The organism is Arthrobacter monumenti (assembly GCF_054511255.1).
Genome location: NZ_JBTNCY010000007.1, coordinates 115343 through 171191, shown reverse-complemented (window position 1 = coordinate 171191; position 55849 = coordinate 115343). Strand labels below are relative to the sequence as shown.

57 protein-coding genes, 1 pseudogene and 1 riboswitch (2 of these 59 cut by a window edge) are annotated in these 55849 nt (G+C 63.0%); of the genes and pseudogenes, 34 read left to right on the top strand and 24 right to left on the bottom strand.

Going from position 1 to position 55849, the window contains the following annotated elements:
• The 4 genes from ACX80B_RS12130 to ACX80B_RS12115 all read left to right on the top strand — a co-directional run.
• On the top strand, positions 1-16 hold the final stretch of the coding sequence (locus tag ACX80B_RS12130) for an ABC transporter ATP-binding protein (RefSeq protein ID WP_459296429.1). Its footprint begins 1811 nt before the window's first position; only the last 16 of its 1827 coding nucleotides appear in the window; its start codon lies off the left edge, out of view; it ends in the stop codon at positions 14-16.
• A gap of 126 nt (positions 17-142) precedes the next feature.
• Positions 143-685, top strand: coding sequence for a hypothetical protein (locus ACX80B_RS12125; protein ID WP_459296427.1), 543 nt, complete (start codon positions 143-145; stop codon positions 683-685).
• Positions 686-772: 87 nt separating this feature from the next.
• On the top strand, positions 773-2701 hold the full coding sequence (gene typA, locus ACX80B_RS12120) for a translational GTPase TypA (RefSeq protein ID WP_459296425.1): 1929 nt from the start codon (positions 773-775) through the stop codon (positions 2699-2701).
• Between the two features lie 7 nt (positions 2702-2708).
• On the top strand, positions 2709-4073 hold the full coding sequence (locus tag ACX80B_RS12115; protein ID WP_459296423.1) for a PIG-L family deacetylase: 1365 nt from the start codon (positions 2709-2711) through the stop codon (positions 4071-4073).
• On the opposite strand, the gene ACX80B_RS12110 is transcribed toward ACX80B_RS12115, so the two are convergent.
• Both ACX80B_RS12110 and ACX80B_RS12105 read right to left on the bottom strand, forming a co-directional pair.
• Positions 4050-4376 (bottom strand): hypothetical protein, encoded by a 327-nt coding sequence (locus ACX80B_RS12110; protein ID WP_459296421.1) that lies wholly within the window; start codon positions 4374-4376, stop codon positions 4050-4052. The two genes, ACX80B_RS12115 and ACX80B_RS12110, sit on opposite strands and share 24 nt — an antisense overlap.
• Before the next feature lie 14 nt (positions 4377-4390).
• On the bottom strand, positions 4391-4885 hold the full coding sequence (locus tag ACX80B_RS12105) for an ArsR/SmtB family transcription factor (protein ID WP_459296419.1): 495 nt from the start codon (positions 4883-4885) through the stop codon (positions 4391-4393).
• A 67-nt stretch (positions 4886-4952) separates the two neighbouring features.
• On the opposite strand from ACX80B_RS12105, the gene ACX80B_RS12100 reads away from it, so the two are divergent.
• On the top strand, positions 4953-6284 hold the full coding sequence (locus ACX80B_RS12100; RefSeq protein WP_459296417.1) for an MFS transporter: 1332 nt from the start codon (positions 4953-4955) through the stop codon (positions 6282-6284).
• Between the two features lie 33 nt (positions 6285-6317).
• Here ACX80B_RS12100 and ACX80B_RS12095 read toward each other — a convergent pair whose 3' ends face one another.
• On the bottom strand, positions 6318-7385 hold the full coding sequence (locus ACX80B_RS12095) for a serine hydrolase domain-containing protein (protein WP_459296415.1): 1068 nt from the start codon (positions 7383-7385) through the stop codon (positions 6318-6320).
• A gap of 177 nt (positions 7386-7562) precedes the next feature.
• Here ACX80B_RS12095 and ACX80B_RS12090 point away from each other — a divergent pair, with 177 nt between their 5' ends.
• Both ACX80B_RS12090 and ACX80B_RS12085 read left to right on the top strand, forming a co-directional pair.
• Complete coding sequence (locus ACX80B_RS12090; protein WP_459296413.1) at positions 7563-8360, top strand: SDR family oxidoreductase; 798 nt, start codon at positions 7563-7565, stop codon at positions 8358-8360.
• A gap of 243 nt (positions 8361-8603) precedes the next feature.
• On the top strand, positions 8604-9404 hold the full coding sequence (locus ACX80B_RS12085; protein ID WP_459296411.1) for a type IV toxin-antitoxin system AbiEi family antitoxin domain-containing protein: 801 nt from the start codon (positions 8604-8606) through the stop codon (positions 9402-9404).
• A 241-nt stretch (positions 9405-9645) separates the two neighbouring features.
• On the opposite strand, the gene ACX80B_RS12080 is transcribed toward ACX80B_RS12085, so the two are convergent.
• A complete protein-coding gene (locus tag ACX80B_RS12080) occupies positions 9646-9882 on the bottom strand; it encodes a putative acetyltransferase (protein ID WP_459296409.1) in 237 nt (78 codons plus the stop codon).
• A gap of 185 nt (positions 9883-10067) precedes the next feature.
• Here ACX80B_RS12080 and fdxA point away from each other — a divergent pair, with 185 nt between their 5' ends.
• The 3 genes from fdxA (at position 10068) to ACX80B_RS12065 (ending at position 12947) form a co-directional block, all read left to right on the top strand.
• Positions 10068-10400, top strand: coding sequence for a ferredoxin (gene fdxA / locus ACX80B_RS12075; protein ID WP_026534406.1), 333 nt, complete (start codon positions 10068-10070; stop codon positions 10398-10400).
• Entirely contained in the window at positions 10397-11560 is a 1164-nt protein-coding gene (dapC, locus tag ACX80B_RS12070) for a succinyldiaminopimelate transaminase (RefSeq protein WP_459296406.1), read from the top strand. Before fdxA ends, dapC begins: the two co-directional genes overlap by 4 nt.
• A 103-nt stretch (positions 11561-11663) precedes the next feature.
• Positions 11664-12947, top strand: a complete 1284-nt coding sequence (locus ACX80B_RS12065; RefSeq protein ID WP_459296404.1) for a citrate synthase — start codon at positions 11664-11666, stop codon at positions 12945-12947.
• 182 nt (positions 12948-13129) lie between these two features.
• Here ACX80B_RS12065 and galE read toward each other — a convergent pair whose 3' ends face one another.
• Complete coding sequence (gene galE, locus ACX80B_RS12060) at positions 13130-14146, bottom strand: UDP-glucose 4-epimerase GalE (protein WP_459296402.1); 1017 nt, start codon at positions 14144-14146, stop codon at positions 13130-13132.
• A 173-nt stretch (positions 14147-14319) separates the two neighbouring features.
• Here galE and ACX80B_RS12055 point away from each other — a divergent pair, with 173 nt between their 5' ends.
• Complete coding sequence (locus tag ACX80B_RS12055; protein ID WP_459296743.1) at positions 14320-14931, top strand: hypothetical protein; 612 nt, start codon at positions 14320-14322, stop codon at positions 14929-14931.
• On the opposite strand, the gene ACX80B_RS12050 is transcribed toward ACX80B_RS12055, so the two are convergent.
• Both ACX80B_RS12050 and dapD read right to left on the bottom strand, forming a co-directional pair.
• Complete coding sequence (locus ACX80B_RS12050) at positions 14928-15791, bottom strand: hypothetical protein (protein WP_459296400.1); 864 nt, start codon at positions 15789-15791, stop codon at positions 14928-14930. The two genes, ACX80B_RS12055 and ACX80B_RS12050, sit on opposite strands and share 4 nt — an antisense overlap.
• Complete coding sequence (dapD, locus tag ACX80B_RS12045; protein WP_459296398.1) at positions 15791-16855, bottom strand: 2,3,4,5-tetrahydropyridine-2,6-dicarboxylate N-succinyltransferase; 1065 nt, start codon at positions 16853-16855, stop codon at positions 15791-15793. The genes ACX80B_RS12050 and dapD overlap by 1 nt, the downstream gene beginning before the upstream one ends.
• 107 nt (positions 16856-16962) lie before the next feature.
• Here dapD and dapE point away from each other — a divergent pair, with 107 nt between their 5' ends.
• Positions 16963-18051 (top strand): succinyl-diaminopimelate desuccinylase, encoded by a 1089-nt coding sequence (dapE, locus tag ACX80B_RS12040; protein ID WP_459296396.1) that lies wholly within the window; start codon positions 16963-16965, stop codon positions 18049-18051.
• A gap of 42 nt (positions 18052-18093) precedes the next feature.
• Here the strand turns inward: dapE and ACX80B_RS12035 are convergent, their stop codons facing one another.
• From ACX80B_RS12035 to ACX80B_RS12020, 4 genes are all read right to left on the bottom strand, one after another.
• Positions 18094-18948: an amino acid ABC transporter permease gene (locus ACX80B_RS12035; RefSeq protein ID WP_459296394.1), complete on the bottom strand. Its 855-nt coding sequence runs from the start codon at positions 18946-18948 to the stop codon at positions 18094-18096.
• Positions 18945-19634 carry an amino acid ABC transporter permease gene (locus ACX80B_RS12030; RefSeq protein WP_459296392.1) on the bottom strand — a complete coding sequence of 230 codons (690 nt, stop codon included), beginning with the start codon at positions 19632-19634 and terminating at the stop codon, positions 18945-18947. Before ACX80B_RS12030 ends, ACX80B_RS12035 begins: the two co-directional genes overlap by 4 nt.
• Before the next feature lie 116 nt (positions 19635-19750).
• Positions 19751-20602 carry a glutamate ABC transporter substrate-binding protein gene (locus tag ACX80B_RS12025; RefSeq protein ID WP_459296390.1) on the bottom strand — a complete coding sequence of 284 codons (852 nt, stop codon included), beginning with the start codon at positions 20600-20602 and terminating at the stop codon, positions 19751-19753.
• A 58-nt stretch (positions 20603-20660) separates the two neighbouring features.
• Positions 20661-21452, bottom strand: coding sequence for an amino acid ABC transporter ATP-binding protein (locus ACX80B_RS12020; RefSeq protein ID WP_459296388.1), 792 nt, complete (start codon positions 21450-21452; stop codon positions 20661-20663).
• 97 nt (positions 21453-21549) lie between these two features.
• On the opposite strand from ACX80B_RS12020, the gene ACX80B_RS12015 reads away from it, so the two are divergent.
• The 6 genes from ACX80B_RS12015 to ACX80B_RS11990 all read left to right on the top strand — a co-directional run bounded on the left by ACX80B_RS12015 (position 21550) and on the right by ACX80B_RS11990 (position 27892).
• On the top strand, positions 21550-22311 hold the full coding sequence (locus ACX80B_RS12015; protein WP_459296386.1) for an LOG family protein: 762 nt from the start codon (positions 21550-21552) through the stop codon (positions 22309-22311).
• Between the two features lie 44 nt (positions 22312-22355).
• Positions 22356-22835 (top strand): DivIVA domain-containing protein, encoded by a 480-nt coding sequence (locus ACX80B_RS12010; RefSeq protein WP_459296384.1) that lies wholly within the window; start codon positions 22356-22358, stop codon positions 22833-22835.
• Positions 22836-22852: 17 nt separating this feature from the next.
• On the top strand, positions 22853-24136 hold the full coding sequence (locus ACX80B_RS12005; protein ID WP_459296382.1) for a hypothetical protein: 1284 nt from the start codon (positions 22853-22855) through the stop codon (positions 24134-24136).
• Positions 24137-24317: 181 nt separating this feature from the next.
• A complete protein-coding gene (locus ACX80B_RS12000; protein ID WP_081744661.1) occupies positions 24318-24488 on the top strand; it encodes a DUF3117 domain-containing protein in 171 nt (56 codons plus the stop codon).
• Positions 24472-26142 (top strand): leucyl aminopeptidase family protein, encoded by a 1671-nt coding sequence (locus tag ACX80B_RS11995; protein ID WP_459296380.1) that lies wholly within the window; start codon positions 24472-24474, stop codon positions 26140-26142. The genes ACX80B_RS12000 and ACX80B_RS11995 overlap by 17 nt, the downstream gene beginning before the upstream one ends.
• Positions 26143-26425: 283 nt before the next feature.
• Entirely contained in the window at positions 26426-27892 is a 1467-nt protein-coding gene (locus ACX80B_RS11990) for a glyceraldehyde-3-phosphate dehydrogenase (RefSeq protein ID WP_459296378.1), read from the top strand.
• Between the two features lie 83 nt (positions 27893-27975).
• Here ACX80B_RS11990 and ACX80B_RS11985 read toward each other — a convergent pair whose 3' ends face one another.
• Positions 27976-28611, bottom strand: coding sequence for an O-methyltransferase (locus ACX80B_RS11985; protein ID WP_459296376.1), 636 nt, complete (start codon positions 28609-28611; stop codon positions 27976-27978).
• Positions 28612-28900: 289 nt separating this feature from the next.
• Between ACX80B_RS11985 and sigE the strand changes: the two genes are divergently transcribed.
• The 5 genes and pseudogenes from sigE (at position 28901) to ACX80B_RS11960 (ending at position 33033) form a co-directional block, all read left to right on the top strand.
• Positions 28901-29527: an RNA polymerase sigma factor SigE gene (gene sigE / locus ACX80B_RS11980; protein WP_459296374.1), complete on the top strand. Its 627-nt coding sequence runs from the start codon at positions 28901-28903 to the stop codon at positions 29525-29527.
• Positions 29528-29537: 10 nt separating this feature from the next.
• Entirely contained in the window at positions 29538-30521 is a 984-nt protein-coding gene (locus tag ACX80B_RS11975) for an anti-sigma factor (protein ID WP_459296372.1), read from the top strand.
• A 52-nt stretch (positions 30522-30573) separates the two neighbouring features.
• Positions 30574-30858, top strand: a pseudogene (locus ACX80B_RS11970) (twin-arginine translocase TatA/TatE family subunit); the annotation flags it as partial.
• A 595-nt stretch (positions 30859-31453) separates the two neighbouring features.
• Positions 31454-31912, top strand: a complete 459-nt coding sequence (locus ACX80B_RS11965) for a hypothetical protein (RefSeq protein WP_459296370.1) — start codon at positions 31454-31456, stop codon at positions 31910-31912.
• The gene (locus ACX80B_RS11960) at positions 31888-33033 is read left to right on the top strand and encodes an HNH endonuclease (protein WP_459296368.1); all 1146 of its coding nucleotides are present in this window, start codon (positions 31888-31890) and stop codon (positions 33031-33033) included. The genes ACX80B_RS11965 and ACX80B_RS11960 overlap by 25 nt, the downstream gene beginning before the upstream one ends.
• 28 nt (positions 33034-33061) lie before the next feature.
• Here ACX80B_RS11960 and ACX80B_RS11955 read toward each other — a convergent pair whose 3' ends face one another.
• The 3 genes from ACX80B_RS11955 to ACX80B_RS11945 are packed head-to-tail and all read right to left on the bottom strand — an operon-like array spanning position 33062 to position 36080.
• Positions 33062-34189, bottom strand: a complete 1128-nt coding sequence (locus ACX80B_RS11955) for an Mrp/NBP35 family ATP-binding protein (RefSeq protein ID WP_459296366.1) — start codon at positions 34187-34189, stop codon at positions 33062-33064.
• Between the two features lie 9 nt (positions 34190-34198).
• Positions 34199-34813 carry a DUF1003 domain-containing protein gene (locus ACX80B_RS11950; protein WP_459296364.1) on the bottom strand — a complete coding sequence of 205 codons (615 nt, stop codon included), beginning with the start codon at positions 34811-34813 and terminating at the stop codon, positions 34199-34201.
• A complete protein-coding gene (locus tag ACX80B_RS11945) occupies positions 34794-36080 on the bottom strand; it encodes a magnesium transporter MgtE N-terminal domain-containing protein (protein ID WP_459296362.1) in 1287 nt (428 codons plus the stop codon). The genes ACX80B_RS11950 and ACX80B_RS11945 overlap by 20 nt, the downstream gene beginning before the upstream one ends.
• A 140-nt stretch (positions 36081-36220) precedes the next feature.
• On the opposite strand from ACX80B_RS11945, the gene ACX80B_RS11940 reads away from it, so the two are divergent.
• Positions 36221-37516, top strand: coding sequence for a general stress protein (locus ACX80B_RS11940; RefSeq protein WP_459296360.1), 1296 nt, complete (start codon positions 36221-36223; stop codon positions 37514-37516).
• An 85-nt stretch (positions 37517-37601) separates the two neighbouring features.
• On the opposite strand, the gene ACX80B_RS11935 is transcribed toward ACX80B_RS11940, so the two are convergent.
• On the bottom strand, positions 37602-39140 hold the full coding sequence (locus ACX80B_RS11935; RefSeq protein WP_459296741.1) for an aminopeptidase P family protein: 1539 nt from the start codon (positions 39138-39140) through the stop codon (positions 37602-37604).
• Between the two features lie 138 nt (positions 39141-39278).
• Between ACX80B_RS11935 and ACX80B_RS11930 the strand changes: the two genes are divergently transcribed.
• The 3 genes from ACX80B_RS11930 to ACX80B_RS11920 all read left to right on the top strand — a co-directional run bounded on the left by ACX80B_RS11930 (position 39279) and on the right by ACX80B_RS11920 (position 42325).
• Positions 39279-40127 carry a PHP domain-containing protein gene (locus ACX80B_RS11930; RefSeq protein WP_459296358.1) on the top strand — a complete coding sequence of 283 codons (849 nt, stop codon included), beginning with the start codon at positions 39279-39281 and terminating at the stop codon, positions 40125-40127.
• Between the two features lie 340 nt (positions 40128-40467).
• Entirely contained in the window at positions 40468-42183 is a 1716-nt protein-coding gene (locus ACX80B_RS11925; protein WP_459296739.1) for a sodium:solute symporter family protein, read from the top strand.
• A gap of 10 nt (positions 42184-42193) precedes the next feature.
• Positions 42194-42325, top strand: a complete 132-nt coding sequence (locus ACX80B_RS11920; RefSeq protein ID WP_459296357.1) for a putative transporter small subunit — start codon at positions 42194-42196, stop codon at positions 42323-42325.
• 2 nt (positions 42326-42327) lie between these two features.
• On the opposite strand, the gene ACX80B_RS11915 is transcribed toward ACX80B_RS11920, so the two are convergent.
• From ACX80B_RS11915 to ACX80B_RS11905, 3 genes are all read right to left on the bottom strand, one after another.
• Positions 42328-43302, bottom strand: a complete 975-nt coding sequence (locus ACX80B_RS11915; protein ID WP_459296355.1) for a DNA-methyltransferase — start codon at positions 43300-43302, stop codon at positions 42328-42330.
• 12 nt (positions 43303-43314) lie between these two features.
• The gene (locus ACX80B_RS11910; protein WP_459296353.1) at positions 43315-45000 is read right to left on the bottom strand and encodes a DEAD/DEAH box helicase; all 1686 of its coding nucleotides are present in this window, start codon (positions 44998-45000) and stop codon (positions 43315-43317) included.
• 393 nt (positions 45001-45393) lie between these two features.
• Positions 45394-46845 carry an RNB domain-containing ribonuclease gene (locus ACX80B_RS11905; protein WP_459296351.1) on the bottom strand — a complete coding sequence of 484 codons (1452 nt, stop codon included), beginning with the start codon at positions 46843-46845 and terminating at the stop codon, positions 45394-45396.
• Between the two features lie 86 nt (positions 46846-46931).
• Between ACX80B_RS11905 and ACX80B_RS11900 the strand changes: the two genes are divergently transcribed.
• A complete protein-coding gene (locus ACX80B_RS11900; protein WP_459296349.1) occupies positions 46932-47636 on the top strand; it encodes a ferritin-like fold-containing protein in 705 nt (234 codons plus the stop codon).
• 22 nt (positions 47637-47658) lie between these two features.
• Here the strand turns inward: ACX80B_RS11900 and thiE are convergent, their stop codons facing one another.
• Complete coding sequence (thiE, locus tag ACX80B_RS11895; protein ID WP_459296347.1) at positions 47659-48342, bottom strand: thiamine phosphate synthase; 684 nt, start codon at positions 48340-48342, stop codon at positions 47659-47661.
• Positions 48343-48353: 11 nt separating this feature from the next.
• Positions 48354-48489: riboswitch (TPP riboswitch) on the top strand.
• Here thiE and ACX80B_RS11890 point away from each other — a divergent pair.
• The 4 genes from ACX80B_RS11890 (at position 48481) to ACX80B_RS11875 (ending at position 51156) form a co-directional block, all read left to right on the top strand.
• Positions 48481-49773: an FAD-dependent oxidoreductase gene (locus ACX80B_RS11890; RefSeq protein ID WP_459296345.1), complete on the top strand. Its 1293-nt coding sequence runs from the start codon at positions 48481-48483 to the stop codon at positions 49771-49773. (Overlaps the previous riboswitch by 9 nt.)
• Before the next feature lie 20 nt (positions 49774-49793).
• Positions 49794-50030 carry a sulfur carrier protein ThiS gene (thiS, locus tag ACX80B_RS11885; protein ID WP_459296737.1) on the top strand — a complete coding sequence of 79 codons (237 nt, stop codon included), beginning with the start codon at positions 49794-49796 and terminating at the stop codon, positions 50028-50030.
• Between the two features lie 3 nt (positions 50031-50033).
• Entirely contained in the window at positions 50034-50804 is a 771-nt protein-coding gene (locus ACX80B_RS11880) for a thiazole synthase (protein WP_459296343.1), read from the top strand.
• Between the two features lie 16 nt (positions 50805-50820).
• Complete coding sequence (locus ACX80B_RS11875; RefSeq protein ID WP_459296341.1) at positions 50821-51156, top strand: 4a-hydroxytetrahydrobiopterin dehydratase; 336 nt, start codon at positions 50821-50823, stop codon at positions 51154-51156.
• Positions 51157-51202: 46 nt separating this feature from the next.
• Here the strand turns inward: ACX80B_RS11875 and ACX80B_RS11870 are convergent, their stop codons facing one another.
• From ACX80B_RS11870 to ACX80B_RS11860, 3 genes are read right to left on the bottom strand one after another with little or no spacing between them, the layout of a single operon-like run.
• Positions 51203-51508 (bottom strand): hypothetical protein, encoded by a 306-nt coding sequence (locus ACX80B_RS11870; RefSeq protein WP_459296339.1) that lies wholly within the window; start codon positions 51506-51508, stop codon positions 51203-51205.
• 51 nt (positions 51509-51559) lie between these two features.
• Positions 51560-51784, bottom strand: coding sequence for a DUF3107 domain-containing protein (locus ACX80B_RS11865; protein ID WP_459296337.1), 225 nt, complete (start codon positions 51782-51784; stop codon positions 51560-51562).
• Positions 51785-51844: 60 nt separating this feature from the next.
• On the bottom strand, positions 51845-52477 hold the full coding sequence (locus ACX80B_RS11860) for a TetR/AcrR family transcriptional regulator (RefSeq protein WP_459296335.1): 633 nt from the start codon (positions 52475-52477) through the stop codon (positions 51845-51847).
• A 159-nt stretch (positions 52478-52636) separates the two neighbouring features.
• Here ACX80B_RS11860 and moeZ point away from each other — a divergent pair, with 159 nt between their 5' ends.
• Entirely contained in the window at positions 52637-53821 is a 1185-nt protein-coding gene (moeZ, locus tag ACX80B_RS11855) for an adenylyltransferase/sulfurtransferase MoeZ (RefSeq protein ID WP_459296735.1), read from the top strand.
• A gap of 223 nt (positions 53822-54044) precedes the next feature.
• Here the strand turns inward: moeZ and ACX80B_RS11850 are convergent, their stop codons facing one another.
• Positions 54045-55511 carry a glutamyl-tRNA reductase gene (locus tag ACX80B_RS11850; RefSeq protein ID WP_459296333.1) on the bottom strand — a complete coding sequence of 489 codons (1467 nt, stop codon included), beginning with the start codon at positions 55509-55511 and terminating at the stop codon, positions 54045-54047.
• Positions 55512-55660: 149 nt separating this feature from the next.
• On the opposite strand from ACX80B_RS11850, the gene hemE reads away from it, so the two are divergent.
• Positions 55661-55849: the 5' end (the start) of a uroporphyrinogen decarboxylase gene (gene hemE / locus ACX80B_RS11845; RefSeq protein WP_459296331.1), read on the top strand. It continues 873 nt past the right edge of the window; 189 of the gene's 1062 nt are visible here — the first part of the coding sequence; its start codon is at positions 55661-55663; its stop codon lies off the right edge, out of view.

Below are 55849 nucleotides of genomic sequence, written 5' to 3'. Positions count from 1 at the left end.
CGCGGCGGGAGACTAACGCGGATAGACGAGAACCCAGTGGTCCAGAGGGACCCGCTGAGGATGCCAGAACGCCCTGTCCGGACCGAATCCCGGACAGGGCGTTCTGATTTAATAGGTGCATTGACGACGAAGGAGCCCGGACATGGTCCGAACAATGAATGTTGAAGCGCTGGAGAACGGCACCGGCAGGAAATGGACCGAAATCGAGGAGTATCTCGCCACTATTGGTGCTGACCGGCTTACGCACAAGGAGATCGCCCGGAAACTGAACGACGACGGCATTGTGACGGGCTGGTGGGCGCAGTCCGTGACAGTGGCATATGAGCAGATGACCGGCCGGCGGATTCCCGGTCAGGACTGCAACGGGGAATTCAGCGTCTCCGTCAGCAGGACTCTAAACGGCACTATGGACGAGGCCTTGCAGAAGTGGCAGGAGCATGTGGAAGGTGCGGAATCGTTTTCGGCAATAGATATCAGCCGTGGACCGGATATGAACTCCACGGAGAAGTGGCGCTACTGGCGGTGTGGACTGACCGACGGATCCCGGGTGAATGTGAACATCCACCAAAAATCCGAGGGCAAAGCGGCGCTCAGCATCCAACACGAGCGGCTTGAATCGACCGAACAAATCGAACACTGGCGGACGTTTTGGAAGGACTACATCAAGGATCTTCAGTCCGCTTAGTTAGGTGATAGACCCGCTGGCGGCTAAAATGGAATGTCTGCCCGGAAACAGGGCACGCCCCACCACATTGAATTGAGTCTTTTACGCATGTCTGAAACTACAGTCGACAACTCCGCAATGACGGCGCTGCGCAGCGATCTTCGCAACGTCGCCATCGTTGCACACGTTGACCACGGTAAGACCACTCTGGTCGATGCCATGTTAAAGCAAACGCACTCCTTCGCTGAACACGGAGAAGTTGCGGACCGCGTGATGGACACCGGCGACCTTGAGCGCGAAAAAGGCATCACTATTCTGGCGAAGAACACTACCGTCACCTACAGCGGGCCAGCCTCCGACGAGGAAAAAGTCACGATCAATGTGATCGACACCCCCGGCCACGCCGACTTCGGTGGCGAAGTGGAGCGCGGATTGTCCATGGTCGACGGCGTTGTACTGCTGGTCGACGCCTCCGAAGGTCCGCTGCCGCAGACGCGCTTCGTACTCCGCAAGGCGCTCGCCGCCAAGCTCCCCGTCATTCTCGTGGTCAATAAGACCGACCGCCCGGACTCCCGGATCGAGGAAGTCGTCAGCGAGTCCATGGACCTGCTGTTGGGCCTCGCCAGTGACCTCTCCGAGGACTATCCGGAACTGGATCTGGACTCCGTCCTCGACGTTCCTGTTGTCTACGCCGCCGCCAAGGTCGGTGCAGCATCCCTGGAGCAGCCCGCCGATGGAAATGCTCCCGAGAACAAGGACCTCGAGCCGCTGTTCAAGACGATCATCGACCACATCCCGGCGCCGCGCTACGATCCCAATGGCGTCCTGCAGGCCCATGTGACGAACCTTGACGCTTCGCCCTTCCTCGGCCGCCTGGCTCTGTTGCGCGTCCGCAATGGCACCTTGAAGAAGGGCCAGACCGTGGCCTGGGCGCGTCAGGACGGCCAGCTCAAGAACGTCCGTATCACCGAGTTGCTCGCCACCAAGGCGCTGGACCGCGTTCCCGCCGAATCGGCCGGACCGGGTGACATTGTCGCCGTCGCCGGTATCCCCGACATCACCATCGGTGAGACCCTGACCGACGTCGACAACCCGCAGCCACTGCCGCTGATCACCGTGGACGACCCGGCCATCTCGATGACGATCGGCATCAACACCTCACCGTTGGCCGGCAAGGTCAAGGGCGCAAAGGTCACTGCCCGGCAGGTCAAGGACCGCTTGGATAAGGAACTGGTCGGTAACGTCTCACTGAAAGTTCTGCCGACAGAGCGTCCCGACGCCTGGGAGGTGCAGGGCCGCGGCGAGCTGGCGCTGGCCATCCTTGTCGAGCAGATGCGGCGCGAAGGCTTCGAACTCACCGTCGGCAAGCCGCAGGTGGTCACCCGCAACATCGACGGCAAGATTCACGAGCCGATGGAGCACATGACTATCGACACGCCCGAGGAGTACCTCGGCGCCATCACTCAGCTGCTGGCCGCCCGCAAGGGCCGGATGACCAGCATGGCCAACCACGGCACCGGCTGGGTCCGGATGGAGTTCATCGTCCCCGCCCGTGGCCTGATCGGTTTCCGTACTCAGTTCATGACCGACACCCGCGGTGCTGGCATCGCCTTCTCGTACTCCGAAGGATTCGAGCCGTGGGCCGGTCCGATCGAGTTCCGCACCAACGGTTCGCTCGTAGCCGACCGGGTAGGTGTGGTCACGCCATTTGCGATGATCAACCTGCAGGAACGCGGCAGCTTCTTTGTCGAGCCGACCTCCGAGGTCTACGAAGGCCAGATCGTCGGCGAGAACTCGCGTGCGGACGACATGGACATCAACATCACCAAGGAAAAGAAGCTCACCAATATGCGTGCCGCTTCCTCGGATTCCTTCGAGAACCTGACCCCGCCGCGCAAACTCACGCTGGAGGAATCGCTCGAATTCGCCCGCGAAGACGAGTGCGTCGAGGTCACGCCTGAGTCGATCCGTATCCGTAAGGTCACGCTCAACGCCAACGAGCGCCTGCGCGTGGCTCGAGGCCGCGCCAAGGCATAATGACCGTATGAGTAGACACCCGGAAGCCGGCCAGACCGACGCACAAACCGGGTTGCTGCCTTCGTTCGCCCGGCATTTCCCGGGCGAACGGCCGCGGATGCTGTTCGTCCACGCCCATCCCGACGACGAATCAATCGCCACCGGGGCGACGATGGCTGGCTACGCGGCCGCAGGTGCCGACGTCGTCCTGTTGACGTGCACGCGCGGGGAAATGGGCGAGGTCATTCCGGAAGAGCTTCGCCATCTCGAGGCTGGTAATCCGGCCTGCCGCGACAACGGTGAGGCTCTCGCGGAACTCCGCACCGCTGAACTGGCCGAGGCGGTCGCGGCGCTCGGTATATCCCGCCAGGTGTTCCTCGGAAACGGCGATGCGCTGGCAGTTGGCCCGCCACCGGTGCGGTACCGCGATTCGGGTATGGTATGGGGCGAATCCGGCCGGGCTGAAGCCGGGGAAAGCATCGATCCGGGTGCCTTCGTTGCGGCGGACCTGGATTCTGCGGCGGCCAACGCCGCTCACCTGATCAGCACCTTCCAGCCGCACGCCGTCATTACCTATGACGACGACGGTGGTTACGGCCATCCCGACCATATCCGCACCCACGATCTGACCCATACTGCGTTGACAGCCGCAGCGGATCGTTGGAGCGTCCCCTGGGTCTATTCGATCCACAGCGATTGGGAAGGTGCGACGCCGGCTGGCCGGCGCCCGCAGGTGACCATCAGCGGGGATCTTGAACGTAAGCGCGCCGCCATGCGTGCGCATCAGACGCAGATTGTCATTGATGATGGACAATTCGCGCTCTCGAACGGGATCTGGCAACCTCTGCTGGCGGCGGAGATTTTCCTGCTTGAAGACAGGTCGTTGATCCGGGGCGGAACCGGGCCGGCGGACGGGAAACCGATGGAATCAACAAACGTGCTGTCGTCGCACACCGTGGACGGGAAACCGGCGAAGCGGAGCCTGAACAACAAGCCTTCGACTCTTGCCGGGATCGGTGGTTCGCTGATTGCGGCCCTGATCGCCACTGTTTTCGGGACCGCCCTGCACGGACAGATCCTGTATCTTCCGTGGGTCGCGCTACCGTGGGGCGCCTTGGCTGCTCTGCTTTTGGTCGGCTGCGTCGCGACCGTCGCCGGCCTCTGGGCCCGGAACGTCTGGATGACCGTTCTGACAGGCATCGTCACTTACGTCCTTGTGGGCCTGGTCTCCACTGGCTCCAGGATTATCGTCGCCGACTTCGCCCAGGGAATTGTGCTGCCTGTCGCGGTGGCCGGAATTATCTGGATAGTTGGTATAGCGGTAGCGACCATCGTGGCCGCGGTTGTCTGCCTCCGGTCATTGAAAGCCTCAGGCTTCCGGACGCCATCCTGACTCATCCTGGATCCAGGTTTCCACCCGCGTACTGCCGGCAGCGTCGGTGAAACGGACCTGGCCCTTTGCCGCCGTGATTGAAATTACTGATACATCGCGGTCCTGCCTGCGGGCCCTGGCGGCATCCCTCAAGCTGGTGGCGAGGTGTGCCTGAAGTTCCAGACGGTGGCGAACGCCGCTGGTGTCGCCCTCCGTGCCGGGAATGATCCTGGGGGAGGGGTCGGGCGGGACATCGGTCCAACCGCCACGCGAGCCGTCGTCGTCATCTTTGGGGACGTCGTCGTTCCTGCCGTCGTCATTCATCTGGCCGGTGCGCCTTATTCGGCGGAGCGGTCGCGGTGGTGCGCGAGCATGATCGAGGTGGGGATACCGTCTGCGTCGGCAGGGATTTGCGCGTACTCCTGAAGCAGCGCCTGGATCCGGTCCATCATTTCCCTGCGGTGCTCGTCGTTCAGTTTCAGGCCGAGCCGGGCGACCTCGATTTCCGAGGGGGCCAGTCCGTCAATCTCCTGCAGGAATGTTTCGACCAGCACCGGAGCGACATTTTCGACTGGGGTCCCCCAGGAAAGTCCGGTGGCCCGGTAAGGCACCTCCTTGGCGCCGCGGTTGCCTTTGCGTTGTTCCTCGGCCTCGAGGAAGCCGGTACCGAGCAGGGTCCGAACATGGTGCAGGGCGGTTGCGGGATTCAGCTCCAGCTTCTCGGCGATTTCCTTGTTCGTGCGCGATTGATGCAGGCAGAGCCGCAGGATTCTCAGCCGGACGGGGGAACTGAGCGCGCGGCCCTTGGCCAGAAGATCCTCATCGGTAGGCATACCGAAATTGTACGTCACCAGCGCGTTGTGATTGACAGAAACCAATCGCTCGGTGAGACTAAGCCGCATGACAACCGACGCGGTCGAGGCGCCGCCCTCGCTCCTGCGGGACCGGAACTTCCTGAATTTCTGGTCGGCACAGACGATCAGCCAGCTCGGCGCGCAACTGGGCCAGCTGGCCTTCCCGGTGCTGGCGGTGAGCCTGCTCGGGGCGTCCGCATTCCAGGTCGGAGCATTGAATGCGAGTGCGACGGCGGCGTTCCTGTTGGTGGGGCTGCCCGCGGGGGCGTGGGTGGACCGCTGGATCAAGCGCCGGGTGATGATCGCGGCCGACCTGCTGCGGGTACTGGCGATGAGCGCCGTTCCATTGCTGTGGTGGGCGGACGTCCTGGTTATCTGGCACCTTTACATTGTGGCCGGCGTCGTCGGCATCGCGACCGTGTTCTTCGACGTCTCCTACCAAAGCATCGTTCCTATCCTGGTCCGCCGCGAGCAGGTTCCGGACGCAAACTCCAAGCTGGAATCAACCGCCCAGCTGGCACGGATGGGCGGTCCGGCGCTCGGCGGCGGCCTGCTGCAGATAATCAGCGTGCCGTTGCTGTTCGTGTTCGAATCCCTCGGCTACCTCTGGTCGGCCATCTTCCTGTGGCGGACGCGGGATCACGAAGAACCGCACCGCATAGAAGACCGGCGGCCGCTGAGGACGGAGATTGCTGAAGGGCTGCGCTTCGTCTGGAAGCATCCGCTGATTAACAGGATCGTGGCCTGCACGGCAGCAACCAACTTCTTCTCGATACTGACCTTCACGCTCCTGCCCATTCTGGTGCTCCGGGAACTGGACCTCGGCGCGGCCGGGCTGGGAATCGCCATGTCGGTAGGTTCCGCCGGAGGGCTTTTGGGCGCGGTCGCGACACCGTGGATCGCCAGACGGATCGGGGAAGGAACGGTGATCCCCCTTGCCGCATTGGTTGGTGCAGCCTTCGGTGTTTTGATCCCGTTGAGCGCGCTTGCCGGCAGTGACTGGCTGGCGCTGACCATCCTGATTGCTGCCGAGTTTGGGTTCTCCTTCAGCGTCCTGGCGTACAACATCATGCAGGTGAGCATGCGCCAGCGCGTCTGTCCGCCACGTTTGCTGGGCCGGATGAACGCCTCCATCCGGTTCCTGGTCTGGGGCATCATGCCGATCGGGGCGCTGCTGGCCGGCTACCTCGGCGGGGCGATTGGCATTGTGCCGACCATGTGGATCAGCGTCGCCGGCGGTTTCCTCGCCGCGGCGCCCGTCTTCTTCTCGCCCCTGCTGGGTATGAAGACCCTGCCGGACAGTTACGAAGCGGAAGCCGGGCCGTCGTCGTCAGAACACTCGTCCTCCGAATCGGCATCGGACGCTACCGGGCGATGATCGCATCGATGGCCTCCGAATCGCCCTCCGAGGCTACGGGAGGATAATTGCGTCGATGGCCTTGACTGGTTCCCAAGCGCCGTTTTCGGAATTCGCGACGACGGCGAGGGTTGTGTCCCGCTCCGGGTAGTACCTGACGATGGCGCTCACCCCGGTGTTGACGCCGTCCTTGTAGAAGGAGCGGATGCTGCCATCAGAGCGGATTTCGAATTCGAGCCCGAAGCTGAAGTGGATCGCGCCGCCGTCGTTCCTGTCATGGTGCTTGACCTGCGGGGTGAGGAAGGCGGTGCTCAGCCCGGGCGAGAGCAGAACGCCGCCGCGGACAGCCGCCAGGAAACGGACAAGGTCCGATGCTGTGACGTGCGCGCCACCGTCGGGGGATCCGATCGGCGGGTAACTGTAGATGTTCTGCCGCCAGCCGTCGTCGGAAACCGGTTCCCAACCCTCCGCTACGTCCGGCACCGCTTCACGCATGTCGAAGAAGCCTGAGTCGTGCATTCCTGCACGGCCGAAGACCTGTTCGCGGACGTAGTCGCGGTAGCCTTGGCCGGTCACCGACTCCAACGCCAGGCCGGCAAGGATGTAGCCGACATTGCAGTACCGGCAGCCATTTCCCGGTGCGAAATTGCGTGGCTTGTGCACGAATTGCGGCAGGAAGTCCGCCGTTTCGGTAACCGAATAGTTCGGCCGCTCCACCCACAGCGCCTCATACGACTCGTCCGCCTCTTCATCCGCATCGTCCGCAATGCCCGAGGTGTGCGTGAGGAGATGGCGGATCGTGACATCCTCGGAGATCTGCGTTCCGGACAGATGCACGAGCTCGGTGATCCGCGAATCCAGGCTCAGCCTGCCGGCGTCGACCTGTTGCAATACGGCCACCGAGGTGAACAGTTTGGTGACTGATGCGACGTCGAAGCGCATGCTCGTCTTGACGGGGATGTTCCACCGCCTGGACGCCACACCGCACGCCTGCTCGAACAGCACCTCGTTCCCCTGGGCCAGATGCACGACGCCGGAGAACCGGTCCCCGGCCGCGGCCCGGCTGAGGACGGCTTCCACCGCGCCGATATCGATCGTCCGCTCCGCATTCGTCTCCGGCATGAGTCAACTGTAGGCGCATGGACGGTTCCGGCGACGGACTGCGTGCTGCCTCCTCTCAATACCTCCGGGAAGGTTGATTCGTTGCCTCATATAGATACCTCCGTTTAGCTGATGCGGATGATGCTGCTGTCAACGCGTGCTATTGCGCCCGGACAGGGCAGCTCGCAGAATGGGCCCATGACCTTTACCCCGCGCACCGCAATTGTCACCGGATCCGACTCAGGCATAGGGCGCGCCACCGCGGTCGCGTTGGCCAAAGCCGGAATGGACGTCGGCATCACCTGGCATGAGGACGAGGCAGGCGCTGAAGCGACGGCGGAGGAGGTCCGCTCGCATGGCCGCCGGGCGGTGGTCGAACACCTCGACGCGACCGACGTGCCGGGCTGCGGCGATGTTGTCGACAAGCTCATCGGCCAGCTGGACGGGCTGGACGTCTTCGTCAACAATGCCGGCACGGGGATCAACAGCCTCGTGCTGGATACGACCTATGAGGACTGGCGGCGGACTGTCCTGACCGACCTCGACGGCGCGTTTGTATGCCTGCAACGGGCGGCACAGCACATGGTCGACGTCGGGAATGGCGGGCGGCTAATTGCCGTCACCAGTGTGCACGAGCACCAGCCGCGGGTGGGTGCCGGCGCGTATGACGCTGCGAAGCACGGGCTGGGCGGACTGATCAAGACGATGGCGATTGAGCTGGGCCAGTATGGAATTACCGCCAATGCGGTCGCTCCGGGCGAGATTGCGACGCCGATGACGGGCCAGACGGATGAGGACCCGCGGGAAAAGCACCGCCCTGGCGTTCCGCTGGGCCGTCCGGGTGACGCACACGAAATTGCCTCCGTCATCGCCTTCCTGGCCTCGGAAGCATCCAGCTATGTGACCGGAGCGTCCTGGGCGGTCGACGGCGGGATGTTGCAGATGGGTCCGCAAGGCGGTTCGCACATCACAGGCGATGATTGGCGCCAAGGGTAGGTAGGCAGGCCAGGCCGCGTCAGGGTTGAGGGCAGGGCAGGTCCAGACGGGACAGGTTCCGGCCGCGCCAGCTGGTCCGGGTTCCTTTCAGCCCATTCCGTATGCAGCCGCACTGGGCAGGAACTGACTGCGCCCGCTTTGCTGCACGGAAGAGTGGGCTGGGCGACGGGCTTGTCCTCGACGGTTATCCACATTTCAGTAACTTGACACCCAGTGCCGCTCGGCGCACTGGATCATCGATGTATGACTTCAGCAGTGAGCGCTCTGCAATGGGTAGGTGGAATCGCTCGTCTTTCTGATCTGGAAGAGGAAGGCGTCGGGCCGGGCCAGCTTCGCAGGGCTATAGCCGACCAACAGGTGAATCGTCTAACCAGAGGTGTCTATGCGCTCCCGGATGCTGATCCCTTGCTGGTCCGGATTTACTCGGCCAAGGCCCGCCCGGCCTGTGTAACTGCAGCCGCGGTTAACGGCCTTTGGACGCTGCATCAGCCGTCGCGGCCACATGTGGCGGTCAACCTTGGCAGGCCTCTCCCGGAGTTCGAGGTGCACCGGCACAGCGGAAAGTTGACTCTTTTGGAAGTTGTCGTTCAGTGCATGCGCTGTCTGCCGGAAGTGGACGCTTTGGTAATAGCAGAGTCGGCTGTGGTTCTGCAGCGGGTCCAACTGCAGATACTACGGGAACGCTTGTCTGGCCGAAGCGATGTAAGGCTGAAACGGATCAGCGATCAAATCGATCCACAGTCGGAATCGGTCATTGAAACTGTCGCCAGGTATCGGCTCCGGGAGGCAGGCCTGAACGTCCAGGCGCAAGTGAGCATGCGCGGAGTCGGCCGGCTCGACCTTTTCATCGACGGAGTGCTCGGTCTCGAGGTTGATGGGGCGGAATTTCACAGTTCCCGCCAGTCCTACCGGGAGGATCGCCGTCGTTGGAACGTGCTGACCCGCAACGGCGTGCCGGTGTTGCGGGTAACTTATGAACTGGTCGTTTATGAACCGCAACAGTTCATCTCCCTGGTTCAGGAAACACTGCGCAACATTCCCTAAGTTTCCGCGCGACGGGCATATGGCCGAGAACGGGCCTCCACGCCAAACGGGCAACCACGCCAAACGGACCTCCACGCCAAACGGGCAACCATCCCGAGCGGACCTCTTCACTCAGCCCATTCCGGGTGCAACCACTGTGGGCAGAAACGGTTCGTGCCCATTCTTGATGGCTGACGGATGGGCTGGGGCAACGGACGGTAGGCCCCATCGGCCCGTACGAGCCTGCGGAGAGACTGAACGCTCAACCCCGCCGTCCGGAACGGCGTGGCGGCGGAGGCGGAACCTGTTTGGCGGCCTGGACCTGCTCAAGCCCAATCACCACGTCGCCGGTGCGCGTCTGCACCGAGCAATCAGTGTCCGTGACATCGGTCAGGTAGCCGAGTGCGTCGGTTAAGCCTTCCGCTATCCGGTAGCGGACCACAACCCGGCTGCCGAGAGGTATGTTTTGGAGCTTGTTCGCGGCAGGTGGCAGAGTCACAGTTACATGGTAGCTACAGGCAGGTCTGTGGAAGCGACGTGCACCGGGGGATCCCAATCCTGCATAGCGCAATCCATGCCTGCAGCAGCCCATGCCGCACATCACCCCGCCCCGGTAGGTGGAGACCGGGGTCGTGGGGGATAATGGATAGTGGCCAATCACGGATTCTAGAGAAAGGTCGGGACGTGACGTACGTAATCGCGCAGCCCTGCGTGGATGTTAAGGACAAGGCATGCATCGAAGAATGCCCGGTGGACTGCATCTATGAAGGCGAACGCTCGCTGTACATCCATCCCGACGAGTGCGTCGATTGCGGCGCCTGTGAACCGGTCTGTCCCGTTGAGGCGATCTACTACGAGGACGACACGCCCGAGCAGTGGGCCGAATACTACAAGGCCAATGTCGAATTCTTCGACGACATCGGTTCTCCCGGCGGCGCGGCCAAGCTGGGCAACACGCATACGGACCACCCGATCATTTCCGTCCTTCCCCCGCAGAACCAAGACGTCCAGCTGTGACGGAAACCGCCCGGACAGGTTTTGGCCTCAGCCTGCCTGACTATCCGTGGAACGCCATGGCGCCCTACGTGGAGCAGGCGTCCAACCATACGGACGGCGCGGTTAACCTTTCCATCGGAACCCCGGTCGATCCGACGCCGGAGGTAGTCCAGCGAGCACTCGCGGCCGCAGCCAACGCCCCCGGCTATCCCACCACCCAGGGTGCTGACGCCCTGCGGGAAGCCGTAGCCAACTGGTTCGCCCGACGCCGCGGAGTTCCGGATCTCGATCCTGCCGCCGTAATGCCAACCATTGGTTCCAAGGAACTGGTGGCGTGGCTGCCTATACTGCTCGGGCTTGGCGCGGGAGACGTCGTCGTCCGGCCCACCGTTGCCTATCCAACCTACGACGTCGGTGCGCTCCTTGCGTCCGCAACTCCCGTCGCTGCCGACAACCTGGATGAACTCGACGACGATACCCGTTCCCGGGTGCGGCTCGTCTGGATCAATTCACCGGCCAACCCGACAGGGATCGTCCGGAGCAAAGTCGAACTGGCCACCGTCGTCGAACAGGCCCGGGCCGTTGGAGCGGTTGTCGCCTCCGATGAATGCTACGCCGAACTGGGCTGGGGGACCTGGGACAGCAGCCGCGGTGGGGAACCCGTTCCAAGCATCCTGGACCCCGCTGTCGCGGGCGGTTCACACCAGCACCTGCTCTCGGTCTACTCGCTCAGCAAACAGTCCAACGTCGCAGGGTACCGGGCCGCATTCACCGCCGGCGACCCGCAACTGATCGCCAACCTGATCAACAGCCGCAAACACGCCGGCATGATTGTGCCGTTCCCGGTCCAGGAAGCCATGCGCGCCGGGCTCGACGACGACGCCCATGTCGAAGCCCAGAAGGACCTGTACCGTTCGCGGCGCGAGCGACTGCTGCCCGCACTGCGCGGTGCCAGCGTCCACGTGGAACATTCCGAGGCCGGGCTCTACCTCTGGGGAACCGCCGGTGAGGACACCTGGACCACGGTGGGACGGTTCGCCGAAGCCGGGATCGTCGTCGGACCCGGGACTTTTTACGGTGAGGCAGGCGCCGGATACATCCGCGTGGCTCTGACCGGTACGGACGAACGGATCGATGCGGCGGTTCAGCGTTTGCAGTCCGTCCCTGTTACATCTGATTAGTGATCGGGGCAACCACGCGGTAGCGTTTTAGCTGAGTATGCGCATATTCGTTCCCGTCGAGGGATGGATGCAAAGTTCAACGAAACCTCACGAGGGGACCTAAATGACTGAGCAAAGTGGCGCCAGCCTTAAGTACGACGGCGGTCAGCTTGACCTCCCGCGTGTGAAGGCGGCCGAAGGGAACGACGGATACGACGTATCCAAGTTGCTCAAGGAAACCGGATCGGTCACCTTCGACCCCGGATTCATGAACACCGCCGCAACCAGTTCCGCCATTACCTACATCGATGGTGAGGCCGGTATCCTCCGGTACCGCGGCTATCCGATCGACCAGCTGGCCGAGCACTCCAGCTTCCTTGAGGTCTCGTACCTGTTGATTTACGGAAACCTTCCGAGTGACACCGAACTGGCGGCATTCGACGAGCGGATCCGCCGGCACACCTTGCTGCACGAGGACCTGAAGGGTTTCTTCGGCGGCTTTCCGCGGGATGCGCACCCAATGCCGGTGCTGTCGTCCGCAGTTTCGGCACTGTCGACGTTCTACCAGGATTCACTCGACCCGTTCGACGACGAGCAGGTTGAACTTTCCACCTTCCGTCTGCTGGCGAAGCTGCCGGTAATCGCGGCCTACGCGCACAAGAAGTCGATGGGCCAGCCGATGCTGTACCCGGACAACTCCATGAACCTGGTGGAAAACTTCATGCGGCTCTCCTTCGGCCTGCCGGCCGAGCCGTACGAGATGGATCCCACCATGGTCAAGGCACTCGACCTGCTGTTGATCCTGCACGCGGACCACGAACAGAACTGCTCGACATCCACCGTCCGTCTGGTGGGCAGTTCGAATGCGAACATGTTTGCGTCGATTTCCGCCGGCATCAACGCGCTCTTCGGGCCGCTGCACGGCGGCGCGAATGAGGCCGTCCTGAACATGCTCCGCGATATCAAGGCCGAAGGCACCGAGCCGGAGGACTTCATGGAGAAGGTCAAGAACAAGGAAGCGGGTGTGAAGCTGATGGGCTTCGGACACCGCGTCTACAAGAATTACGATCCGCGCGCGAAAATCGTCAAGGAAACCGCTCACGACATTCTGTCGAAACTGGGCGGAAACGACGAACTACTGGACATCGCCATGCGGCTCGAGGACAAGGCCCTCGCGGATGATTACTTCATCGAACGCAAGCTGTACCCGAACGTCGACTTCTACACCGGCCTGATCTATAAGGCCATGGGTTTCCCGGAGAAGATGTTCACCGTACTGTTCGCTATTGGACGCCTGCCCGGTTGGATCGCCCAGTGGCGCGAGATGATGCAGGATCCGCAGACGAAGATCGGCCGTCCCCGCCAGCTGTACACAGGCGAGACCCAGCGGAACTATCCCGCCCGCTGACCTCCTTATAGGTAAACACTCCCCGTTGTGACATTTGACCCTGTACGCGCAGGTCGAAAAGTCACATCGGGGAGCGCATTCGTTTAATGGGGCGGCGGACGTCGATTGGTGCGCGACCCCTTAATGGGGTGCGCGCGCGTAAATGGAGACGCCCAGCCTTACGCCCCGACAGACGCCCCGCCTTACGCCCCGTCGTACCCGTTGGGATTGTTCTTCTGCCAGCGCCAGTGATCCTCGCACATCTGATCGAGGGTCCGGTCGGCCGACCAGCTCAGGTCCGCAAGTGCGGCGGACGGGTCGGCATAGCTGACTGCGGCATCGCCGGGCCGGCGTCCGGCAATCTCGTTCGGCAGCGGATGACCGACCGCCCGTTCGAACGCGGAGAGAACCTCCAGTACCGACGAGCCCTTCCCGGTTCCGAGGTTCCAACGGTGGACGCCGGGATGTTCGGGGAGGTAGTTCAGCGCCAGCAGGTGACCCACGGCGAGGTCGACGACGTGAATGTAGTCGCGGATGCAGGTTCCGTCCGGCGTCGGATAGTCATTACCGAAGATCATTAGTTTCTCCCGGCGCCTGACGGCAACCTGGGCGATGAACGGCAGCAGATTGTTCGGGATACCTTGCGGGTCCTCTCCGATCCGGCCTGATTCATGCGCACCTACAGGATTGAAGTAACGCAGCAGGGCAACCGACCATCGTGGATCGGCGGCCGCAACGTCCGTGAGGATGTCCTCGATCTGTTCCTTGGTCCGCCCGTAGGGGTTCGTGGCGTTCAGCTGCATCTTCTCGACCAAGGGAACTTCCTCGGATGCCCCATACACCGTGGCGGAGGAGCTGAACACTATCGAGCGGACGTCATGTGATTCCATCACGCGCAGCAGCGACAGCGTCCCTGCCACGTTGTTGTGGTAGTAGTGCAGCGGCTCGGAAACGGATTCTCCCACCGCTTTGAGACCGGCAAAGTGGATGACGGCGTCGATCCGGGACTGGCCGAATACCGCGCTCAGGGCGGGCTCGTCCAGGAGGTCCAGCTGGTGGAAGGTCAGTTGTTTTCCTGCGAGCTCTTCCACGCGGCGCAGCGATTCGCGGCTGGAGTTGGACAAGTTGTCCACCACGACGACGTCATGGCCCGCCTCGAGCAGCTCCAAGGTTGTATGTGAGCCAATGTATCCACTGCCGCCGGTAACCAGAATCCTCATACCGCCAGCTTATTTCACCGCGGCAGCCTGACTGAAACCGCCTGTTCCCGATCGGGATTCAGCGACTGAAACCGTCTGTTCCCGGTCGGCCTTTAATCTAGGACTGGAGTAGTGCCGGTGTGAGCGTTACCCTGAGGAACAGTCCTGTTTGCGCGGCCAGTTGGGAACCAATCATGCATCACACCGGCGGTCCTGGCTGGCGCATCACGCTCGACACCTCCGGGACCATGTTGCTTGCCCTGTACCTGCGCGATGCGGCGGGGCTTCATGGCGCCGGCGATCCAGCACTTTCGCCAGCAGAGCCAAAGGTCCGTCCCGTCGATCCACGGCAGGCGGTCGCCCGGGCCGGGGGCGTGGAGGCGTTGCGGATCGAGTGGTCCACCTGGTGGCACGCCCTCGCCGCCGGCAAGCCGAATGCCGTCACGGTAATGGATCCGCCGGGCTTCCTGGCCTTCACCGGGTCTCCGGCATTGCAGCGGTTCTGCCAGGCACACTTCGGCGCCGCCCTGAGCTGGGGCCGGGAGCGCAAAGCTGAATACACCAGACTGGAAGCGACCCGCCAGATCACGGGGGAGCCACGGCTTCTAGCCCAACTGGTGGAGGAACGCGAAATGGAACTTGGGCGGAATGCGCGCAGCTTCACCTTGAATATCATCGAGTTGCCCCTGCAGGAACAGCGCGCATGGTATATCGAACCGGACAGACTGATCATGAGCCGGCATCTGCTTGAGGACGAGGATGCCTTGCGCAGCTTCCTTCAGCCGATCGTCGAACTTCTGGTTTAGTTATTCCCGTTGACGTCGTCCGGACCGGCGAGCGTGATGCGGACCTGGCCGGTTTCGGTCTCCGCCTGCGACCACTCGGCCTCCGCACGCGACCACTGCAGGCCGGCAAAGCTTACCCCGGTGATATTGAGCTCCTTCGCGCTTGCCACCGCCCAATGCGCAATGGCCCAACCCTTGGCTCCACTGGCTTGAACCACGACGGCGCGGTCTCCCGCCGTCGTCGGATAGTTGCCGAAAGCGGTGGTTAATCCGGAGATGACGGCTTGCGGATCTCCCGGCGCCTCCGGCCTCCGCAGTGTGCAGTTCAACGAACCGGGGGATTGACCTGTCAGGGCGGAGGCAAAGGCACGCGCCTCGTCCTCGTGGTCGGCGTACGCGTCGGGAAACGCGGACCGCTGGACGCGTTGGGCCGCATCGGTGACCGCTAGGTCTTCGTAACCCTCGATCTGGACCAGCACGTCGTAGAAGGCGTTAGTGGCGTAGACCGGATCGAGGAGCTGCTCCGGCGTACCCCAGTCCTGCGACGGCCGCTGCTGGAAGAGCCCAACCGAATCCTTGTCACCGTAATCGATGTTGCGCAGTTTTGATTCCTGGATAGCCGTCGCCAGCGCGATGGAGGCAGCCCGCGGAGGCAGGCCGCGCTGCACTGCAAGCCCGGTGATCAGCGCCGCATTGGCAGCCTGATCCGGGTCAAGCTCATAGGAATCAGGTCCGACGACGGCGGTGCACCGCTCGCGGACGAGCGTCTGGTTCTCCTGCAGATAACCCACGGCGACGACGATGCCGGCGGCGATGAGCGCCAGCAGCGTCGCCAGGACCGCGGCGCGCCGGAGTCGGCGCTTGCGCTGGCGGCTAACCACTAGTTGGCGTGCAAGGCTGCGTTCAACGCCACGGTTTGTCCCTGGCGTGGCAGCGCCTCAACTTCGCCGGAGGTTGAATTGCGGCGGAACAGCAGATTCGGCAGCCCGGACAATTCCGCAGCCTTGACGACGGTGCCGCGGTGCGGCTGGGACGTCTGCGCGTCGGCAGACTGCACCCCGCCTGCGGAATCCACCGAGGCGCCCAAATCTGTGCTGGACTTCCGGCTTCCTGCCACCAGGACGCGCACCCGGGTGCCAGAGGTTACATACAGTCCCGCTTCGACCACGCAGTCATCGCCAATGCTGATGCCAACGCCGGAGTTCGCACCGAGGAGGACGCGCTCACCGAGCTTGATCCTCTCCTTGCCACCGCCGGAGAGGGTGCCCATGATCGACGCGCCGCCACCGACGTCCGTCCCGTTTCCGACGACCACGCCGGCCGAGATGCGCCCTTCGACCATGGAGGCGCCGAGCGTTCCGGCATTGAAGTTAACGAAGCCCTCGTGCATCACCGTGGAGCCTTCGGCGAGGTGTGCACCGAGGCGGACCCGATCGGCGTCGGCGATCCGCACGCCCGCCGGTACAACGTAATCGCTCATCCGCGGGAACTTGTCGACGCCGTGTACCTGCACGTGTCCGCGGCGGCGCAGTTTAAGCCTGGTCAGCTCAAAACCTTCGGGCAGGCAGGGGCCGAAGTTGGTCCAGACGACGTTGGCAAGTTTGCCGAAGACACCATCCATATTAATGCTGTTGGGCGTCACGAGACGGGTCGACAGCAGGTGCAGCCGCAGGTAGGCATCGGCCGTATCTGCAGGTGCCGTATCCAAATCAATGTCCGCGAACACAACACGCTGGGTGGTTCCGCGGTCGGCGTCGTCGCCTTCCCTGGCCAACGTTTCCAACTGCTGTTCAACGCTCCGGTCCGCGTCGTTGGCAGCGCCGAGGGCTGGAGCCGGATACCAGACGTCAAGAACCGTCGAGTCGGGGGCAACGGTGGCCAGGCCAAATCCGTAGGCGTGGCGCAGCGAGTTGGGAGCGTTGTCGTTTGCGGAGGGGGAAGTCATTGGTCCAGTTTATCGGCGCTGGGGCGTTCAGCCATACCGGGCGCTTCTCCGTGGCGTAACGGAGGATTACTGGCGTTGCGGGGGTGCCGTCGTCGTAGGCTTAGCAGGTGACTACTTCGAGCAACCCACTTGACCTGCACCAGGACGTCGCGGCGCTCACTGCGGCACTAATGGACATCAACAGCGTCTCCGGCAATGAACAACAAATTGCCGACGACGTCGAAGCGGCCCTGCGTGATCTCGGCCATCTGGAAGTGCTCCGGGACGGCGATGCGGTGATGGCCCGAACGAACCTCGGCCGGAAGGAGCGGGTCATCCTGGCCGGCCACCTCGACACGGTTCCGCTGCCGACGGCGGAGGGCTCACGGGGAACTGTTCCTTCTCAATGGGACGGCGACATCCTGTTCGGGCGCGGGGCGACGGACATGAAGGGTGGCGTCGCGGTGCAGCTGGCCCTGGCGGCCGGTCTGCATACCCCGAACCGGGATGTCACCTTCATCTTTTACGACCACGAAGAGGTCGAGGCTTCGTTGAGCGGTCTTGGCCGGCTGGCGGATCACCACCGGAACTGGTTGGACGCCGATTTCGCGATCTTGCTCGAGCCGACCAACGGAACGGTTGAGGGCGGCTGCAATGGCACTGCCCGGTTCGAGGTGACGACGACGGGGAAGGCAGCCCACTCGGCCCGCGCCTGGATGGGGGAGAACGCCATTCATGCGGCGGCGGAAATCCTGGTCCGGCTGAAGACGTACAAGCCGGCCACGGTCGACGTCGATGGCCTCGCCTTCCGTGAGAGCCTGAACGCCGTGAAGATCCATGGCGGCACCGCGGGGAATGTCATTCCGGATAAGACGGTCGTCGAGGTGAATTACCGGTTCGCTCCGGATAAAAACCAGGAACAGGCCGAGGCGCATGTCCGCAGGCTGCTGGAGGACTTCGACGTCGTCGTCACAGACTCATCTCCCGGAGCACGCCCCGGGCTCAACCATCCCGCCGCCGCGACCTTCGTGGAGGCGGTCGGTGCCGAACCCAAGCCGAAGTACGGCTGGACCGACGTGGCCCGCTTCAGCGAACTCGGCATTCCAGCCGTGAACTTCGGGCCTGGGGATTCACTGCTTGCACATACCGACAACGAGCACGTCTACGCCGGTGCCATCCGCGACTGCCTGGCGGCATTGCGGACGTGGCTGGCCTAGACATTCTGTCTGAGGCACACCAGATACCGATATCAACGACCGTCAGGCCGCATCTTCGACGACGGTGGTCTTGGTCTTCGCACCGCGGTGGCTGAGGAACACTGAGGAGCGCTCGGCCACCCAGCTGAGGACGTTGTTGATGATGATGAAAATCAGCGCCGCCACGAGCAAGGCCGGCAAGATGTTGCCGTTGCCGGAACCCAGCAGCCGCGCACTCAGGAGCAATTCATCGTAGGTAATGATGTAGCCCAGGGCCGTGTCCTTCAGAATAACGACGAACTGGCTGATGATGGAGGGGAGCATCGCCAGCAAGGCCTGCGGCAATTCAACTGAACGCAGCGATTGCGGACGGGTCATGCCAATGGCCATCGCGGCCTCCCGCTGCCCCTTGGGAAGGCCATGTACTCCGGAGCGGACCAACTCTGCAATAACAGAGCCGTTGTACAGCGTCAGCGCAATAACGACACCGTAGAAGGGGGCCTCGCCTGGCGCGAACAGCCCGGATACTGCCAACAGCATGTAGAAGAAAATCATCATCAGCAGCACTGGAACTGCCCGGAAGAATTCAACGATGATCCCGCAGATGCTCCGGATGAAACTGTTGTTGGCCAGCCGGCCGAGACCGAAGATGACGCCGAAGACCGTCGACGTGACGATTGCGACTCCGGCTGCCTTGAACGTGCTCATAAGTCCGGGCACGAGATAGAACTCCCATGCGTCCGCAGTTAAGAACGGTGACCATTTGCCCGCAGCCAGCTGTCCCTGCTGGTAGAGGCCGAAAAGTACCCAGGCAATGACCGCAGCAATGACGAGTGCGCCAATAATGTTTCCGATTCGGATTCTGCTCCTGGATTTAGGTCCAGGTGCATCGAAAAGAACGTTTTTCTGTGCGCTCATCGGGACACCGCCAGTTTCTTCGAGAGATAGGTGGTCAGCATGCCGATGGGTATCACAATGGCCACAAAGCCCAGAGCGAAAGTCATAAAAATAGCGAGAATAACGTCGGGGCGGAATTCGATCATGGTCTGCATCAGTCCGGCGGTCTGCGCCGTTACGCCACCGGCTACGGCAACGGTCGTGTTCTTCGTCAGCGCGATCAGAGTATTGCCCAACGGGGCAATGGCTCCCCTGAAGGCTTGCGGAAGTATGACCAACCGGGCGGCCGGCAAAAAGCTTAGACCGATGGCGCGGGCAGCCTCGGCTTGTCCGAGTGGCACTGTATTGACGCCACTGCGGATCGATTCGCAGACGAAAGCCGCGTGGTAGACAGACAGGCCAATGACCGCCAATCTGAAGAGGGTCTCATCGAAATTTTCCGATAGATTCACGCCGAGTTGAGCGTAGAGACCCAAGACGCCAAAGGCAATAATGATAGTCAATGGGGTGTTGCGGAAAATGTTTACGTACGCAGCCCCCGCCCACTGCAGACTTGCGATGGGCGATATGCGCATTAGGGCGATGATCGTTCCAACGATGAAGGAACCGATGGCTGCCCAGAATGTGAGCTGGATATTGAGCCAGAACGCGCCAACGACATCGTATTGCGCGAACAGGGAGAAAAACCCTTCAAAGTACTCAACCATGGCTCACCCGCTTTCTTGCACGTCTGTCAGATCAGGAAAATTTAAGTTGCATGCAGTGGCATGAAGAGTTTTGGGAGCCGGTGAAGTGTCTCACCGGCCCCCAAAACCAAATGGTGCTACGCGCAGGCGTCAGGCTCTGGCGGATTCTTTTCAGCATTCGGCTCGAAGTCCATGCCTTCAAGGTTGCTGTCAAGGAACTTCTGCCAGGATCCGTCCTCAATCATCTTGGTGATCGCGTCGTTGACGTCTTCACAAATGTCATTGTCCTGAGGAAGGCCAACTCCGTAACGCTCTTCGGAGAAGGTATTACCGACGACCTTGAACTGCCCTTCATAGGCCGGGTCGGCAGCCAGACCAGCAAGGATAATGTCATCGGTGGTCACCGCGTCGATGTTGCCACCCTGCATGGCCGATACGCACTCCGCATAACCCGGCTGTTCAAGCAGATTCACGTCCTTGGCATACTCATCCTTAATCGTCTGAGCTGAAGTGGAACCGGTAACGGAACACAGTGTGAGTCCGTTCAGGTCCTCAGGACCCTGCACATCCGAGTCAACCGGAACCAGCAGGTCCTGGCCGGCGACGAAGTACGGGCCGGCGAAAGCTACTTGTTCCTTCCGCTCCTCAGTGATCGAGTAGGTTGCAAAGATCATGTCAACTTGGCCGTTGGAAAGCTGGGTCTCCCGCGTAGCCGACGGCGTGTTGACCCATTCAATCTGATCTTCCGAGTAGCCCAGTTCACCGGCGACATACTTGGCGACATCAACATCGAAGCCGGTATAGCTGTCGCCTTCCTGCAAGCCCAGGCCAGGCTGGTCGAACTTGATGCCGATGCGAATGCTCTCGCTGTTGCCTTCGCCTCCGCCGCCGGCTTCATCGCCGCCGCCTCCTCCTCCGCCGCCACAAGCAGTCAGCGTCAAGGCTGCGGCCGCGGCAATTGCGGCGAATGCCTTTCGGGTATTGCGCATGTTTTTCTCCTTGCTAGATGGCTCCCCCCACATGGAAAAGCCGGTGGATATGGAATCGCTATTGAGTGAGAATCTTGCCCAGGAAGTCCTTGGCCCGGGCACTCTTTGGATTCGTGAAGAACTCCTCCGGTGTAGCTTCTTCCACAATTTGTCCATCAGCCATGAACAAAACTCGATCCGCAGCCTTACGGGCAAAGCCCATTTCGTGCGTCACAACAATCATCGTCATTCCCTCTTTAGCCAACGCGACCATTGCGTCGAGGACCTCATTAATCATCTCCGGGTCCAGCGCCGACGTGGGTTCATCGAAGAGCATGACCTTGGGCTTCATTGCCAATGCCCGTGCGATCGCCACACGTTGCTGCTGCCCGCCCGATAGCTGTGCCGGTAACTTGTCCGACTGGTTGGCCACGCCCACCCGTTCCAGCAGGCTCATGGCAAGGTCCTTCGCCTCCAGCGCCTTCATCTTGCGGACCTTGACGGGACCCAGGGTTACGTTGTGCAGCACGGATTTATGTGCGAAAAGGTTGAAGGCCTGGAAGACCATGCCGACGTCGGACCGGAGCTTGGCCAGCGCCTTGCCCTCAGAGGGCATGTGATTGCCGTCGATGGCAATATCGCCGTCGTCGATTGTTTCAAGTCTGTTGATGGCACGGCACAAAGTGGATTTGCCGGAGCCGGAGGGACCAATGACTACAACGACTTCCCCGCGTTTTACCGCGAGATTAATATCCTTGAGGACGTGCAGCTCGCCAAAGTGTTTGTTGACGTTCTTCAGGGACACGAGCGGTTCGGTGCCGTCCGCAGGGCTGGAAGCAGGCACAGTGCTCGCCGATGAATCACTAGTCATGGAACGAATCTAGCGAATAGTGACCTGCTAGTAACCCTCATTTGCCGGAAAGTTGAAAATCGTGATTGAAGAGAGACCCGTCGGCTAGCCTTGACGCATGATTGAGCGCGGAAAACTGAACCACCACGAGGAAGTTCCGTCCCGGCGCAAGGGACCTGTGGAGCTGAAGCGCGGGCTGTCGAAGACCCCGACGTCGGACCAGTCGCTGCTGGACACGACCACTCCGGGCGGTTTTACGCACACAGACCCGTGGCGGGTGCTGCGGATCCAAAGCGAGTTCGTCGAAGGTTTCGGGAGCCTCGCCGAGCTGGGGCCCGCCGTGTCTGTCTTTGGGTCGGCACGCACCAGCGGGGACAGCGACTACTACCGGATGGCGGAGGATGTGGGCCGCCTGCTAGTCGACGCGGGGTTCGCCGTCATTACCGGGGGAGGCCCGGGCTCGATGGAAGCGGCGAACAAAGGGGCCTGGAAAGCCGGCGGCGTGTCGGTTGGCCTCGGTATCGAGCTCCCGTTTGAGCAGGGGATGAACGAGTGGGTGGACCTGGGGGTCAACTTCCGCTACTTTTTCGCCCGCAAAACCATGTTCGTCAAGTACGCGCAAGGATTCATCGTGCTCCCCGGCGGGCTCGGGACCTTGGATGAGCTCTTCGAAGCGATGGTCCTGGTTCAGACCGGAAAAGTGACATCTTTTCCCATCGTGCTGATCGGAAAGGCCTACTGGGGCCCGCTGCTGGGCTGGCTGGAGGAGACCCTCGTCGCCGAAGGTATGGTCTCGCCGTCGGACATGAAACTGGTGCATCTGGTCGACTCCGCCGAAGAAGCCGTCCGCGCCGTGGTCCAGGATGTCCGTCACCAATAGGCGGGAGCCGAAAGGCTGCGCCGCCGATCTGGCACGATAGTGCTGTGACTTTCTTCCTGGTGTTCCTGGCTATCCTGGCGGCGGGATTCGTCGTCGTTATGGCCCTGGGCAGGTTTAACCGGCAGGGTTCCAGTGACGGTAAGGAAGCTGCTGCCGCTTGGCGCTGGGAACGTGGCGAAGTGCCGGCTGTCCAGGGGCTGGCGGAGCCTGTGGCGAATCTGCCGCCGGTGCTGTTGCCGCCCCACCCAACAGCGGACGACGTCGACAGGTTGCGTTTTTCGCCGGCGTTCCGCGGGTACCGGATGGACCAGGTTGACGAGGTGCTCGACTGCCTCCGCGACGAGCTGGCGGGCAGGGACGAACGGATCGCCGAGCTGGAGAAGCACGCAGGCATAATGGGCGGTCGCGGTGCGGAAGGTCCTGCCGAAGACGGTGTGGAAGGTCCTGCCGAAGACGGGACAGCCATCATGCCAGACGATACTCCCGGGGACAGGACCGGGACGCGCGCCGACGACGATGCTTGAGCCGGTGCGGGCCGCTGATGTTTGACGAGCGCCGCAACGGAACGCTGGGCCAGGCACTGGCATACCCGGTCCGCAGAGCTGCCGGTGCCGCACGGCTCTGGCCCTGGTACGTTCAGGTTGGCCTGATTTATGCTCTGACCCGGGTTGTATCGGTCTGCATTTTCGTGGCCGTGGCCCGTCATCAAGGGCCGAGCCCGTGGGGTCCTGGCCAGCCTGCGTATCTGGATTTCATTAACATTTGGGACGCCGAATGGTACGAGCGGATCTACAGCGGTGGCTATCGCGAGGAGATTCCCCGCAGCGATTCCGGGGAAACTTTGACGAATGCCTGGGCTTTCTACGCGCTGTTCCCTTTCACCGTCCGCATCGTCCACGCACTGACCGGACTTGAATGGAAAGTGGCCGCTCCACTGCTGGCAACGCTGGCAGGACTGGCCGCCATGCTGGTGATCTACAAACTGTTCCTGCTGGTCGGCACGACGGCGGCGAGGCGGTCGTCGTCGTACGATTCCAGCGGCAACCGCAGCGCCCACGAGAACGCGCTGTGGGGTGTCGCGCTGGTGGCCGTGTTCCCGGTGTCGCCGATCCTGCAGGTTGGCTACGCGGAATCGCTCCACCTGCTGCTGTTGGCGGCCTCCCTGTACTTGTTGCTGTGCCGCGACTATCTAACCGCCGTGCCGATCGTGCTGTTGATGTGCCTGGCCCGGCCGGCCGGTGTTCCCTTCGCCGCGATGATCGCCGTCCATCTCCTCATGCGGTTCATCAACCGAAGGCATGATCCGTTCCCGCTTCCTGAAATGCTGCGCGCGGCCGGTTTGGGCGTTGCCAGTGCCGTCGGGGCGGTTGCCTGGCCGTTGATCGCCTGGTGGGTGACCGGCCAGTTCGACGCCTACACCGAAACGGAAACCGCCTGGCGGGGAGAGGATCTGGTGCTCTTCCTGCCATGGTTCGAGACCGGCCAAAAACTGTTCGGAGACGTGTTTGGACTGCTGGCGCCGCTGCTGCTGGTGCTGGCCGCCGTCGCCTATCTTGATTCTGCGGCGGTGCGCCGGATCGGCACGGACCTGCGGATTTGGTGTGCGGCCTACATGCTGTACCTGCTGGCCTTCCTGCATCCGCAAACCAGCACCTTCCGGCTGCTGCTTCCGCTGTTTCCCTTGGCCCTGGCGACCGTCTACATTTCGAAGTCGCGCGCCTACCGGACCGCCGTCGTCGTCCTCTTCCTGCTGCTGCAGATTGTCTGGGTGGCATGGCTGTGGTTGTGGGAGCAGCTTCCCGGTGGCGGCGACTATCCACCGTAATTAACCGTTCCGGCGGTCGGAACAGGATAATGTGAGGTAGACAATGCATGGCGCCCGGCGGCCCGGAAAGGTCAGCGTGGGTTGCCGGCGAGGGTGATGCCGGTGTCCGGTGCCATGAGATTAGTGTTGACGCGAATTGCGCTGCGACTGCGGCGCCTCCACTGTGGAAGGGAAATTCCTTATGGCGGCCATGAAACCCAGGACCGGCGATGGTCCGATGGAAGTCACTAAAGAGGGGCGCAGTCTGATCATGCGCGTGCCACTCGAAGGTGGCGGCCGGTTGGTCGTTGAACTGAATGCGCAGGAGGCGGGCAGCCTCAAAGACTGCCTGCTCGGTGTCACAGATAACTGACTCGGGAGAGATGCAGGCTATGCCGGAAACCACCCGCAGGACATTGGAAAAAGCGTTGTTGGAGCCTGCCATGACGGCGGTCGTCGCGTTGCCGTCGGCCAACGACGGCGGGTCGCTGGCGGAGGATGCCGCCGCAGCAGACGTGGTCGTCCTGGTGGTTCCCATTGCCGTGCCCCGAAACGGCGGTCTCGACAGCAATGGCTCCGCGACAATCGCGGTTCCGGCAGCGGGAAATGGCGGCGAGGAACGCGGGACTCCACAGCCCCGGCCCACGGCTGTGCAGGTGGCCATTGCGTACGACGTCGATGTCGCCTGTGTTGCCGAACTCAACAACGTCAGTGGCCAGGCAGCCGAAATCCTCATCGTTCCCGCGCCACGGAACCGTGATGACCTCCCGGCGAAACTGATCCTGCTTGGCGTCGGTGACGAAAGTGCCAAGAGCCTGCGCCGGGCGGGGGCAGCACTGGCCAAGGCCACGACCGGAGGGTCGAAGGTGCGGGCAAGCGTCGTCGACGGCTTGGATGCAGAATCCCAACGGGCGTTTACCGAGGGATTCCTGCTGGGCGGATACCGGGCGCCACGGGCGGGAGTGACGAACACGCCCAAGCCGATGGCCCGGCAGCTGGAGTTGACCGGAGCGGACGAAGAAACTGTCCGGACGTCCGTGGTCACTGCCCAGGCAACGTGGCTGACCCGGAACCTGACGAATATGCCATCCAACGTGAAGAATCCGGAGTGGATGGCTGCCCAGAGCAGGCGGCTTGCCGAATCCGCCGGGCTCAATATCCGGGTCTGGGATGAGAAGCAGATCGCAGCCGAAGGCTTTGGCGGGCTGACCGCCGTCGGTGGCGCGGCATCTGCTCCGCCGCGTCTGGTCCAGCTGGGCTACACGCCGGACGGCGTGGGGGCCGGGGACGCCAAACACATCGTCCTGGTGGGCAAGGGCATTACCTTTGACACCGGAGGGATCTCGCTCAAGCCGCGCGAGGCCATGATGCCGATGAAGACTGACATGGCCGGTGCCGCTGTCGTGCTCTCGGCCATCCAGGCCGCCGCTGAACTCGGCGTCGAATACCGGGTGACCGCCTTGCTGGCGCTCGCCGAGAATGCGATTGGAGCCGAATCGTACCGGCCGGGGGACGTCGTGACGGCCTTTGGTGGCACCACGATCGAGGTAGGGAACACTGATGCCGAGGGCCGGATGGTGCTGGCTGACGCCTTGGCTTATGCGGTGCAGGAGCTGGCCCCTGACGTTTTGATCGACGTCGCGACATTGACCGGCGCGGCAGCCGTCGGACTGGGCAAGCACGACGCCGCTCTGTTCAGCAATGCCGACGGACTGACCTCCGCCTTCCAAAGGTCAGGCGATGCGACCGGAGAACGGGTCTGGCCGATGCCGCTTGTGGAGGACTACACCTTTGCCCTGAAATCACCGATCGCGGACTTCACCCACATCCCCGCGCCGTCGGCCAAAATCCAGGGCGGGTCGATCTTCGCGGCACTGTTCCTGCGCGAGTTCGTGGGTGTGACCCCTTGGGTGCATCTGGACATTGCCGGACCAGCCAGGGCGGACACGGATCAACACGAGATCAGCAAGGGAGCGACGGGCTATGGAACGAGATTGCTGCTGAACTTCCTGCGCGAAGGCTTTTAATCCGTAGCAGTCCCAGTCGTTGCCCGCCAGCGCGGACTAGGCACTATGAGTGAACTCACACTTATTCGTCATTAGTGGTATGCAGGCCAGCTTAGAATAGATATGGGCGAGGCGCCCACACCCCTGAACGACTCTGTCAGTCACCAGGGTGACGTATGCGCGGAGCAGTGACGTGCCGGCGAAAGCCGGAGAGGCCGTCCTGCTGGAACATTCAGCACAGGGGCAAACATTGCAATCCGGCCGGCGACGATGAAGTACCCGGTCGGGACGGAAGGTAATTTTCTTGAGCCAGCAGTCACAGAAGTGTCTCGATCAGTGGATCAACCGCGAAGCACTCGCTGAGGCGATGATTCCCCTCATTGGGCGGCTGTACCGCGAAAACAACGTGGTCATTTCGGTCTACGGCCGCAGTCTCATCAATCAGTCGGTCGTCGGCCTGCTGAAGGCGCACCGTTTCGCCCGGCAGATCGATAACGTCGAACTGCCGTTGGAGGAGACCCTGCCGGTGCTGCAGGTCTTGAGCAGCCTGGATCTTGGGCCTGCCTCGATCGACGTCGCCCGGCTGGGTGTCCGCTTCCGCCAGGAAGGTGCGGGCAGGTCGCTGGAGGAGTTCCTGCGTGCCGAACTTGCCGACGTCGTTGGCGGCCATGGCACGGACGAACGCACCAGCACCGACGTCGTGCTGTACGGCTTTGGCCGGATCGGGCGCCTGCTGGCCCGCATCATGATTGAACACTCAGGCGGCGGAACCGGACTGCGACTGCGGGCAATCGTTGTCCGCCGCGGCTCCGACTCGGACCTCATCAAGCGTGCGAGCCTGCTGCGCCGGGATTCCGTGCATGGGCCCTTCGAAGGCACGATCACCGTCGACGAGGTCAACAACACGATCCTCGCCAATGGCACATTAATCCAGGTGATCTACTCCAATGACCCGTCCACCGTCGACTACACCGCCTACGGGATCAAGGACGCCGTCGTCGTCGACAATACCGGCCGCTGGCGCGATGCTGAGGGTCTTTCCAAGCACCTCGCCTGCCCGGGCGTTGCCAGGGTCCTGCTGACCGCCCCCGGCAAGGGCGACATCAAAAACATCGTGCATGGCATCAACCACGACACCATCGGGGAAGACAGCATCGTGTCCGCGGCGTCGTGCACCACGAACGCCATCGTGCCCGTGCTGAAAGCGGTCAACGACAAGTACGGTATTGTCCACGGCCACGTGGAGACGGTTCACTCGTTCACCAACGACCAGAACCTAATCGACAATTTCCACGCCGGCGACCGGCGCGGACGTTCCGCGGCACTGAATATGGTGATCACCGAAACCGGTGCGGCAAAGGCAGCCGCCAAGGCACTGCCTGAACTGACCGGGAAACTGACCGGAAACGCCATCCGCGTTCCAACCCCGGATGTCTCGATGGCGATCCTTAACCTCAATCTCGAAAACGCCACTGAGAAGGATGAGGTAAACGCCTACCTTCGGGACATGTCGCTGAACTCCGACCTGCACAAGCAGATCGACTACATCGACTCACCGGAAGTCGTCTCCAACGATTTTGTCGGTTCCCGTCGTTCCGGAATTGTCGATGGCCTGGCAACAATCACCGCCGGCAATAACGTCATCCTCTACGTTTGGTACGACAATGAGTTCGGCTACAGCTGCCAGGTCATCCGGGTGCTGGAGGAAATGGCCAATGTGCACCCGCCGGCTTTTCCGCTGGAGCGGGAACTGGCGTCCAACAACGCGTAACTGCAGTCCTTACCGGACCGCTTGGATGGCTGGTCAGGCTCTCTTGACGAGGGCGTGACCGGCCATTCCTGTCGGTGGTGCGGTCAGCCTTGCTTGACGGCGAGGAGCAGTCCGTCGCCGGTGGGGAGGAGTGCGGAGACCATCCGCTCGTCCTCACGGACCATGCGGCCGACCTGGCGAAGCACATTGGTCGTCGCCTCACGGTTGGCAGGGTTGGATACCCGGTCGTGGTCCAGGGCGTCGTTGATGATCAGCATTCCACCGGCTTTGAGCAACCGGATGCCTTGCTCAACGTAGGTCGGATACGAAAGTTTGTCGGCGTCGATGAAGACCATGTCGTAGGCGCCGTCGGTCAAGCGCGGCAGGACGTCGGCGGCCTTGCCGGAGATGGTCCGGGTGCGGTTGCCGGGGATGCCTGCCTCAGCGAAGGCCTCGCGGGCGGCACGCAGATGATCGACGTCGGCATCGATGGTGGTCAAAACGGACTGTCGGCCGAGCCCGCGCAACAGGCAGACACCGGAGACTCCCGCACCGGAGCCAACCTCGACTACTGTATTGGCCTTCGAACCGGCAGCGAATACCGTCAGGGCGGCGGCAACACCGGTGGTGACCGGCTTAACTCCGAGTTCATGGGAGCGTTCCCTGGCGCGGAGGAGGACATCGTCCTCTTCGGGCAGGCCCTCCGCATAGGACCAGCTGCTCGACTTATCCGCGCTCATGCCTTCACTTTCCTGCTGCCGCCAATGCTCGTACCCGCCAAGCCTACTGTTAACGCGGCGGGAATACGTTCAAGCGCGCTGCTGTTATGAGTGGTGCCGCAAAATCGCCTGCACTTTCCGCTTCTAAGGGCGGAACCATACAGAAAACGTTCAGCTTGATCAGGAATCATAAATACCTAGGGCATCCGCAGATGAGGCAGTCTCGAACACTATACATAAGGTCTCCGCGGTGACCGGCAGCTGGCCGGTCGAGATACCGCGCACTGTTCGGGACGAGATGGGAGCAACGATGTCTGGACCAAACAGCCCGCTGGCAACGACGGGCGGCGAAGCCGTGCAGAACGAGCACGCTGCGTGGGTCCCTCCGACGTGGGAAGAAGTCGTCAACGATCACTCAGCCAAGGTTTTCCGGCTTGCTTACCGCCTGACCGGCAATCGCTTTGACGCAGAAGATCTCACCCAGGAGGTCTTCGTCCGGGTATTCCGCTCCCTGGCCAACTTCAAACCCGGAACTCTCGATGGCTGGCTGCACCGCATCACCACCAACCTCTTCCTCGACCAGGCGCGCCGTAAGCAACGTATTCGGTTTGACGGCCTGGCCGACGACGCCGAGAGCCGCCTTCCCGGGAGGGACCCCGGCCCTGAGCGCAGTTTCGAATTCAACAACCTGGATCTCGATATCCAGGCAGCGTTGGAGGATCTGCCGCCGGACTTCCGTGCCGCCGTCGTTCTCTGTGATATCGAAGGACTCTCCTACGAGGAAGTTGCGCACGCACTCGACATCAAACTTGGAACCGTCCGTTCGCGCATCCATCGTGGACGCACCATGCTTCGTGAAAAGCTGGCACACCGTGACCCGCGGGTCCAGTCGGGTGCGCCGCGCCTGAAGATGCCGCGCGTGGCGGGTGCGCTCTGATTAGTTGACAATGTACTTGCGTCATCCGGTTACCAGATATCTGGAGGGCGGTCTCAAAGGCCGTACGCTCCAGCGCTTTGAGCGGCATTTGGACAATTGTCCCCAGTGCCGTGGCCAGGTTGAGGTGGACCGCCGGATCCAGCAGCGGTTGCGTGAAATTCCCGAGCCGGAACCACGCAGCGATTTGGCCGAACGCATTCTGGCGCGCAGCGTGCGTACGGATCCGCCGTCCGCTCCACAGCAGGGACCGGCGCTGGCCGGCGGCCCAAGGACTGCATGGGTGGAGTCGGAGAGTCCCCGGACGAAGAAACTTCTCGCAGCGGCGGGGTCGGCCACCTTGGTGGTCGTCGTGACCCTGAGTGGGGCTTATATAGCCGGAGGCGGTGCCGGCACCGAAGCAGACGTAGCGGATTCGGTATTTGCCGAGGCCAAGTCCATCAGCGGCCCAAACCAGCCTGTGGCTCAAGAGGCGGCCATGGCGCCGGGGGACCTCGATAAACTTCGTGCCGCTGGGTGGAATTGCCCCGAATTGGCCGGACTCGGCTATCACCTTGAACACGCGCGCGGCTACCAAGTCGCGGGCCAACCGACCGTGGAGCTCGTGCTCGCCAGGGGCGATTCGACGATTACGGTCTATGAGCGGAGGAAGAGCGAGGTCCCCGACCTCGAAACGCCCCCCGCCGGTTCCGCCCCGGTTATCAACGCCGCCACCGGACAGTCGCCCGCGTCGGATGGCTTCTCACCGGTACCGCTGGACATGAGCAACGACACTGTCACGCAGATGTGGTTCCGGCACGGTGAGCGCTGGCAGATAGCCTTCCAGTCCCAAGAGGCCTGGTACACCGTCGAGTCCGACCTCCCGGTGACCGAGGTGGCCGCCGCCGTAGCCCACGTCGCGGCGACGGACCGTGCACAGCTGGCGCGGCCGGTCAATCCCGAACCGGCCGGAGTGTTCGACAGGATCTGGCAGGGGTTCAGCGAAATTGGCCGGTAGCGGAGTTTCCGCAAAATCGCTGCCTGCGCGGCCAAGGGGGTAATCTTTCCTCGTGTTTGGAATTAATGGGCTTGAGTTCGTCGTTCTGGCGGTCATCGCTGTACTGGTGATCGGTCCCGAGCGCTTGCCCGAATACGCGGCTCAGCTGGGGCGGTTGGTGAAGGAACTCCGCCGGATGGCGACTGGCGCCCGGCAACAGCTTAAGGATGAAGTCGGTTCGGAATTCACCGACGTCGACTGGAAGAAGCTGGATCCGCGCCAGTATGACCCCCGGCGCATCATCCGCGAGGCTTTGCTCGAGGATGACGACCCTGAGCCGGTAAAGCCACAGAGTCCAAACGGGCCGAAACCCAGCGGGTCCAGCCCGTCGGGGGCATCACAGGACGCGGGTAGCAGCACCGGGACCGGCGCGGGCACCGGTGCGGCTGCGGGAGCTGGAACTGCTGCGACGGCGGCAGCGGGAGCTGCTGCTGCGACTGGCGCGGCCGGAGCAGCGGCAGCCGCGGCCAATAAAAATGAGTCAGCCCCGAAAACCTCGTCTTCCTCAAGCGCTGCAGCAGGGACCGGTGTTCCAAGCAATGCGGGCGCAGGTGCTTCATCCAGTTCCAATACGGGCAAAAGCAGATTGGAGCGGCTCTCAGTAGGGCAGCAGGCACCTTTCGACCTTGAGGCCACTTAGCCAGGACGGTCAACGCCCAGGCGACTTTGAACTCCTTTAGTACTTCACTATTCGTCCATACGGGCGACTTGTCCTCCACATGGTGAGTAGCCATCCGGGTTGTCCACATAGTCGTGGCGAACCATAGTATGGCCGGAACTGGCCCGGTAGTGTCGAATACATGTTCGATACATCAACGTCCGGGAACACACGGCAACCTGCCGGAAACCGGGTCCCCCAGAGGGCGGACCCGCCCGGTGCTGCGGATTCTCGTATGGCGTCCTCTCCGGCAACCGTCGGCAGTTCCGCCATAGTGGATTTCGCGTCGTCCCTGTCCGGCCTGGACCAGCACGTTTCGGATGCGGAATTGATTGACCGGATCGAGGCTTTGGAGAAGCTGAAGTCGGCGGCCGCTGCGGCCCAGGCCCGCGCCACCGTGAGCTTTGATAACTCCCGACGCAGAAAAGAGTCTGAGGCCGGAACACGGGCAAAACCGGGTGAAGGGGTGATCTCCCAGATTGCTCTCGCCCGGCACGACAGCCCGGCCCTGGGGAGCCGGCACTTGAGTGTGGGCAAGGCCTTGGTGAACGAAATGCCGCACACCCTGAACGCACTGACCATCGGCGTGCTCAACGAGTGGCGTGCGACGATCCTGGTCCGCGAGACCGCCTGTCTCGATGTCGAAGACCGTGCCCGGGTCGATGGGGCATGTCCGCAGAACCGGCTGCACTGAAGGGCCTGGGAGACCGGAGCCTGATCAGCGAGGCGAAGAAGCACGCCTATCGGCTGGATCCGCGCTCGGTGGTCCGCCGTGCCGCGAAGGCCGAATCCGAACGCACGGTCACCTGCCGGCCCGCCCCGGACACCATGACGTACGTGACGGGGCTGTTGCCGGTGGCCCAGGGCGTCGCGGTCAAAGCAGCCCTGACCCGGGCGGCGGATCACCACATCCGGATCACCGGCGACGAGCGCGGCCGCGGACAGATCATGGCGGACACACTCGTCGAACGCGTCACCGGCCGGACCTTCACCCACCCCGTGCCGGGCAAAAATCCCGAAGCCGCTGCAACGACCGGTCTTGCGGGTATGGCCGGCTCCTCCGAAGATCCGACGCTGCAGGCAGAGAGCGGGGAGCCCGGACAGACCGTCCCCCAGAGACAGGCAGCCGCCGATAGTAAAGACCGGCCAGCCACCGGGGCCGGAGTCGAAGTCCAGTTGATCATGACCGACCGGACCCTGTTCGCCGGCGACAACGAACCCGCCTACCTGCGCGGCTATGGAACCGTACCGGCCGGGTGGGCCAGAAATCTGATCCGCGACGGCGGCAACACGGACGGCGACAACGGCGGCGAAACCGCCGCAGGCCGGGTATGGATCCGCCGGCTCTACACAGCCCCGGACACCGGCCGGCTGATCAGCATGGACTCCAGGGCAAGGATCTTCCCTCAAGGATTACGAAAATTCCTCATCAGCCGGGATCAAACCTGCCGAACGCCCTGGTGCGACGCGCCGATCCGGCACATCGACCACATCACCCCACACAGCAAAGGTGGGCAAACCAGTGAGGCAAACTCCCAGGGATTGTGTCAACTTTGCAATCTCGCGAAGGAAGCGCCTGGCTTCACAGCCAAACCTATTGATGGGCCGAGGCACAGCGTCCAACTCACCACGCCCACCGGCCACACCTACGAATCAACAGCACCGCCACCACCAGGCACACCACCACCTGGACCGATGCCGACAACGCACCAAGCAACGCCGAGGAGCCTTGGACGCAACAAGGGCGTACAAGCGCGGCCGGGCACCGATCCGGGGCGAACCCAGGATGCTGGATACCACCAGACAGGCACGTGAGAAACCGGCAGCCTCGAAGGGGAGCGGCTTATTTCGGAGTGACGCCCAGTTTCATGCCTGACAGCCCCCGGGGCCGGTGGCTCAATTGACCGGCGATCCTTGCCAACTCACGGGCTGCCGGGCTGCTGTCCGGATCGAGGACAATTGGAGACCCTTCGTCCCCGCCTTCGCGTAATGCAACATCGAGGGGGATGCTGCCGAGCAGGGGAACCCCGGTCTGCATGGTGGAGCTCAACCTGGAGGCAAGGTTCTCCCCACCGCCCGATCCGAAAACTTCCATGGATGTCCCATCGGGAAGGACCAGATGAGACATGTTTTCAATGACGCCGGCGACTTTCTGCCCGGTTTGCAGAGCTATCGCACCGGCCCGTTCAGCAACGTCGGCCGCGGCCGATTGCGGCGTTGTCACCACCAGGATTTCCGAGCCCGGCAGTAGTTGCGCGACTGAGATCGCCACATCACCGGTGCCCGGAGGCAGGTCCAGCAGGAGTACATCCAGGTCGCCAAAGTAGACATCGGTCAGGAACTGCTCGAGGGCGCGGTGAAGCATCGGTCCACGCCAGGCCACTGGTTGATTTCCGGTGACGAACATCCCGATGGAGATGACCTTAACCCCGTAAGCAACAGGCGGGAGGATCATCTCGTCCACCCTGGTTGGAGTTTGATCGATTCCCATTAGCCGGGGTACGGAAAATCCGTAGACGTCGGCGTCGATGATCCCTACGCGCAAACCTGCTGCCGCCATCGAGCAGGCGAGGTTGACTGTAACGCTCGACTTGCCGACTCCGCCTTTGCCACTCGCGACCGCGTAAACCTTGGTCAGCGATCCTTCCTCGTTAAAGGGAATGCCCCGCCCGCCGGTGGAACTGCGCAGCTGGTCTTTCAACGCCTGGCGCTGTTCCGGCGTCATTACATCCAGCTTTACGTTCACCGAGCTGACACCTTCCAGGCCTTCCACTGCTTTGGTGACGTCGCCGGTGATGGTTTCCCGCAGTGGGCAACCGGAAATGGTGAGGAGCACGACCACGGTGAGGGCGCCGTCGTCGTCCACGTCCACGCTGTGCACCATCCCCAGCTCGGTGATGGGCCGGCGCAGCTCAGGGTCCAGCACACCGTTCAAGGCGCGGTGGACTGCATCAACTACGGGGGAGGGCATGCCCCGATTCTAACTGTCCCGCTGTCTGTTCCGGTGTGCCTGTTCGCTCCGGGCTGTGCGTTCGGCAGAACCTTCGTTGTCCTGCTCCGGGTTGTCCCTGGCGTCGATAACCTCCTCGAGCACCGACCGCAGCTCGGAACGCACAAAGTCGCGGGTGGCCACGTCGCGCAGCGCGATCCGCAGCGATGCGAGTTCACGGGTGAGGTATTCGGTATCGGAGAGGTTCCGTTCGGCTCGCTGCCGGTCCTGCTGCAGCGATACGCGGTCACGGTCGTCCTGCCGGTTCTGTGCCAACAGCAGCAGCGGTGCTGCGTAGGAGGCCTGCAGTGAGAGCATCAGGGTCAGCAGGGTGAAGCCCAGTGCGGCACTGTCGAAACGCCAGCTTTCCGGAGCGAGACTGTTCCAGACGAGCCAGAAAATACAAAACACCGTCATGTACAGCAGGAACTGCGGCGTGCCCATGAAGCGGGCGAAGTTTTCCGTCATGCTGCCGAAGGCGTCCGGGTTGGGCGAGAACCGTGGCAGCAGCCGGGTCCGGGCCTCGCGTGGCGTGTCGAGGCCCTCAGCGGTGCTCTTCACCGGTCCTTTTGCCTTGGACTTTGGATCAGCCAATGCGTCCTCCAATCTTCCGCAGCGGTGCATCATCGTCGTGCAGGCGCCAGTCGTCGGGCAGCAGGTGGTCGAGTACGTCGTCGACGGTGACCGCTCCAACCAAGCGGCCGGCGTCGTTGACCACTGGCAGCGAATTCAGGTTATAGGTCGCGAGCATACGCGCGATCTCGCTGACCTCGGCCATATCGGAAACGGCTTCGAGGTTACGGTCCAGCAGGTTCCCCAGCGATTCCGGAGGGGGATTGCGCAGGAGTTCCTGCAGGTGGACACCGCCCAGATACCGGCCGGTGGGCGTCTCCAGCGGCGGCCGGCATACGAAAACCATGGATGCCAAGGCAGGGGAGATGTCATCCTGTCTCGCGTGTGCCAGCGCTTCGGCAACCGTCGCTTCGGGTGGCAGGATCAGCGGGACAGGCGTCATGAGGGACCCTGCCGTTCCTTCTTCGTATTCCAGCAGACGGCGGACGTCCTCGGCGTCGGAGGGCTCCATCAACTGCAGCAGGTCCTCGGCCTGGGCCTCGGGCAACTCGGAAAGCAGGTCGGCCGCGTCGTCGGGATCCATCTCACCAAGCACATCGGCGGCGCGTTCACGTTTCAGCGCGGAGAGGATCTGCACCTGGTCGATGTAGGCCATCTCCTGCAGGATGTCGGCCAGCCGCTCATCCTGCAGTTCACCGGCGACTTCCACCCGGCGCTTGAAGTTCATCTCGTGCAGTGCCTCTGCGAAGTCCGCGGCCTTCATATCCTCATGGGTGGCTACGAACTGCGTGGCCGGCTGCGGCTCGTTGGCGTCGCCATGGACGGCGTCGGCCCAGTCGATGATCATGGTTTCTTTGCTGCGGCGGCGGCTGCGCAGCTTCGACGTCGCGTGTCCCCGGCGTACGTAAAGCTTGGAGACGAGCCAGTCGCCGGATTTCTGCCGGTCAATGGCGATGTCTTCCACGGTCGCATCCCCACTGCCGTCGGCAAGGGCGACCCTGCGGTCGAAGAGCTCCGCCGCGACCAGGGTTTCGCGGCCGCGCTGCTCAAAGCGGCGCATATTGACCAGTCCGGTGCAGATAATTTCGGTCTGATCAATGGAGGTGAGGCGGGTCATCGGCACAAACACCCGTTTCTTGCCCAGCACTTCGACGACGATGCCCACCACGTGCGGGGCAGCGTTGGTTCCCCGGGCCAGAACGACGACGTCGCGCAGGCGGCCGATCCGGTCGCCCAGCGGGTCGAAAACGTCCAGTCCGAGCAGACGTGAAACGTAGACGCGGGTTGGATTAGTACTCACAGGTCAAGGCTACGACGGGCGGTTGATTTTTGCGGCATGACTGCCTGCTGGTGACGCGATTTGCTGGATGCAGGGCCGGTATTCGTTCACCCCAAGCGATAAGGGCTTACGCGTCCGTAATTATGACGGAGAATGGAGATATGTCGAATATGCTGGGCCAAACAAATTCCCGTGACCAGACACGCACGTTGCCCAAGGGCGAGACGGTAGGCACCTATGCTGCCTATCTGGATGCGCAGAAGGCCGTGGATTACCTTGCGGACCAGCAATTCCCGGTACAGAATGTCTCCATTTTGGGCAATGACCTCAAGACTGTTGAGCGGGTGACCGGTCGTCTCAGCTATCCCCGAGTCGCACTTGCGGGCGCGGCCACCGGCGCATGGTTCGGTCTGTTCGTGGGCGTGGCGCTGATGCTGTTCGGCGGAACCGAAGCCTACACGACGTTGCTGTCGTCAATGGCGCTGGGTGCCGGGTTCTGGATGCTGTTCGGCGTCATTACCTATGCACTGCAGCGCGGCAAGCGTGACTTCACGTCCACCAGCCAGGTTGTCGCCTCCAACTATCAGGTCATCGTGGCACCCGAAGCGGCCAGCGAGGCCCGGCGCCTGCTCCAGCAGCTGCCAATGAATGGCCAGCAGGCGGGACATGCCGCCGGCGGCTATGGCCCCGGCGGCAATACCGGTCCAGGACAGGGCTACGGCCAAGGTGGTCAGTACCGCGGCGGACAGGGCGGCCAGTACGGCGGAGACCAGCAGGGTTATGGCCAAGGCGGCCAGCAGGGCTACGGCCAAGGCGGCCAGCAGGGCTACGGCCAAGGCGGTCCAGGGGCCGCCGGTCAGCCGCCTGAGCGTCCGGCGGGTTGGGATGACCCATATCAGAACCCGCAGACCGGCCAGCAGGGAAACCAGCCTCCCCAGTACGGCGGGCAAGGGAACCAGCCTCCCCAGCCCGGCCAGCAGGGAAACCAGCCTCCCCAGTACGGCGGGCAAGGGAACCAGACGCCTCAGTCAGGGCAGCAGCCGAACCAGCCGCCGCAGTATGGCCAACAGCCGCGGCCGGAGCAGCAGGGCGAGTCGGGATCAAGGGAGCAGGTGAGCCCTCGCGGAACGTTCCGGGATCTTCCGGACGGTCGTCCCCAGTACGGGGAACGCCTTCCGGTGCAGAATGACCAGCCGGGCGGCGGCCAAACGCACGCAACGCCGCAGCAGCCGCAGTCCGCTCCGCCATCCACGCCTTCGCAGCCGGCACCGGGGCCAGACAACCGGAGCAACGGCCCCGCCTATCCGGAGAGCCAGCCGACGCGCCCGCAGTTTCCGGCGGATGAGAAGCGGCCGGAAGCAACGGATGAGGACCGGACGCCCGGTACAGGCGACGAGGACGCGGACAACGAACGGGAAGACCGTCCTGGCAACACAGATCCCCGCGAGCGTCCTTAAGCTCAGACACTTCGGTCCCCGCGAGCGTTCTTAACCTAAACTGCTCCGGTCCCCATCCGGGAACCGGAGCAGCTGAAGCCGGTATCTACTCGCCGGTGGCGCTGTAGATTCCTGCCATCCACGATTCGACATCCTCAGGGCTGCGCGGGAGCGCTGAGCTGAGGTTTTCATTGCCATCGGCGGTGATCAGGACGTCGTCTTCGATCCGCACCCCGATGCCGCGGTATTCGGCCGGAACGGCGAGATCCTCGTCCTTGAAATAGAGGCCTGGCTCGATGGTGAAGACCATGCCTTCCTTGATCACTCCGTCCAGGTACAGCTCCCGCTTGGCCTGGGCGCAGTCGTGCACATCAAGACCCAGATGGTGGCTGGTGCCGTGTGGCATCCAGCGGCGGTGATGCTGGCCCTCCGTGCTGAGCGCTTCCTCAACGGAAACCGGCAGCAGGCCCCACTCATGCAAGCGGGCAGCAAGGACCTCCATCGCGGCGGTGTGAACCTCACGGAACCGGCGTCCCGGCACAGCCACCTCAAAGGCTGCATCGGCGGCGTCAAGCACTGCCTGGTAGACCTTTCGCTGGACATCGCTGTAGGTACCCTTGACCGGCATCGTCCGGGTGATGTCAGCGGTGTAAAGGGAATCGATCTCGACACCTGCGTCCAGCAGCACCATATCTCCGGAGTGGACCCGGCCGTGGTTGCGGTTCCAGTGCAGGGTGGTGGCGTTGTTACCTGCCGCGGCGATGGTTTCGTAGCCGAGGTCGTTGCCCTCTTCGCGTGCCCTGGCCGAGAAGACGCCTTCTATGACGCGTTCACCGCGGTGGTGCGTCATGGCCCTCGGCAGCGAGCGGACAACGTCTTCGAAGCCCTCAACGGAGGCGGCGACGGCCTGGCGCATCTGCTCGATTTCCCAGTCGTCCTTGATCAGGCGGAGTTCGGAGAGCGCTTCTGCCAAGTCGGCGTCGAGCATGTCGGACTGTTCGAGATCGACACTGGTGTTGATGCGGGACGTGTCCACGAGGGCGTCCACATTGAGGTCGACTTCGCGGACAAGGCGTATGCGGATGCCGCCCACTGTGGAGACACCGGCGTCCTTGGTAATGGCTACTTCCAGTCCGGCGGCGTCGGCCGTCTCCAGTCCGAGCAGGGCCTTGAACTCGGGCAGGGTGGGCCGCTTGCCGATCCAGAATTCTCCGGAACGGGCGTTTGCGTAGAAGTCTTCGGAATCGCGGCCGGCCATCGGGTGGAAGTACAGCGTGGCAGCATGGTGGCCGCCGTCGTCGCCTGTTCCTTCGGTGACTGGTTCCATCACGAGCACGGCATCCGGCTCATGATCGACGCCGAGGCCCGTCATGTGCGCGAAGGCTGAATGCGGGCGGAATTTGTAGTCGACGTCGTTGGAGCGGACCTTCAAGGGTCCGGCGGGGACGACAAGCCGTTCACCCTTGAACTTCTCCGATATGGCACGACGGCGGTTGGCGGCGTGGGCGGCAACTTCGGCGCGCGCCGGCAGATCGTCGTTGGATGAGGCCCACTGGCTGGCCATAAATTTCTTGAAAGCCGCCGAATCCGGGCGCTGGGAGCGGTTATTCACACGGTCCTCAAGCGGTTGCTCTTCCGGAGTCATCGGGGTGGCGTTCCCGCCAGTGGACTGGGACTGATTTACGTTCACTTCGGTACTCACGCTTCCATGTTCTCACTTGAACAGATATGGCGACAGTTGGAACGCCGAGCACTGGCGCCCGGCAGATACTAGGCTGAAAGCGTGAAGATAGACCTGCATACCCACTCGAACGTCTCGGACGGAACGGAACCGCCGGCTGGAGTCGCTGCCGCGGCTGCCGCAGCCGGATTGGATACCTTCGCGCTGACCGATCATGATTCCACCGCAGGGTGGGACGAAGCCGCGTCGGCTGCAACGGATCTGGGGCTGACGTTCGTGCCCGGGATGGAGATTTCCTGCCGGACTTCAGAGGGGATCAGTGTTCATGTGCTCTCCTATCTTCATGACCCGCACGACGCCGGTTTGCTGGACGAGGTGGAGAGGTCGCGGGACGCGCGGATGACCCGGGCCGAGCGGATGGTGGACCGGTTGGCCGAGGATTTCCCGATCAGCTGGCAGCGGGTGGCTGAGCACGTTTCCCCGGGAGCCACCGTGGGGCGGCCGCACATCGCGGATGCCCTCGTCGCCGCCGGGGTCGTGGAAGACCGGACGGAAGCGTTCAAACAGATCCTGACGGCACATTCGCCGTACTTCATCAGCCACTACGCGCCGGAAGCGACCGAGGCAGTGGCACTCGTTCGCGCCGCCGGGGGAGTGCCGGTTTTCGCCCACCCGGTCGCGTCCTCACGGGGCCGGGTCGTCAACGAACATACTTTCATTGAAATGATCGACGCCGGCCTCCTGGGGTTGGAGGTGGATCACCGTGACAATCCGGAAGAAGGCAGAGCTTGGCTTCGGCGGCTGGCCGCCCGGCATGACCTGCTGATGACCGGTTCGAGCGACTACCACGGGGCGGGAAAAATGAACCGACTGGGGGAGTGCCTGACCAGTGCAGAGACGCTGGACAGGATCGAGGAACTCGGCACAGGAAGCCTTATATTACGTCCCTGACCCGGTGTCCCGGAGCAACCATGCTAGCCTGAAGGCACTGAGGGACGCTTGACCTGAGTAACCGTTCCAGCCCTTTTTATATGGCCGGGGAACGGTGAAGACTGCAGCGTCCCGGATCCCGTACCGGGTGGATATCACCCTATTTGCTGGCGGTTGGCAGGCCACAGCCTCCCCGCCGATATGCCGCTGGATGCGGCATGACCACGTGCGAATCGAATGGTCTGCGGGATCGACGCGTTTTGAGCCCGACGACGGGCCCATCCTCCGCGCCCGGAAACGTTTGGGGGACAGCCCGGTGGAGGCTGGGCGCGACTACGTCGAGTCGCAGGCGCTGCTCGGCATGACGGAGAGGAAGAAAGTGTCTGAAGACGCTGGACTTTATCAACTGAGCGGATGGGCGGTTGTCCTTCTGCTGATCGCCATTTATGGCGGCAGTTTCCTGATGTCGACCTTGATTGGCCGGAAAAAAGAAAACGCGGACGGCTACATGACGGCGGGAAACAAGATCGGATTCGGCATTTCCGCCGCCAGCATGACCGCGACCTGGATCTGGGCTTCATCAATGTATGCCTCTGCGACGGCCGGCTACACATATGGCATCTCCGGGCCGATCCACTACGGGCTGTGGGGCGCCCTGATGATCCTGTTCATTTACCCCTTTGGCAAGCGCATCCGTGCGGTCGCGCCCAAAGCGCACACACTGGCAGAGGTCATGCATGCCCGCCACGGCCGCTCAAGCCAGTTGATGCTGGCCGGTTCCAACATCGTCGGCAGCGTCATCAGCCTGACATCGAATTTCATCGCCGGCGGCGCCTTGGTCTCGTTGCTTTCGCCCTACAGCTTCACTCAGGGCGTGATCGTAGTTGCTGCCGGTGTGCTGCTGTACACTTTGTGGTCCGGATTCCGCGCCTCGGTGCTCACCGACTTCGCCCAGGTCGTCGCGATGCTGGGTGCCGTCGTCGTCATCATTCCCGTGGTGTTCTTCATTGCCGGCGGACCGGCCATGTTCACCGAGGGAGCCTCAAACCTGACTCCAGCACAGTCGAACTTTTTCTCCAGCGACGCATTCCTCAACCAGGGTGCTCCGTACATTGCGGCGGTGCTGGCCTACGCCATCGGTAACCAGACGATCGCCCAGCGGCTGTTCGCGGTGCGCGAGGACCTGATCAAGAAGACCTTCGTGACGGCGACCATCGGCTACGGTGCCACGGTCATTGGTATCGGCATGCTCGGCGTGATGGCACTGTACCTGGGCATGGAACCGGTTGGCGGGAACGTCAACAACCTGATCCCGCAGATGGCTTCGACCTTCCTCGGCCCGGTCCTGCTCTGCCTGTTCTTCGTCATGATCCTTGGCGCGTTGTCCTCCACCGCCGACTCGGACCTGGCGGCGCTATCGTCGATCATGATGGCGGATGTCTATGGCAAGAACGTGGCCAAGAAGGCCAGCCCGAAGACCATGTTGATGGTCGGCCGGATCACGATGATCCTTGCAACGGCCGCAGCCCTGGTATTCGCCAGTGGGCAGATGGATATCCTGGACCTGCTGGTCTTTGTTGGCGCTCTCTGGGGTGCACTGGTCTTCCCGGTCATCGCGAGTTTCTACTGGGAGAAGGTCACCAATAAGGCGTTTACGACGTCGGTCATTGTCGCCTTGGCTGTCTTCATCCCGGTCCGTTTCTCCTGGTTCCCGATGACCGGAGCCACCGGAATCATCTTCGACATCATCTCCGTGGTGGGGATCGGCGTCGTGCTCGGCTTGATGTCCTTCGGGTTCTTCGGGCTCAAGCCCGCCAAGATCATCGGCGCCATAGCGGCTCTGGTATCAGCACCGTTCGTGATCGGATTCCTGCACGACTACACCGTGCTGACCGGGTCACTCGTCGCCTATGCCGTAAGCACCGTGGTGTGCTACGCCATGTCGGTGCGGAGCGGGCAGTCCTTCGACTTCGCCCTGATCAAACAGCGCGTTGGCGATTACGATCCGCAGACCGACGAGGATGCACAGTCCCCAGACGACGACGTCGACAGTTCAGCTGTCACGGCCGGAAGGTAGGAAAATCATTATGGAAACGTTCTTTCTCACCCTGTACGTATTGATGTGGCCGGTGATAGTCGCCGGTGTGCTGTGGACGCTCTGCAAGGGCTTCGTCAAAGACTGGTTGCAATCCCGGAAGGAAGGCAGAAGCATCATTTAGCGTCAGTCGTCCTCGGCGGCGGCCACGTGGGCCACCCCGCCGAGGCGCTTCCGCATCACGTCGATTGCCTGTGGGTTCTGGTCGACGCAGACGAACCGGCGTCCCAGCGCCGCGGCGACTGCCCCGAAGGTTCCGGAGCCGGCGAAGAAGTCCAGCACCCAATCGTCCTCCCGGGAGCTGGCGGCAACAATCCGGCGCAGTAAACCTTCCGGCTTTTGCGTCGCGTAGCCGGTTTTTTCCTTGCCGGTGGGGGAGACGATGGTGTGCCACCAGACGTCCGTGGGGAGCTTTCCCCGGGCTGCCTTCTCCGCCGTCACCAAACCGGGGGCCATATACGGCTCCCGGTCGACGGCGGCGTTGTCGAAGTGGTACGACGACGGGTTCTTCACATATACGAGAATGTTGTCGTGCTTGGCCGGCCAGCGGCTTTTCGCCCGGGCGCCATAGTCGTAGGCCCAGATGATTTCGTTCAGGAAGCATTCCCGGCCGAAGAGCATGTCCAGCAGGACCTTGGCGTAGTGCACCTCGCGGTAGTCCAGGTGCAGGTACAGGGTGCCATCGTCGGCGAGCAGCCGCCAGGCCTCAGCCAACCGCGGTTCGAGGAACGCCCAGTAATCGGCGAACGTGTCGTCATAGTGCGACAACGTGCCCTTTACCGTGGCGTAGGACCTGCCCTGGAAACCGACGCGGTCACCGTTCTCGCTGCGCACCATGGTGGTTTGCTGGCGGCGCTGGGACCGGCCGGTGTTGAAGGGCGGATCAATATAGATGAGCGTGAAGGCGCCGTCCGGAAGGGTCGGCAGGTATTCGGCATTGTCTGCTTGGACAACCAGGTTGCCCCCGTCCGGACGCCACGACGCACCTCCGGGGAACCCGCCGTCGGACCGCTGACCGCCGTCTAACCGCTGACCACCATCGATCTGTGGCCCGGCATCCCCGGGGCGGCCGGGCTCCACATCCTGGCTGGTTTCGCTCATCGCCCGGCGGCGCTAGCTGCCGTTGTTATCGTTGCGCACGACCGTCTCACCGTTACGGGTGCGGCGGCGGCTGCGGTTACGGCGCGTTCCGGCGGGCTTGGACTCGCCGTCGTTCTTGTTCTGGTTGCCCTCGGCGGTGCTGTTGGAACCGCCGGATGAACGGCGACGGCGGCTGCCGCCGTTGCGTCCCTCACCGGAGCTGCGGCCTTCGCCTGAACCGCGTCCTTCACGGGAGCCGTGGCCGCCGCCCGAACTGCGTCCGCCACCGGAACGTCCACGGTCTCCGCCGCGGGAGCCGGAACCGGAGGCATTGCGCTTGCCGGTTTCGCCCAGGTCCTCGACCTCTTCGGCGCCGAGGCCGGCATGTGTGCGCTTGCTCCGCGGCAGCCGGCCCTTGGTTCCCTCCGGAATGTCCAGGTCCGTGTACAGGTGCGGCGAGGACGAGTACGTCTCCACCGGCTCCGGAACATCCAGCCCAAGAGCCTTATTGATCAGGCCCCAGCGCGGAATATCGTCCCAGTCCACGAAGGTGACCGCGATACCTTTGTTGCCGGCGCGGCCGGTGCGGCCGACGCGGTGCAGATAGGTCTTCTCATCCTCGGGGCACTGCAGGTTGATCACGTGCGTGACGTCGGTGACGTCGATACCGCGGGCGGCGACGTCGGTGGCCACCAGCACGTCGACCTTGTTGCCACGGAAGGCCCGCAGTGCCTGCTCGCGTGCGCCCTGGCCGAGGTCGCCGTGGATGGCGCCGGCGGCGAAACCGCGGGAAACGAGTTCATCGCTTAGTTTCGCTGCGGAGCGCTTGGTCTTGGTGAAGATGATGGTCCGGCCACGGCCTTCGGACTGCAGGATGCGGGCAACGACCTCATCCTTGTCGAGCGAGTGCGCACGGTAGATCACCTGGCGGGTGTTCTTGACCGTGAGGCCCTCATCGTCCGCGGAGGCGGCCCGGATGTGGGTCGGCTGGCTCATGTAACGGCGGGCCATGGACACGACCGCACCGGGCATGGTGGCCGAGAACAGCATCGTCTGCCGTACTTCAGGAACCGCGGAGAGCAGCGTTTCGACGTCGGGCAGGAAGCCAAGGTCCAGCATCTCGTCGGCCTCGTCCAGTACGACCGTCTTGACGTTCTTCAACGACAGGTGCTTCTGCTTGAACAGGTCGATCAGGCGTCCCGGCGTTCCGACGACGACCTCAACGCCCTTGGTCAGCGATTCGATCTGCGGTTCGTAGGCACGTCCGCCGTAGATGGTGGCGATCCGGGCATCGCGCTTGCGCGAAGCGGTCTGCAGGTCGTTGGCAACCTGCACGGCGAGCTCGCGGGTGGGTACGACGACGAGCGCCTGCGGTGCTCCCGGCGTCGGCAGCTTGTCAAAGCCCTCGTCCTTGCGGCCGATCACGCGCTGCAGAACGGGGATGCCGAAGCCGAGCGTCTTACCGGTTCCGGTCTTGGCCTGGCCGATGATGTCGTGGCCGCCGAGGGCGACCGGCAGCGTCATTGCCTGGATGGGGAAGGGATGGGTGATTCCGGCGTCGGACAGCGACTCGACGATGTCGGCGCGGACGTTGAAGTCGGCGAAAGACTGCTCCGGGATTTCGTGGGGTGTTTCGTCGGTGCTCAGCGATTCCTCGGTTTCGAGGATTTCCGAACCGCTGTCATCGGTCAGAGCGTGTTCTGTTTTCATTTCACTCACGTAAAAGTTTTCCTTAGTTCGTGTCAGGCGCCGTGCGCGGCATCAGCTCTACGTTTCCTGCGGCATGGTCGCCGGCGGGCGGAACGGAGCGTCAGTCACGGGCGCGTCCAGTGGAAGCCGATCGCGGGCTTACAACTGCTTGCTGGTCTCGATGGAACCAGCGAAAGAGATTCAAGATCGCGTACGCGGTTCAATGCGGGAGCCGGTTCTGATACCGCTCCGCACTGGGTATGGCAGGTCGGGGTTCACTTCAATTCAAAACGACCGGGCATCCATATACCCATCCAGTCTACCTTGTTCCGGCAACTATCGTTTGCAGGCGGATCTCAGCGTGGTTCGCGGGCGCAGCCAACGAGGTGCGCGGGCCGGGGGCAAGCGTCATACGCGGGCCGGTCAGCCGGCGTCGACCGTCTTGAACAGAACTACCCGTTTCGCGATGTCGGCGCTGACGAGTTCGGCCCTGATCGTCGTACCGGTGGTCAGTTTTCCCTCGCAGCGGGCAGTCACCGGCGGTTCCTTGATCTGGATAGTCCCGGAGGTGCCGTTGCGGGTGGAAATGACGACGGCGTCGAACATGTCCCCGACGAAGCTGCTCATCACCGCTGCCTCGACGGCATTGAGCGACTCCCGCTCGACCCGCGACGTCAGCTGATCCGAGGACGCCATCATCGACGGCAACTCCGGTAATGCCTGCCGTGCCCATTCCGGAATTTCCTTCTCATTCGCTATCGCCTCGCAGATCGGCAGCACGAACCGATCCACCAGCCGGCGCAACGGTGCCGTTGCATGTGCGTAGGGTGCGGCGACGGCGGCCTGGACACTCTCCCGGGGCGCCGCGCCGTCGAAGGGCGTGTAACCGGCGCCGCGGAACAGCGTGGCGGCGGCAAACATCAACGCCAGCTGCTTCGGATCCGAGGTGTCGAGCGCGCGCAGGTACTCCCCATAGGGAATGTCCTCCGGCCAAGGATTTCCAAGGGCCCTGGTCTGCTGGCGGTATTCGGAAACGGCATCAGCCTGTGGGGGAGGCATGGTGCGCAGGATGCCGACATTGCCGTCAAGCATTAGCCCGGCCGCGGCCATTCCGGTCAGCAGCGAAATCTGCGCGTTCCAGTTCTCCACCTCGAACGGAGGACGCGCATTGATCAGGTACCTGTGTCCGTCGTGTTCGACTTCCTGCTCGGGCAAGGCCAGGCTGGCGCCGCCGCGTGCGCGCTCGAGGGCGATCCGCGCAATGCCTACTTCCTTGAGCAGGTTGAGCGATTCCGGCGCGGTGCCGGCGTCGATATCCTTCTGGACTTCCTCATAGGTTAGCTGTGCCGTGCTCTGGATCCTGGCACGCTGCAACGCCGTCGCAGTCAGCCGGCCCCCGCCGTCGAGGTCGAATTCCCAGACGTAAGCCGGGCGGATCTGGTTGGGCAGCAGGGACGCCGCGTCTTCGCCGATGACCTCGGGGTGCAGCGGAATCCGGCTGTCCGGAGCGTAGATGGTCTGGCCGCGGCGCCGGGTTTCGACGTCGAGCGCACTGCCCGGCCGGACGAAAGCGGGAACGTCGGCGATGGCGTAGTAGACCTTGTAGCCGGACCCGGCCCGCTCGATGAGTACCGCCTGGTCCAGGTCGGTGGACCCGGGCGGGTCGATCGTAACGAACGGCAGCTCGGTGTAGTCGGGCTCCGGCATGGTGTGCGCCTTGACGGCTTCCTTCGCCTGCGTTAGCACCTCATCGCTGAAATCTGCAGGCAGCTCAAGTTCGACCCGTAGATCCGCAAGCGACCGGGCCAGTTCGTCCTGGGCCGCGCCCCTGGTCTTGTCGGCGGCCGAGGTCAAATCAATATGTGAATAAGGCACGGAATCAACGTTAGTCGTTGCCTTTCGATAACGCCCATCGAATTTACCGAAAACTTACGTGTCCTACTCCCCGGTACGCTTAAGCCATGCAACCAACCCCCGCCGTTCCGGAACAGTTCCCAACGGCCGATCCGGACCGCTACCGTAGTTTCCTGCTGGAGCTGCTCGGAGTGATGGCCTACGGGGAACTGTCTGCTTTTGAGCGGCTCTCCTCGGATGCCCGGTTTTCGCCTACACTGACCGATCGGGCGACGCTCGGGCAGCGGGCTGTTTCAGAGTTTCTGCATTACGAACTGATCGCCGCACATCTGGAAGCGATGGAGGCCGATGTGGAGGACACCATGCGCCCCTTTGTGGTCTCCATTGACGCGTTTCATGACCGTACCCGGCCGGCCGACTGGTACGAGTCGATCATGAAGGCCTATGTCATTGACGCGATTTCTGCGGATTTTTACCGGGCGCTGTCCCGGCACCTCGACCCTGCAACGCAGAAGGTCATTGCGGAAGTCCAGGTTTCCGAGGACCAGTCAACGGTGTTGATGAACCGGCTGAAGCAGGCGCTGGCAGAGCATCCCAAACTTCCGTCCAGGTTGGCGCTTTGGGGCAGGCGGCTCGTCGGTGAAGCGCTGACTCAGGCTCAGCGGCTCGGGATTGAACGGGCTTTTTTGGAAGGGCTGATTGGCGATCCTAACGACGCCGACGCTGCCAGCACGGACAGGGTTTCCAAACTGTTCTCGAATCTGACCCGGGCGCATTCGCGGCGGATGAATCTGCTTGGTCTGACTGCCTAACCTCAGAGCTGCTGGAATGTCCTCACGGCAAGGCGTCTTTCAGTTCCCGTGCGGCGGCAGCCGGGTCATCGGCTTCGGCGACGGCGCGGACGACGACGATCCTGCGGGCGCCGGCGTCGACCACCTCCCCAACGTTGGTCCGGTCGATCCCACCGATGGCGAACCACGGGCGCTCCAGGGACGAGGCGGCAACCTGGTCGGCGGCGTACCGCACCAGGTCCAGCCCGACGGCGGCACGACCGGGCTTTGTCGGCGTCGCCCAGACCGGTCCAGTGCAGAAATAGTCCAGCCCCTCGGTGCTGATCGCGGCGCTGACCTGCTGCTCGCTATGGGTGGACAGACCGATGATGGGGGCGTCCCCGAGCAGCTGCCTCGCGGCAGAGACCGGCAGATCGCCCTGGCCGGCATGGAACACCGGAGCGCCGGCCAATGACGTGATGTCGACCCGGTCGTTGGCCGAGAACAATTTGCCGTGCCGCCGGGCCGCCTCGCGGAGCACCGCGAAGTACTCGAGTTCCTCCGCGGCCTCTATGTTCTTGTCCCGAAGCTGGATGATGTCGACGCCACCGGTGTAGGCGGCGTCGACAAACCCGGCAAAGTCATTCCGTTCACGGCGTGCGTCGGTGCAGACATACAACTGTGCAGCGGCGAGCTTTTCCCGGATCAGTCCGGCGTCGGAAATGGTGGGCGCGTAAACGGAAGGCATACGCTTTAGACTAATAGAACCACGGGAGCCGGTTCCGCCAATGCTGCAGATGCTGCAGGACGGACAGAAGGCTGAGAGGGCGTCCAGCGCCGACCGTACGAACCTGAACCGGTTAGTCCCGGCGTAGGAAGGATTTCAATGACGGCAATGCGCCCTCCGTTCCGGCACGTGGCAGTGGTCGGCGGCGGCATCATCGGCTTGGCTATCGCCTGGGAGGCGACACGCCGGGGACACCGGGTGACGCTCATCGACCCGGATCCGGCATCCGGCGCCACCTACGCGGCGGCGGGCATGCTCGCCCCCATCAGCGAACTGCACTACCGGGAAGAATCACTCCTGAACCTGACGCTGGCGTCGGCATGGATGTACCGGAAGTTCACGCGTGACGTTGAAGACGTGTCCGGACTCGACACCGGTTATCTGGCCGCCGGGACTCTGGCGGCGGGAGTGGACGTGGCGGACCGGCAGGCGCTCGCGGACCTCCGTGCGGCGCAGCTCGAACTGGGGCTGGAGGTACAGGGGCTCAGTACCCGCGAGGCCAGGCGGATGGAGCCGATGCTGGGGCCGCAACTAACCGGCGCTTTCCTCATCCCGGATGACCATCAGGTGGACCCGCGCGCTTTGGCCGCTGCCTTGCAGTCCGCACTTCAGACCGAGGCGCGGGTCGGGATTGTCCGTACTGCCGCCGTCGGGCTCCTCTACGGCAATGCGGACGACGGCGGAATCACCAGGGGTGCGGTCCGCCACGGAGAAGGCACTTGCGCGATGGACGACGGCGACGACGGCGGCCCGGTCACCGGTGTGCGACTCGCTGATGACAGTTGCATCTACGCCGACGAGGTGGTGCTCGCCAACGGCCTTGGCGCTGCCGGACTCGATGGATTGCCCGATGGGCTGGAGCTGCCACTGCGGCCCGTCTACGGCGACATTCTTCGGCTGCGGGTTCCGCTCCAGCTTCGGCCGCTCGTGACCCGCACCGTCCGGGCCGTTGTCCGCGGGGTCCCCGTGTACGTTGTCCCGAGAAGCGACGGGACGGTGGTTATCGGTGCCACACAGCGGGAAGACGGATCCGGCGCACTGTCGGCGGGCGGCGTGTATCAACTGCTGCGCGACGCCCAAACGGTGGTGCCCGCGGTGGCGGAGCTGGAGTTGCTCGAGGCGGTCTGCCGTGCACGTCCAGGAACACCGGATAACGCGCCGTTGCTGGGCAGATGCCGTCAATCGGACGGCGCCGACGTGCCCGGTCTCATCGTCGCCACCGGGTTCTTCCGGCACGGGGTGTTGCTGGCACCTGTCACGGCCGCGATCTGCGCCGACCTGCTCGACGGCGTTGTGCCGGATATCGACATCGAACCGTACCGTCCGGACCGGTTCCACCGCGGAAGCACCGTTCCCGACAGCCCTTCCCACCTGCAAAGGAGCCAAGCATGACGACGGTCGAACAAGGAACGATGAACATCACCCTCAACGGACAGGCGCACGCGGCGGAGCAGCCCATCCGGCTGAGCGCGCTGGTGGAGCAACTGACCGGACGCCGGCTCAACCACGACGGACAGCCGGCCGATGGACGGCGGCTGGGCATCGCCGTCGCACATAATTCCGAGGTGGTGCCGCGGAAGCAGTGGGCAACCACCGGGATCAACGAAGGCGACGACGTCGAAATAGTCACCGCCGTGCAGGGAGGCTAGGACATGGACGATCCGCTGATGATTGACGGCGTCGCGCTCGGTTCGCGGCTGATCATGGGAACCGGCGGGGCACCGAGTCTGGATGGGCTGGGCGCCGCGCTCGCAGCTTCCGGCACGGAACTGACGACAGTGGCGATGCGCCGCTACAGCCCGGAGGTTGGCGGGTCGCTGTTCGCGCTCCTCGAGGAGCAGCGGATCCGGGTGCTGCCCAATACGGCTGGCTGCTTCACCGCCCGCGACGCCGTGGTGACGGCCGAACTGGCGCGCGAGGCCCTGGAAACAGACTGGGTGAAGCTGGAAGTGATTGCCGATGAGCAGACGCTGTTGCCAGACCCGCTGGAACTGGCCGAGGCAACCGAAACCCTCGTGGCGAGGGGCTTCAAGGTCTTCGCCTACACCAATGACGACCCGGTCCTGGCCCGCAGGCTGGAGCAGCTTGGCGTCGTTGCCGTCATGCCTTTGGGCGCACCGATCGGAACAGGCCTGGGGATTCTGAATCCGCACAATATCGAGCTCATCGTTTCCCGGGCGGAGGTGCCGGTGGTGCTCGACGCCGGGATCGGAACTGCCTCCGACGCCGCCCTGGCAATGGAGTTGGGATGCGATGCCGTGCTGCTGGCCACCGCCGTCACCCGGGCCCAGGATCCGGTGAAAATGGCCACGGCCTTCAAGCATGCGGTGGCCGCAGGTAGGCTGGCATCACAGGCGGGCAGGATTCCCCGGCGGCAACATGCATTGGCTTCGTCGGCTATGGAAGGACGCCCGGATTTGTAGAGCCGAAGGAGCTGCCATGAGTGCCAAGGATGAACTCAGCCGGGACGATATCGATGCCGCCCTGCGGAAGCTGCCGGACTGGCGGTACAAGTCCGGCGGCCTGCATACCGTATTCAAGGCGGGTTCAGCCCGGGGTGCCCTGGATCTGATTGCCCGCATCGGGGATCTGGCCGAGGAGCAGAACCACCATCCGGATGTGGACTGGCGCTACAACAAGGTGCTCGTTTCCCTGACCTCGCACGATGCCGGTACGGTCGTCACTTCGCGCGATGTGTCCGCGGCGGAGGCGATCAGTTCGGCGGCCGCAGATACGGGTGCTGAAGCAAAGCCGGATCAGACGCAGACAGGCTGAGCACCATAAGCGCTCCAATCAGCGCGGTTCGATTCGCCATCCAAGTTCAGCGGGCCTGAAGTGTCCCGCTGAACCGCTCCGTGTCCGCGGCTGCACGCCGGTGGCCGAGCACAATGACGGCCGTGATGGTAACGGCGGTACCGATCACCATGGGCAACAACCAGCTCAGCCAATAGATCCCCGGTGTGTAACTGAGCCCGAAGGCAACCAGAATGATCCAGAGGAGCAGGCCGGTCGCCACGGCGATGCCGGACGGGAGCAGCAATCCGTAACGGCTGCGCCGCTTGTCAACGCCGCGGATGGCAAAACCCACGCAGGCGTTGACAAGCAGAATGGCAAGAAGCGCGACCATCAGTCATCTCCTTAGGCGCCGCAACACCTACCGGGAAGAATTTTCCCAGCTCTAGAGTGCGCCGAAGCCGATCTTGCGTTGTTCCTCGGCGCCGATTTCGACGTACCCCAGAACGTTCGAGGGAACGATAACGAGCCGGCCCTTCGCATCCGTCAGCCGCAATTCGGTTCCACCGTTCATGGCCTTGGCGATGATGTCAGCCACGTCGTCCGCGGTTTCGGCGGATTCGATAACAATCTCGCGTCCAACGTTCTGTATGCCGATCTTGATTTCCACTGCTGATGCCTCCTGATAAGTGTCGAAACCTGCGTTTAAACCTACTGTAAAGCGGACGGGTCACGTCTCTTTGGGAAACCGGCTGATTCCGCGCCAAGCTAAACGGTAAATCAGCTCGCTGGCCACTTCCAGGTCCAGATTCTTGTCCGTTTCCAACCAGTAACGGGCGCTGACCTGCGCCATCCCCGCCAGCGCCCGGCCGAGAAGGGTGGCTTCCTCATGCGAGAGTTGCGTGTCTTCGGCGATGACGCGGGCGATGGCGTCGGCATACTTCGCGTTGAATGCCTCGAGCCTCGCGCTGACCTCTGGGTCATTGTTTAGATCCGACTCGAACACCAGCCGGTGCGCCTGGTCGTCCTTGGCGATGAATTGGAAATAGGCATGCATGGTCGCGTGCACACGCTGCTTGTTATCCGTCGTCGAGTTCAAGGCGTCGACGAGCAGCTCCGTGAAGGAGGCAAGGTGATTGTCCAGCAGCGCCAAATACAACTCGCGCTTGCCCGGAAAGTGTTGATACAGCACAGGCTTGCTGACGTGCGCCGTCTCGGCGATCTCGTCCATTGCGGCCCCGTGGTACCCATTGGCGACGAAAACGTCGTGCGCCGCACGCAGCAACTGCCGACGTCGTTCATCACGGGGGAGCCTGGCGGACCGTCCCGGCGTCGGGCTCTGTGCTGAACTCAATTGCTGCATGCCTTTCGACGGCTAAATACCGGAAGTTCCGGCGTCGTACTCCATTCCAGCTTAGCGGTCGGCCATAATTGATGAGGACAGGCGAACGGTTTGCGGCTGCGCGCGCCGGTCGGGCGGGACCGCAGCCGCAATGGCAATGGAACGGACACGTTGGTGGCAATGGCTCAACAGGAACAGCAACTTCCGCCCCTGGTCGAACCGGGGCCGGAACTGAGCGTGGAGGAGATCGAGCGCTATTCGCGGCACCTGATCATTCCCGAGGTCGGCATGGTCGGCCAGCGACGGCTGAAGAACGCGAAGGTCTTGGTGATCGGCGCCGGCGGGCTGGGATCGCCGTCGTTGCTGTACCTGGCGGCGGCCGGCGTGGGGACCATCGGCATTATTGACGACGACGTCGTGGACACCTCGAATCTGCAGCGCCAGGTTATTCACGGGGTTTCCGACGTCGGCCGGCTGAAGGCTGAATCCGCGCGGGAAGCGATTGCCGACCTGAATCCGCTCGTCAGCGTGCAGCTGCACCCGGTCCGGCTGGATTCGTCGAACGCGTTGGAGATCTTCTCCGGTTACGACCTGATCCTCGACGGGACCGACAACTTCGCAACGCGGTATCTCGTCAATGACGCCGCCGCGATTCTGGGCAAGCCGTACGTCTGGGGATCGATTTACCGTTTCGACGGGCAGATTTCGGTGTTCTGGGAGAAGTACGGGCCGAACTACCGCGACCTCTATCCGGAAGCGCCGCCGCCCGGGAGCGTGCCTTCCTGTGCCGAGGGCGGCGTGCTGGGGATGCTCTGCGCGTCGGTCGGATCGGTGATGGTGACCGAGGCGATCAAGCTGATTACCGGCATCGGGCAGACCCTGCTGGGGAGGCTGATGATCTACGATTCGCTTGCGCTGACGTGGCGGGAAGTGAGAGTGCGCAAGGACCCGGATGCGGAGCCCATCACCGAATTGGTGGACTACGAGGCGTTCTGCGGGATCCTTCCGGCGGGTGCGGCAAGTGCTGCCGATGGGTCTGCCATTTCGGTGCGCGAGCTGGCTGACATGCTGGCTTCGCGGGAGCGGGGCCAGGCCGAATTCGAGCTGATCGATGTCCGGGAGCCGGGCGAGTACGGAATAGTCAGCATTCCCGGGTCCGTGCTGGTGCCCAAGGGGCGCATTGTCGACGGCGACGGGCTGGCACCGTTCGCGGGCAAGCAACTCGTATTCCACTGCAAGACCGGTGTCCGCTCGGCGGAGGCCCTTGCCGCGGCCAAGAAGTCCGGCTTCGAGACGGCTGTCCACGTCGATGGGGGAGTCGTGGCCTGGGTGGAGCAGATCGAGCCGGCGAAGCCCACCTACTAGCGAAACTTGCGTGCTAGGTGGGGATACCGCACGGGGAAGAGCTCATCCGTGGGTGCGATACGGGATTGGGAAATTGAGTGGGCACTAGTGGTTGTTTTGAGCCGTCGTAACAACCATTAGTGCCCACCCAATCGTCACAGGAGGCGGCTGACGCTTGGGAGGCGGCTTCGCGCCTGGAGGTACGAGGTCTGACCGCGCCCCACCCGCATCTGAAAGTGCGAGGTCAGGCGGATTCTTCGCGCAGGGGCAGCGACACCGGGCAGGAATCCATACCGGAACCGTCCGACGCCACGTAGCCGGCCCAATCGGAATCGTCACCGTGGGGCCCTCCGCCTGCAGCGGACCGACCGGCAGTTGCGCCAGCACCGGACCGGCCGGCAGCACCGGACGCCACCGCTTGCTCCGAAGTCTTTTCGGCCCGCGGAGCGGCAGCAGGTTCGTCGACCTCAATGCCGTACAGGGCCTCGAGCGCCGCAATGTAGGTGTCCTGGTCCCCGTTGGCAGCCAGCTCGCGTCCACGGACCGTCGGGATATGCAGCAGCTGCTTGACCATCCGGCGCAACGCGAATTCGACCTCTTCGCCCGCCGCAGTGCAACCATGCTGTGACCGCACCCGCTCAAGTTCGACGTCGAGCACGTTATGCGTGTGCTTGCGCAGCGCGACAATTGCGGCGTCCACGGTCCGGGACTTCTGCTGGTGCTCGAACTTCTCTGCCGCTTCGGCCACGATCCGCCGGGCCTTGGCCAGGGAATCCTTTTGCTCCTGCGGGGCGGCGAGGCGGACCGACTCCAGGGTGATCAGTTCAACGCCGGGCACGTCGCCGACGGATGGATCGAAGTCATGAGTGAGCGCCAGATCGATAATGGTCAGGGGCTTATCGGAGCCCTCGCGGACGCGTTCGACGTCGTCTGCATCCACCCGGGTATCACCGCCACTGCAGCCAATCACCACATCGGCGGCGGCCAGCGCGTCCGGCAGGGTCTGGCGGGTCAGCGCCGTACCACCACGCGTGGCCACGAAGGACTCCGCGCGGCCGGAGGCGGAAAATACCGAAACGTCCGTGCAACCGCGCTCGCGCAACAGGGACATGGTTGCGCCTGCGTAGGCGCCGGTGCCGATAATAACGACGTTCTTGCCGGCCCATTCGGGTTCGAGGGCTACGTCGGTGGCAAGCTCAAGCGCGACCGAGACGATGGAGAGCCCGCGCTGGCCCAGGCCGGTCTTCGAGCCGACGTCCTTCGCTGTGCGTGAAGCGGTCTGGAACAGCCGGGTCAGGCTTCCGCTGGCGGTGCCGTTTTCCTGTGCCTCGATCAGCGCCCGGCGCACTTGCCCGGCGATTTCGCGTTCGCCTACAACGGCCGAGTCGAGTCCGGCTCCGACGGAAAACAAATGGCGTGATACGTCGACGCCGGTGTTGACATTGAAGGCGCGCGCCACGATGTGCTTGTCGATGCCGCTGTTGTCGCTGATCTGGCCGAGCAGTGCGGACTTGGCCTCTTCGGCATCATCGCCGGAGGGCAGCTCGCAGTAGATCTCGTAGCGGTTGCATGTCGCGAGGACGACGGCGCCTGAGACGGGGTGGCCGTCGTCGAGTACAGCAGTGGCGACCTCAGAGGAGCCGGCGCTCAGGCGGGCTATGGTCTCGAGGTCCACGTCTGAGTGAGTTGCGACGAGAGAAAGTAGATTCACAGCGCCTCAATCATAACGGGGGTTCACCTTTTCGGACGAATAGGCAACCCTTAATTGGAACCACCAAACGGGTGATTCTTAACACGTTCAGAGTCTGGCATATACCTTTGGTTAACCATGAGGTACATATCTTCGGCAGAATCGACGGCATGACACTTCCATCAGACCATCCGCTCATGGATGGCCGCACGTCCGGCTCGCCGCTGATCACTGCTTACCGCTCCGGAACGCCGTCGCACCGTCCGGTTTGGTTCATGCGTCAAGCCGGCCGTTCGCTGCCGGAGTACCGGGCCGCGCGCGAAGGTACTGAGATGCTCGAAGCCTGCCTGACGCCGGAG

Bases quoted from the DNA above. Each gene is read 5' to 3' on its own strand.
- ACX80B_RS12125 (WP_459296427.1), top strand. From the start codon at position 143: ATGGTCCGAACAATGAATGTTGAAGCGCTGGAGAACGGCACCGGCAGG.
- typA (WP_459296425.1), top strand. From the start codon at position 773: ATGTCTGAAACTACAGTCGACAACTCCGCAATGACGGCGCTGCGCAGC.
- ACX80B_RS12115 (WP_459296423.1), top strand. From the start codon at position 2,709: ATGAGTAGACACCCGGAAGCCGGCCAGACCGACGCACAAACCGGGTTG.
- ACX80B_RS12110 (WP_459296421.1), bottom strand. From the start codon at position 4,376: ATGAATGACGACGGCAGGAACGACGACGTCCCCAAAGATGACGACGAC.
- ACX80B_RS12105 (WP_459296419.1), bottom strand. From the start codon at position 4,885: ATGCCTACCGATGAGGATCTTCTGGCCAAGGGCCGCGCGCTCAGTTCC.
- ACX80B_RS12100 (WP_459296417.1), top strand. From the start codon at position 4,953: ATGACAACCGACGCGGTCGAGGCGCCGCCCTCGCTCCTGCGGGACCGG.
- ACX80B_RS12095 (WP_459296415.1), bottom strand. From the start codon at position 7,385: ATGCCGGAGACGAATGCGGAGCGGACGATCGATATCGGCGCGGTGGAA.
- ACX80B_RS12090 (WP_459296413.1), top strand. From the start codon at position 7,563: ATGACCTTTACCCCGCGCACCGCAATTGTCACCGGATCCGACTCAGGC.
- ACX80B_RS12085 (WP_459296411.1), top strand. From the start codon at position 8,604: ATGACTTCAGCAGTGAGCGCTCTGCAATGGGTAGGTGGAATCGCTCGT.
- ACX80B_RS12065 (WP_459296404.1), top strand. From the start codon at position 11,664: ATGACTGAGCAAAGTGGCGCCAGCCTTAAGTACGACGGCGGTCAGCTT.
- galE (WP_459296402.1), bottom strand. From the start codon at position 14,146: ATGAGGATTCTGGTTACCGGCGGCAGTGGATACATTGGCTCACATACA.
- ACX80B_RS12055 (WP_459296743.1), top strand. From the start codon at position 14,320: ATGCATCACACCGGCGGTCCTGGCTGGCGCATCACGCTCGACACCTCC.
- dapD (WP_459296398.1), bottom strand. From the start codon at position 16,855: ATGACTTCCCCCTCCGCAAACGACAACGCTCCCAACTCGCTGCGCCAC.
- ACX80B_RS12035 (WP_459296394.1), bottom strand. From the start codon at position 18,948: ATGAGCGCACAGAAAAACGTTCTTTTCGATGCACCTGGACCTAAATCC.
- ACX80B_RS12030 (WP_459296392.1), bottom strand. From the start codon at position 19,634: ATGGTTGAGTACTTTGAAGGGTTTTTCTCCCTGTTCGCGCAATACGAT.
- ACX80B_RS12025 (WP_459296390.1), bottom strand. From the start codon at position 20,602: ATGCGCAATACCCGAAAGGCATTCGCCGCAATTGCCGCGGCCGCAGCC.
- ACX80B_RS12020 (WP_459296388.1), bottom strand. From the start codon at position 21,452: ATGACTAGTGATTCATCGGCGAGCACTGTGCCTGCTTCCAGCCCTGCG.
- ACX80B_RS12015 (WP_459296386.1), top strand. From the start codon at position 21,550: ATGATTGAGCGCGGAAAACTGAACCACCACGAGGAAGTTCCGTCCCGG.
- ACX80B_RS12005 (WP_459296382.1), top strand. From the start codon at position 22,853: ATGTTTGACGAGCGCCGCAACGGAACGCTGGGCCAGGCACTGGCATAC.
- ACX80B_RS12000 (WP_081744661.1), top strand. From the start codon at position 24,318: ATGGCGGCCATGAAACCCAGGACCGGCGATGGTCCGATGGAAGTCACT.
- ACX80B_RS11985 (WP_459296376.1), bottom strand. From the start codon at position 28,611: ATGAGCGCGGATAAGTCGAGCAGCTGGTCCTATGCGGAGGGCCTGCCC.
- sigE (WP_459296374.1), top strand. From the start codon at position 28,901: ATGTCTGGACCAAACAGCCCGCTGGCAACGACGGGCGGCGAAGCCGTG.
- ACX80B_RS11975 (WP_459296372.1), top strand. From the start codon at position 29,538: ATGTACTTGCGTCATCCGGTTACCAGATATCTGGAGGGCGGTCTCAAA.
- ACX80B_RS11965 (WP_459296370.1), top strand. From the start codon at position 31,454: ATGGCGTCCTCTCCGGCAACCGTCGGCAGTTCCGCCATAGTGGATTTC.
- ACX80B_RS11960 (WP_459296368.1), top strand. From the start codon at position 31,888: ATGTCCGCAGAACCGGCTGCACTGAAGGGCCTGGGAGACCGGAGCCTG.
- ACX80B_RS11955 (WP_459296366.1), bottom strand. From the start codon at position 34,189: ATGCCCTCCCCCGTAGTTGATGCAGTCCACCGCGCCTTGAACGGTGTG.
- ACX80B_RS11940 (WP_459296360.1), top strand. From the start codon at position 36,221: ATGTCGAATATGCTGGGCCAAACAAATTCCCGTGACCAGACACGCACG.
- ACX80B_RS11935 (WP_459296741.1), bottom strand. From the start codon at position 39,140: ATGACTCCGGAAGAGCAACCGCTTGAGGACCGTGTGAATAACCGCTCC.
- ACX80B_RS11925 (WP_459296739.1), top strand. From the start codon at position 40,468: ATGACGGAGAGGAAGAAAGTGTCTGAAGACGCTGGACTTTATCAACTG.
- ACX80B_RS11920 (WP_459296357.1), top strand. From the start codon at position 42,194: ATGGAAACGTTCTTTCTCACCCTGTACGTATTGATGTGGCCGGTGATA.
- ACX80B_RS11915 (WP_459296355.1), bottom strand. From the start codon at position 43,302: ATGAGCGAAACCAGCCAGGATGTGGAGCCCGGCCGCCCCGGGGATGCC.
- ACX80B_RS11900 (WP_459296349.1), top strand. From the start codon at position 46,932: ATGCAACCAACCCCCGCCGTTCCGGAACAGTTCCCAACGGCCGATCCG.
- thiE (WP_459296347.1), bottom strand. From the start codon at position 48,342: ATGCCTTCCGTTTACGCGCCCACCATTTCCGACGCCGGACTGATCCGG.
- ACX80B_RS11890 (WP_459296345.1), top strand. From the start codon at position 48,481: ATGACGGCAATGCGCCCTCCGTTCCGGCACGTGGCAGTGGTCGGCGGC.
- thiS (WP_459296737.1), top strand. From the start codon at position 49,794: ATGAACATCACCCTCAACGGACAGGCGCACGCGGCGGAGCAGCCCATC.
- ACX80B_RS11880 (WP_459296343.1), top strand. From the start codon at position 50,034: ATGGACGATCCGCTGATGATTGACGGCGTCGCGCTCGGTTCGCGGCTG.
- ACX80B_RS11875 (WP_459296341.1), top strand. From the start codon at position 50,821: ATGAGTGCCAAGGATGAACTCAGCCGGGACGATATCGATGCCGCCCTG.
- ACX80B_RS11870 (WP_459296339.1), bottom strand. From the start codon at position 51,508: ATGGTCGCGCTTCTTGCCATTCTGCTTGTCAACGCCTGCGTGGGTTTT.
- ACX80B_RS11860 (WP_459296335.1), bottom strand. From the start codon at position 52,477: ATGCAGCAATTGAGTTCAGCACAGAGCCCGACGCCGGGACGGTCCGCC.
- moeZ (WP_459296735.1), top strand. From the start codon at position 52,637: ATGGCTCAACAGGAACAGCAACTTCCGCCCCTGGTCGAACCGGGGCCG.